The sequence below is a fragment of the Ruegeria sp. CF1 genome (assembly GCF_056537445.1).
Genome location: NZ_JBQFRN010000017.1, coordinates 1 through 51340 on the forward strand (window position 1 = coordinate 1; position 51340 = coordinate 51340).

Annotated in this window: 64 protein-coding genes, 1 tRNA gene and 1 pseudogene; 52 read left to right on the forward strand and 14 right to left on the reverse strand. The window is 56.3% G+C overall.

Annotated features, from left to right (window positions below):
* The 29 genes and pseudogenes from ACRZ96_RS19905 to rpmD form a co-directional block, all read left to right on the forward strand.
* Window positions 1-90: EF-Tu C-terminal domain-related protein (locus ACRZ96_RS19905; protein ID WP_211330766.1), on the forward strand; the 90-nt coding region annotated here is incomplete at its 5' end.
* Between the two features lie 238 nt (window positions 91-328).
* On the forward strand, window positions 329-2041 hold the full coding sequence (locus ACRZ96_RS19910) for an amidohydrolase (protein ID WP_480707652.1): 1713 nt from the start codon (window positions 329-331) through the stop codon (window positions 2039-2041).
* A gap of 27 nt (window positions 2042-2068) precedes the next feature.
* Window positions 2069-2212 (forward strand): annotated as a pseudogene (locus tag ACRZ96_RS19915) (EF-Tu C-terminal domain-related protein); the annotation flags it as partial.
* A 166-nt stretch (window positions 2213-2378) separates the two neighbouring features.
* The gene (locus ACRZ96_RS19920; RefSeq protein WP_480707651.1) at window positions 2379-3035 is read left to right on the forward strand and encodes a hypothetical protein; all 657 of its coding nucleotides are present in this window, start codon (window positions 2379-2381) and stop codon (window positions 3033-3035) included.
* A gap of 255 nt (window positions 3036-3290) precedes the next feature.
* Window positions 3291-3605: a 30S ribosomal protein S10 gene (gene rpsJ, locus ACRZ96_RS19925; RefSeq protein WP_008756422.1), complete on the forward strand. Its 315-nt coding sequence runs from the start codon at window positions 3291-3293 to the stop codon at window positions 3603-3605.
* An 18-nt stretch (window positions 3606-3623) separates the two neighbouring features.
* A complete protein-coding gene (gene rplC / locus ACRZ96_RS19930; RefSeq protein ID WP_170515968.1) occupies window positions 3624-4349 on the forward strand; it encodes a 50S ribosomal protein L3 in 726 nt (241 codons plus the stop codon).
* Entirely contained in the window at window positions 4346-4963 is a 618-nt protein-coding gene (rplD, locus tag ACRZ96_RS19935; protein WP_010437039.1) for a 50S ribosomal protein L4, read from the forward strand. Before rplC ends, rplD begins: the two co-directional genes overlap by 4 nt.
* Window positions 4960-5256, forward strand: a complete 297-nt coding sequence (locus tag ACRZ96_RS19940) for a 50S ribosomal protein L23 (RefSeq protein WP_008757532.1) — start codon at window positions 4960-4962, stop codon at window positions 5254-5256. Before rplD ends, ACRZ96_RS19940 begins: the two co-directional genes overlap by 4 nt.
* Window positions 5253-5885 (forward strand): hypothetical protein, encoded by a 633-nt coding sequence (locus tag ACRZ96_RS19945; RefSeq protein ID WP_170515965.1) that lies wholly within the window; start codon window positions 5253-5255, stop codon window positions 5883-5885. The genes ACRZ96_RS19940 and ACRZ96_RS19945 overlap by 4 nt, the downstream gene beginning before the upstream one ends.
* 251 nt (window positions 5886-6136) lie before the next feature.
* Entirely contained in the window at window positions 6137-7171 is a 1035-nt protein-coding gene (locus tag ACRZ96_RS19950; RefSeq protein WP_480593240.1) for a fatty acid desaturase, read from the forward strand.
* 308 nt (window positions 7172-7479) lie between these two features.
* Window positions 7480-8322: a 50S ribosomal protein L2 gene (gene rplB / locus ACRZ96_RS19955; RefSeq protein ID WP_008757664.1), complete on the forward strand. Its 843-nt coding sequence runs from the start codon at window positions 7480-7482 to the stop codon at window positions 8320-8322.
* Window positions 8323-8325: 3 nt separating this feature from the next.
* The gene (gene rpsS, locus ACRZ96_RS19960; protein ID WP_010437056.1) at window positions 8326-8604 is read left to right on the forward strand and encodes a 30S ribosomal protein S19; all 279 of its coding nucleotides are present in this window, start codon (window positions 8326-8328) and stop codon (window positions 8602-8604) included.
* Window positions 8605-8607: 3 nt separating this feature from the next.
* Window positions 8608-8988, forward strand: a complete 381-nt coding sequence (rplV, locus tag ACRZ96_RS19965; protein ID WP_039538267.1) for a 50S ribosomal protein L22 — start codon at window positions 8608-8610, stop codon at window positions 8986-8988.
* Window positions 8988-9698, forward strand: a complete 711-nt coding sequence (gene rpsC, locus ACRZ96_RS19970) for a 30S ribosomal protein S3 (RefSeq protein ID WP_008758042.1) — start codon at window positions 8988-8990, stop codon at window positions 9696-9698. The genes rplV and rpsC overlap by 1 nt, the downstream gene beginning before the upstream one ends.
* 12 nt (window positions 9699-9710) lie before the next feature.
* Window positions 9711-10124: a 50S ribosomal protein L16 gene (rplP, locus tag ACRZ96_RS19975; protein ID WP_039538270.1), complete on the forward strand. Its 414-nt coding sequence runs from the start codon at window positions 9711-9713 to the stop codon at window positions 10122-10124.
* Window positions 10125-10285: 161 nt separating this feature from the next.
* Complete coding sequence (locus tag ACRZ96_RS19980) at window positions 10286-10834, forward strand: amino acid synthesis family protein (RefSeq protein ID WP_170424539.1); 549 nt, start codon at window positions 10286-10288, stop codon at window positions 10832-10834.
* A gap of 40 nt (window positions 10835-10874) precedes the next feature.
* Window positions 10875-11495, forward strand: a complete 621-nt coding sequence (locus ACRZ96_RS19985; protein ID WP_480707649.1) for a 2OG-Fe(II) oxygenase family protein — start codon at window positions 10875-10877, stop codon at window positions 11493-11495.
* A 54-nt stretch (window positions 11496-11549) separates the two neighbouring features.
* On the forward strand, window positions 11550-12332 hold the full coding sequence (locus ACRZ96_RS19990) for an SDR family NAD(P)-dependent oxidoreductase (RefSeq protein WP_480814988.1): 783 nt from the start codon (window positions 11550-11552) through the stop codon (window positions 12330-12332).
* A gap of 271 nt (window positions 12333-12603) precedes the next feature.
* Window positions 12604-12810 carry a 50S ribosomal protein L29 gene (gene rpmC / locus ACRZ96_RS19995; RefSeq protein ID WP_010437082.1) on the forward strand — a complete coding sequence of 69 codons (207 nt, stop codon included), beginning with the start codon at window positions 12604-12606 and terminating at the stop codon, window positions 12808-12810.
* Between the two features lie 4 nt (window positions 12811-12814).
* Entirely contained in the window at window positions 12815-13045 is a 231-nt protein-coding gene (rpsQ, locus tag ACRZ96_RS20000; protein ID WP_068340771.1) for a 30S ribosomal protein S17, read from the forward strand.
* A 76-nt stretch (window positions 13046-13121) separates the two neighbouring features.
* The gene (rplN, locus tag ACRZ96_RS20005; RefSeq protein WP_008757934.1) at window positions 13122-13490 is read left to right on the forward strand and encodes a 50S ribosomal protein L14; all 369 of its coding nucleotides are present in this window, start codon (window positions 13122-13124) and stop codon (window positions 13488-13490) included.
* A gap of 2 nt (window positions 13491-13492) precedes the next feature.
* Window positions 13493-13804, forward strand: a complete 312-nt coding sequence (rplX, locus tag ACRZ96_RS20010) for a 50S ribosomal protein L24 (protein WP_010437096.1) — start codon at window positions 13493-13495, stop codon at window positions 13802-13804.
* Entirely contained in the window at window positions 13797-14357 is a 561-nt protein-coding gene (rplE, locus tag ACRZ96_RS20015) for a 50S ribosomal protein L5 (protein WP_010437097.1), read from the forward strand. Before rplX ends, rplE begins: the two co-directional genes overlap by 8 nt.
* Window positions 14358-14376: 19 nt before the next feature.
* Window positions 14377-14682: a 30S ribosomal protein S14 gene (rpsN, locus tag ACRZ96_RS20020; RefSeq protein WP_010437098.1), complete on the forward strand. Its 306-nt coding sequence runs from the start codon at window positions 14377-14379 to the stop codon at window positions 14680-14682.
* Between the two features lie 13 nt (window positions 14683-14695).
* Window positions 14696-15088 (forward strand): 30S ribosomal protein S8, encoded by a 393-nt coding sequence (gene rpsH, locus ACRZ96_RS20025; RefSeq protein WP_010437099.1) that lies wholly within the window; start codon window positions 14696-14698, stop codon window positions 15086-15088.
* A gap of 11 nt (window positions 15089-15099) precedes the next feature.
* Window positions 15100-15633, forward strand: coding sequence for a 50S ribosomal protein L6 (gene rplF / locus ACRZ96_RS20030; RefSeq protein WP_170392896.1), 534 nt, complete (start codon window positions 15100-15102; stop codon window positions 15631-15633).
* Window positions 15634-15644: 11 nt separating this feature from the next.
* Window positions 15645-16004 (forward strand): 50S ribosomal protein L18, encoded by a 360-nt coding sequence (gene rplR / locus ACRZ96_RS20035; protein WP_170392895.1) that lies wholly within the window; start codon window positions 15645-15647, stop codon window positions 16002-16004.
* Window positions 16005-16120: 116 nt separating this feature from the next.
* Window positions 16121-16690, forward strand: coding sequence for a 30S ribosomal protein S5 (gene rpsE / locus ACRZ96_RS20040; protein WP_155148691.1), 570 nt, complete (start codon window positions 16121-16123; stop codon window positions 16688-16690).
* Window positions 16691-16702: 12 nt separating this feature from the next.
* Window positions 16703-16891, forward strand: a complete 189-nt coding sequence (gene rpmD, locus ACRZ96_RS20045; protein ID WP_039538297.1) for a 50S ribosomal protein L30 — start codon at window positions 16703-16705, stop codon at window positions 16889-16891.
* Between the two features lie 128 nt (window positions 16892-17019).
* On the opposite strand, the gene ACRZ96_RS20050 is transcribed toward rpmD, so the two are convergent.
* A complete protein-coding gene (locus tag ACRZ96_RS20050; protein ID WP_480814989.1) occupies window positions 17020-18963 on the reverse strand; it encodes a DUF3604 domain-containing protein in 1944 nt (647 codons plus the stop codon).
* 367 nt (window positions 18964-19330) lie between these two features.
* Between ACRZ96_RS20050 and ACRZ96_RS20055 the strand changes: the two genes are divergently transcribed.
* The 9 genes from ACRZ96_RS20055 to rplQ all read left to right on the forward strand — a co-directional run bounded on the left by ACRZ96_RS20055 (window position 19331) and on the right by rplQ (window position 25330).
* Window positions 19331-19546 carry a DUF1127 domain-containing protein gene (locus ACRZ96_RS20055; protein WP_170609974.1) on the forward strand — a complete coding sequence of 72 codons (216 nt, stop codon included), beginning with the start codon at window positions 19331-19333 and terminating at the stop codon, window positions 19544-19546.
* Between the two features lie 200 nt (window positions 19547-19746).
* A complete protein-coding gene (gene rplO / locus ACRZ96_RS20060; protein WP_039538304.1) occupies window positions 19747-20220 on the forward strand; it encodes a 50S ribosomal protein L15 in 474 nt (157 codons plus the stop codon).
* 109 nt (window positions 20221-20329) lie between these two features.
* The gene (secY, locus tag ACRZ96_RS20065; RefSeq protein ID WP_170392890.1) at window positions 20330-21694 is read left to right on the forward strand and encodes a preprotein translocase subunit SecY; all 1365 of its coding nucleotides are present in this window, start codon (window positions 20330-20332) and stop codon (window positions 21692-21694) included.
* Window positions 21691-22335 carry an adenylate kinase gene (locus ACRZ96_RS20070; protein WP_170424551.1) on the forward strand — a complete coding sequence of 215 codons (645 nt, stop codon included), beginning with the start codon at window positions 21691-21693 and terminating at the stop codon, window positions 22333-22335. Before secY ends, ACRZ96_RS20070 begins: the two co-directional genes overlap by 4 nt.
* Complete coding sequence (locus tag ACRZ96_RS20075) at window positions 22335-22673, forward strand: hypothetical protein (RefSeq protein WP_480814990.1); 339 nt, start codon at window positions 22335-22337, stop codon at window positions 22671-22673. The genes ACRZ96_RS20070 and ACRZ96_RS20075 overlap by 1 nt, the downstream gene beginning before the upstream one ends.
* A 211-nt stretch (window positions 22674-22884) precedes the next feature.
* The gene (gene rpsM / locus ACRZ96_RS20080) at window positions 22885-23253 is read left to right on the forward strand and encodes a 30S ribosomal protein S13 (RefSeq protein WP_008757392.1); all 369 of its coding nucleotides are present in this window, start codon (window positions 22885-22887) and stop codon (window positions 23251-23253) included.
* A gap of 15 nt (window positions 23254-23268) precedes the next feature.
* The gene (rpsK, locus tag ACRZ96_RS20085) at window positions 23269-23658 is read left to right on the forward strand and encodes a 30S ribosomal protein S11 (RefSeq protein ID WP_008757289.1); all 390 of its coding nucleotides are present in this window, start codon (window positions 23269-23271) and stop codon (window positions 23656-23658) included.
* Window positions 23659-23772: 114 nt separating this feature from the next.
* Window positions 23773-24789 carry a DNA-directed RNA polymerase subunit alpha gene (locus tag ACRZ96_RS20090; RefSeq protein WP_010437127.1) on the forward strand — a complete coding sequence of 339 codons (1017 nt, stop codon included), beginning with the start codon at window positions 23773-23775 and terminating at the stop codon, window positions 24787-24789.
* A gap of 118 nt (window positions 24790-24907) precedes the next feature.
* A complete protein-coding gene (rplQ, locus tag ACRZ96_RS20095; RefSeq protein WP_170392888.1) occupies window positions 24908-25330 on the forward strand; it encodes a 50S ribosomal protein L17 in 423 nt (140 codons plus the stop codon).
* 87 nt (window positions 25331-25417) lie between these two features.
* Here rplQ and budA read toward each other — a convergent pair whose 3' ends face one another.
* Entirely contained in the window at window positions 25418-26206 is a 789-nt protein-coding gene (gene budA, locus ACRZ96_RS20100; protein WP_480707646.1) for an acetolactate decarboxylase, read from the reverse strand.
* Between the two features lie 228 nt (window positions 26207-26434).
* Here budA and ACRZ96_RS20105 point away from each other — a divergent pair, with 228 nt between their 5' ends.
* From ACRZ96_RS20105 to ACRZ96_RS20145, 9 genes are all read left to right on the forward strand, one after another.
* Window positions 26435-27820, forward strand: coding sequence for a trypsin-like peptidase domain-containing protein (locus ACRZ96_RS20105; RefSeq protein ID WP_480707645.1), 1386 nt, complete (start codon window positions 26435-26437; stop codon window positions 27818-27820).
* Window positions 27821-27823: 3 nt separating this feature from the next.
* Window positions 27824-29137 (forward strand): replication-associated recombination protein A, encoded by a 1314-nt coding sequence (locus tag ACRZ96_RS20110; RefSeq protein ID WP_480707644.1) that lies wholly within the window; start codon window positions 27824-27826, stop codon window positions 29135-29137.
* Between the two features lie 104 nt (window positions 29138-29241).
* Window positions 29242-30285 carry an RluA family pseudouridine synthase gene (locus ACRZ96_RS20115; protein ID WP_480707643.1) on the forward strand — a complete coding sequence of 348 codons (1044 nt, stop codon included), beginning with the start codon at window positions 29242-29244 and terminating at the stop codon, window positions 30283-30285.
* Window positions 30282-30953 carry an HAD-IA family hydrolase gene (locus ACRZ96_RS20120; protein ID WP_170392884.1) on the forward strand — a complete coding sequence of 224 codons (672 nt, stop codon included), beginning with the start codon at window positions 30282-30284 and terminating at the stop codon, window positions 30951-30953. Before ACRZ96_RS20115 ends, ACRZ96_RS20120 begins: the two co-directional genes overlap by 4 nt.
* A gap of 4 nt (window positions 30954-30957) precedes the next feature.
* Window positions 30958-31665, forward strand: coding sequence for an ATP12 family protein (locus tag ACRZ96_RS20125; protein WP_170392883.1), 708 nt, complete (start codon window positions 30958-30960; stop codon window positions 31663-31665).
* 206 nt (window positions 31666-31871) lie between these two features.
* The gene (locus ACRZ96_RS20130) at window positions 31872-32891 is read left to right on the forward strand and encodes an amino acid ABC transporter substrate-binding protein (protein ID WP_170392882.1); all 1020 of its coding nucleotides are present in this window, start codon (window positions 31872-31874) and stop codon (window positions 32889-32891) included.
* Between the two features lie 124 nt (window positions 32892-33015).
* Entirely contained in the window at window positions 33016-34284 is a 1269-nt protein-coding gene (locus tag ACRZ96_RS20135; protein WP_170392881.1) for an ABC transporter permease subunit, read from the forward strand.
* Window position 34285: 1 nt separating this feature from the next.
* Complete coding sequence (locus ACRZ96_RS20140) at window positions 34286-35641, forward strand: amino acid ABC transporter permease (protein ID WP_480707642.1); 1356 nt, start codon at window positions 34286-34288, stop codon at window positions 35639-35641.
* A 12-nt stretch (window positions 35642-35653) separates the two neighbouring features.
* Window positions 35654-36445 carry an amino acid ABC transporter ATP-binding protein gene (locus ACRZ96_RS20145; protein ID WP_304621965.1) on the forward strand — a complete coding sequence of 264 codons (792 nt, stop codon included), beginning with the start codon at window positions 35654-35656 and terminating at the stop codon, window positions 36443-36445.
* Window positions 36446-36492: 47 nt separating this feature from the next.
* Here the strand turns inward: ACRZ96_RS20145 and ACRZ96_RS20150 are convergent, their stop codons facing one another.
* The 12 genes from ACRZ96_RS20150 to rpmH form a co-directional block, all read right to left on the reverse strand.
* On the reverse strand, window positions 36493-36990 hold the full coding sequence (locus ACRZ96_RS20150; RefSeq protein ID WP_480772257.1) for a SixA phosphatase family protein: 498 nt from the start codon (window positions 36988-36990) through the stop codon (window positions 36493-36495).
* A complete protein-coding gene (locus tag ACRZ96_RS20155; protein ID WP_480814991.1) occupies window positions 36987-37640 on the reverse strand; it encodes a ferredoxin in 654 nt (217 codons plus the stop codon). Before ACRZ96_RS20155 ends, ACRZ96_RS20150 begins: the two co-directional genes overlap by 4 nt.
* Window positions 37640-38431 (reverse strand): sterol desaturase family protein, encoded by a 792-nt coding sequence (locus ACRZ96_RS20160; RefSeq protein ID WP_170567446.1) that lies wholly within the window; start codon window positions 38429-38431, stop codon window positions 37640-37642. The genes ACRZ96_RS20155 and ACRZ96_RS20160 overlap by 1 nt, the downstream gene beginning before the upstream one ends.
* Window positions 38432-38488: 57 nt before the next feature.
* Complete coding sequence (gene argB, locus ACRZ96_RS20165) at window positions 38489-39352, reverse strand: acetylglutamate kinase (RefSeq protein ID WP_170508738.1); 864 nt, start codon at window positions 39350-39352, stop codon at window positions 38489-38491.
* Between the two features lie 147 nt (window positions 39353-39499).
* Window positions 39500-40153, reverse strand: a complete 654-nt coding sequence (gene yihA / locus ACRZ96_RS20170; protein WP_170392875.1) for a ribosome biogenesis GTP-binding protein YihA/YsxC — start codon at window positions 40151-40153, stop codon at window positions 39500-39502.
* Window positions 40150-40887, reverse strand: coding sequence for an MOSC domain-containing protein (locus ACRZ96_RS20175; protein ID WP_480814992.1), 738 nt, complete (start codon window positions 40885-40887; stop codon window positions 40150-40152). Before ACRZ96_RS20175 ends, yihA begins: the two co-directional genes overlap by 4 nt.
* The gene (yidC, locus tag ACRZ96_RS20180) at window positions 40884-42707 is read right to left on the reverse strand and encodes a membrane protein insertase YidC (RefSeq protein WP_480814993.1); all 1824 of its coding nucleotides are present in this window, start codon (window positions 42705-42707) and stop codon (window positions 40884-40886) included. The genes ACRZ96_RS20175 and yidC overlap by 4 nt, the downstream gene beginning before the upstream one ends.
* A 126-nt stretch (window positions 42708-42833) precedes the next feature.
* The gene (locus ACRZ96_RS20185; RefSeq protein WP_480707639.1) at window positions 42834-44375 is read right to left on the reverse strand and encodes a putative bifunctional diguanylate cyclase/phosphodiesterase; all 1542 of its coding nucleotides are present in this window, start codon (window positions 44373-44375) and stop codon (window positions 42834-42836) included.
* Between the two features lie 70 nt (window positions 44376-44445).
* Window positions 44446-45330: a tRNA 2-thiocytidine(32) synthetase TtcA gene (gene ttcA / locus ACRZ96_RS20190; protein WP_170402750.1), complete on the reverse strand. Its 885-nt coding sequence runs from the start codon at window positions 45328-45330 to the stop codon at window positions 44446-44448.
* A gap of 38 nt (window positions 45331-45368) precedes the next feature.
* Window positions 45369-45602, reverse strand: coding sequence for a membrane protein insertion efficiency factor YidD (gene yidD / locus ACRZ96_RS20195; RefSeq protein WP_223117082.1), 234 nt, complete (start codon window positions 45600-45602; stop codon window positions 45369-45371).
* Window positions 45599-46024: a ribonuclease P protein component gene (gene rnpA / locus ACRZ96_RS20200; protein WP_223117081.1), complete on the reverse strand. Its 426-nt coding sequence runs from the start codon at window positions 46022-46024 to the stop codon at window positions 45599-45601. The genes yidD and rnpA overlap by 4 nt, the downstream gene beginning before the upstream one ends.
* Window positions 46025-46050: 26 nt before the next feature.
* The gene (rpmH, locus tag ACRZ96_RS20205; protein ID WP_005980833.1) at window positions 46051-46185 is read right to left on the reverse strand and encodes a 50S ribosomal protein L34; all 135 of its coding nucleotides are present in this window, start codon (window positions 46183-46185) and stop codon (window positions 46051-46053) included.
* Between the two features lie 268 nt (window positions 46186-46453).
* On the opposite strand from rpmH, the gene ACRZ96_RS20210 reads away from it, so the two are divergent.
* The 5 genes from ACRZ96_RS20210 (at window position 46454) to ACRZ96_RS20230 (ending at window position 51257) form a co-directional block, all read left to right on the forward strand.
* Window positions 46454-47212: a TVP38/TMEM64 family protein gene (locus ACRZ96_RS20210; protein WP_480814994.1), complete on the forward strand. Its 759-nt coding sequence runs from the start codon at window positions 46454-46456 to the stop codon at window positions 47210-47212.
* A gap of 3 nt (window positions 47213-47215) precedes the next feature.
* On the forward strand, window positions 47216-48634 hold the full coding sequence (locus tag ACRZ96_RS20215; protein ID WP_480707638.1) for a dihydrolipoyl dehydrogenase family protein: 1419 nt from the start codon (window positions 47216-47218) through the stop codon (window positions 48632-48634).
* Between the two features lie 18 nt (window positions 48635-48652).
* The gene (locus tag ACRZ96_RS20220) at window positions 48653-50035 is read left to right on the forward strand and encodes a sensor histidine kinase (protein ID WP_480562667.1); all 1383 of its coding nucleotides are present in this window, start codon (window positions 48653-48655) and stop codon (window positions 50033-50035) included.
* Between the two features lie 64 nt (window positions 50036-50099).
* A tRNA-Arg gene (locus tag ACRZ96_RS20225) sits at window positions 50100-50176 on the forward strand.
* Between the two features lie 178 nt (window positions 50177-50354).
* A complete protein-coding gene (locus tag ACRZ96_RS20230) occupies window positions 50355-51257 on the forward strand; it encodes a Shedu anti-phage system protein SduA domain-containing protein (protein ID WP_480814995.1) in 903 nt (300 codons plus the stop codon).
* Window positions 51258-51340: the final 83 nt, after the last annotated feature.

Here is a 51340-nt window from a genome sequence, read left to right on the forward strand (position 1 = left end):
CCCATCGCGATGGAAGACGGCCTGCGCTTTGCGATCCGCGAAGGCGGCCGCACCGTCGGCGCCGGCGTCGTCTCGAAAATCATCGAGTAATTCGCGTAAGCGAATATACAAAGAAAGGGCGTCCCTCGGGGCGCCCTTTTTCGTTTTTGCCTAAGCCAACAGTAATGCTAACTTCTTTCGTATTGAGACATTGCAATTAGAAAGAGGTCATAAGATGCACTTTTGGGCGCGTTCAGTTTGTCTTGTCGCAGCGGTTGCTTTCTCATCTACCTCTGCGTCCTCACAACAGATTGCGGATCGGATCTATTTGGGCGGACCAATTGTAACGATGAACGATACGGCTCCGTCCGCCGAAGCTGTCGCAGTCAAAGACGGGCGCATTCTTGCGGTTGGTCCGCTGCCTGACTTGTCGGCGCATCAGGGTGAAGAAACTGAAACCTATGATCTGGAAGGGCGCGCGATGCTTCCGGGTTTCGTTGATAGCCACGGACATGTCGTCATGGGCGGTTTGCAGGCACTGTCAGCTAACCTTCTTGCGCCACCGGACGGAGATGTCATTGATATCGCCAGTCTGCAATCCACACTGACTGACTGGGCCGAAGAGAATGCGCAGGCCGTTGAACAGGTCCAAATGATCATTGGCTTTGGCTACGACAATGCTCAGTTGAAGGAACTCCGCCACCCGACACGACAGGAGTTGGACATGGTGTCTGAGGACTTGCCCGTTGTCATTATTCATCAGTCCGGGCACCTAGGCGTGGCAAACTCGAAAGCGCTGGAGTTGGCAGGTATCACAGCGGCGTCTGACGCACCTCCGGGCGGGGTGATCCAACGCGATGAAGCCGGTGAGCCAAATGGAGTTCTGGAAGAATACGCGTTCTTTTCTGTTCTCGTGCCGATGTTGGGGAATTTGGGTGAAGAAGGTCTTGCTGAATTTGCCCGAGCTGGAACCGAGCTTTGGGCAAAGTTTGGATATACGACTGGACAAGAAGGTCGATCTTCAGGTGAAATCGTCGAAGTTCTTAAGAAAGTTGCCGCCAAAGAAGCTCTTCCAATCGATGTAGTAGCCTTCCCGGATGTTCTTGAGTCGAGGGAGTATATCGGAGCAAACACCTCGGCGGATTATGACAACCGGGTTCGGGTAGGGGGCTGCAAGCTGACAATTGACGGTTCGCCGCAGGGCTTCACGGCTTTGCGGGATCGACCCTACTATGATCCGGTTGGAAACTATGCCGCGGGGTACGCAGGTTATGCCGCCATAACCATGGAACAACTCCAGGACGCTGTGAACTGGTGTTACGAGAATGATTTCCAGATCCTTGTGCATTCCAACGGCGAAGGAGCATCTGACATGCTGATTGCTGCGCTCGAAGAGGCGCAGATCAAGTATGGCGACCCTGACAACCGGCCCGTTCTGGTGCACGGTCAGTTTCTAAGAGAGGATCAGGTTGCCAGTTTTAAGCGCCTTGGTGTGTTTCCGTCGTTATTCCCGATGCATACGTTTTATTGGGGCGATTGGCACCGGGATCATACGGTCGGGCCGATAAACGCAGAAAATATTTCGCCTACAGGATGGCTGCACGAGCGTGGCATGAAGTTCGGCACGCATCACGATGCGCCGGTCGCCTTTCCGAACAGCATGCGTGTTCTCGCCGCGACGGTAACCCGCCGCACACGGTCTGGTGACATTTTGGGTCCCCATCAAAGAGTCGACGTTATGACCGCCTTGAAAGCCATGACAATCTGGCCCGCCTGGCAGCATTTTGAAGAAGACGAGAAGGGGTCTATCGAAGTTGGAAAAGTCGCGGACTTTGTGATTTTGTCGGACGATCCTACTGCCGTCGATCCGGAAACACTGGCGGAGCTTGAAGTGCGTGTAACGATTAAAGGCGACGAGGTGGTCTATGAAGCGGAAGGCGATGTCAGAGAGGGAAATCTGCAATTCTCGCCATTTTCAAATGACCCTGTGATTGCACACCTTTTCATGCACGCGGTCTATCAAGGCATGAAGGTTGAAGCCCCATGGCTTGTTAGGAACTAGCCTGTGGGTTTTGGGAACTGAGACGTCACCGAATTGGTTTTATCCGGCGACAGCTTTGGCTTCACCGTTGAGCTGATCGCGCCGATCGCGATGGAAGACGGTCTGCGCTTCGCGATCCGCGAAGGCGGTCGCACTGTCGGCGCCGGTGTTGTGTCGAAAGTCATCGAGTAATCACGGTAGGTCGGGGTTCAGCCCGGCACATCGGTGAGCCTAAGTAGGCCGCTCCAAAAGGGGCGGCCTTTATTACTTTTAGAGATTGAACACAGTCACTATTGAAACCACAATCTGGCAGTCTCTTTTTTAACCGACCAATCCTTTGAGAGAAGATGATTTGGACATGTCCAAAAAGCCGCGCTTTGCGATGTCAATTTTTTCAAGTTTAGTATTTTGGATTGGAACTTTAGCCCCGAACGTTTTGGTGTCCGCGCCATCCAGTGATGCGCAGGTATATAGCGCCTTAAAAAGCATGGGTTACTCAAACATTCTCATTGAAGGATGTAGTGTTTCGTTTTCGAGAGTGATTGTGCCAACCAAAAGCAACGACTACCTAACCAAGTATGATCGATACGTTAACCTTCGCACACTTGATTTCAGTGATGCGTATGAAATTAGCGTTAGGGAAACTGACAACGGATATCTGCACATCGCCGTGGTGCCTCTTAACAAAAACTATTATCAGCACGAAACTCAAATACTTAACTTCAGAAGTTGGGTAATACGCAATTATCCAAACTCGTATTGGCCATACACTGACACAGGAATTGAAATTCAATCAGCTGCAAAAATTGAAGCCAAATTATGGAACATACTGCCTCAGGTTAAGCTCTTGAATCGATGGACTAAGCATAGTGCGAAGGGTTCATTGACATTACTTCCGCCTGAATTTCGGATGACTTATTTTGAACGCAACAACGTAGTTGAGTTTATGGATGCAATTGTTGAACAAGCAAAATACTATCATTGCTCTAACCTTGATGACGAGGGCGACGCATAGGCAGAGCGTATGTGGGTGAGTCTCTTTCGCTCAGCTAGCAAATCGAGACTTCGTTGATCCGTCTCGTTGAACTCTATTCTGTCAGACTGACGATATCTGATTTCCCCCTTGCCAAATCCCACCAACCCCACTAATACGCGCGAGTTCTCATCAAGAACATCAAGGCGGGATGATTCCCGCCTTTTGGGTTCGAAGAGGGTTGGCGATGCGCGTCTGTCCTCCTCTCAACCTCAACGCCTAAAAAAGGCTGTTAATATGCAAAGCCAAAACATCCGTATTCGGCTGAAGGCATTTGACTATCGCGTTCTGGATGCCAGCACGCAAGAGATCGTCAACACTGCCAAGCGGACCGGCGCGAACGTGCGCGGCCCGATCCCGCTGCCGAACAAGATTGAGAAGTTCACGGTTCTCCGTGGCCCTCACGTTGACAAGAAATCCCGCGACCAGTTCGAGATCCGTACGCACAAGCGTCTCTTGGACATCGTTGATCCGACCCCCCAGACCGTTGACGCGCTGATGAAGCTCGACCTCGCTGCTGGTGTGGACGTCGAGATCAAGCTGCAGTCGTAAGATCGGAGGGTATAGATTATGCGCTCTGGTATTATCGCAAAAAAAGTTGGCATGACCCGCCTGTTCATGGAAGACGGCAAGCAGATCCCTGTGACCGTTCTCCACCTGGACAACCTGCAGGTCGTTGCACAGCGCACCGCTGACAAAGACGGCTACACTGCCGTTCAGCTGGGTGCCGGTGCCGCCAAGGCAAAACGCACCTCGAAGGCCATGCGCGGTCACTACGCCGCTGCAAAGGTCGAGCCCAAGCGTAAGCTGGCCGAGTTCCGCGTCTCCGAAGATGGCCTGATTGATGTGGGCGCCGAGATTTCGGCAGAACACTTCCTGGAAGGTCAGAAAGTTGACGTTTCGGGTACTTCGATCGGTAAAGGCTTTGCCGGTGCGATGAAGCGTTGGAACTTCGGTGGTCTGCGCGCCTCGCACGGTGTTTCGATCAGCCACCGTTCGCACGGTTCGACCGGTCAGTGTCAGGATCCGGGCAAGGTGTTCAAAGGCAAGAAGATGGCCGGTCACATGGGTGCTGCCCGTGTTACCACTCAGAACCTGGAGGTTGTCAAAACCGACGCCGACCGTGGTCTGGTCTTCATCAAAGGCGCCGTTCCCGGACCGAAATCGGGCTGGGTCACTGTCAAGGACGCCGTCAAGAAGAAAGCACCGGAAGGCCTGCCTTTCCCGGCTGCTGTGAAATCGGCTGCAACCGAAGCACCTGCGGAAGAAGCTCCCGCGGAAGGTGGTGAAGCATGAAACTTGATGTAATCAAACTGGACGGCGGCAAGGCCGGCAACATCGAGCTGGATGCAGACCTGTTCGGTCTCGAGCCGCGCGCGGACATCCTGCACCGTGTGGTCCGTTGGCAGCGCAACAACGCGCAAGCTGGCACCCACAAGGTCAAGACCCGCTCGGAAACCAGCTACTCGACCAAGAAGATCTATCGCCAGAAGGGCACCGGTGGCGCACGCCATGGTGACCGTAACGCGCCGATCTTCCGTGGTGGTGGCATCTACAAAGGCCCCGTCGTGCGTTCGCACGGCCACGACCTGCCCAAGAAGTTCCGCAAGCTTGGCCTGCGCCACGCTCTGTCGGCAAAAGCCAAGGCCGGTGAACTGGTTGTGATCGAAAACGCCGAAGCCGAAGGCAAGACCGCCGCTCTGGCCAAACAGGTTGCAAACCTGGGCTGGAAACGTGCTCTGGTCATCGACGGCGCGACCGTGAACGAAGGGTTCCTGAAAGCGTCCAAGAACATCGAAGGCCTGGATATCCTGCCGTCGATGGGCGCAAACGTCTATGACATCCTCAAGCGTGACACCCTGGTGCTCACCAAAGCGGCTGTCGAAGCACTGGAGGCTCGTCTGAAATGAGCGCGAAGGCAGAACACTACGACGTGATCCGCAAGCCGATCATCACTGAAAAGTCGACGATGGCGTCCGAAAACGGCGCGGTTGTCTTTGAAGTGGCGATCGACAGCAACAAGCCGCAAATCAAAGAGGCCGTTGAGGCTCTGTTTGGTGTAAAGGTCAAAGCGGTGAACACTACTGTGACCAAAGGCAAGGTCAAGCGGTTCCGCGGCCAGCTGGGCCGTCGGAAAGACGTCAAAAAAGCATATGTGACCCTGGAAGAGGGTAACACAATCGATGTGAGCACCGGTCTTTGATCCGACGCTTACTGCGACTATTCACGGCCCCGGCGGTTCAACCCGCCGGGGCCGATTTCGTTTCAGACCCTGAAACTGCCCGTGCGCAGGTGTTGGAGAAGATGCGGGCTTTCAGCGCCGAGCCCTATTTTCAGATCGCCGATGAAAAGCTGGGGCTTTTGTCGGTTTTCGACGATCTGAAATACGACCGGGCGGATGTGGACATGATCTCTCCGGCGATGCGCAATCATGTGGTCGATAAGCTTGGTCCGCTGGGGTTTCGCCAGACCTCGGGTACGGTGTTGGAACACGTCGAGGCCGAGATGCGTGTGCACATCCCCAAGTTCCACGCTCTCGGTGCGTCGCCCTTCGACATCACGCGCTATACTGAGAAACGTCCGCAGGATTACTGTCTCCTGACGCCCACACAGGTGGCCTGCCAGTACGTGGATCACTACGTGCTGGACGAAGCGGTGCAGCGGATCGAGGCGTTAATTACGAAGCACCCTATCAACCTGCTCAAACTGGCGGATTATCTGGAAGGGAAACCCAAGCACCGCGCATTTCGCGAGGTTTTGGGTCATATCAAACTCAAGCAACGTATCGCGGTAGAGTCTGAGCCGCTCTGCAGAAGGCGGTCGTTGGGGTAAGAGTTGCGTTGACTCATCAGAAACGCGTCAGAAGCACGTGCAACCCTGGAAGAGAGACCACACATCGATATATCCGGCGGTCCGTGATTGGACGCGTCTTTGGGGAGAGGTAAGTGGCGTGCTCATGGGGGTTGTTCTTACGCGGCGACACAAAAATTTGAGCACTAAACTCTCATATTTTGCACAATTCGCTTGCTATGTCGCGCGGGTAGTCTATCCGGCTTCCAACAAGCAAAAGACATGGCAGGCGCTTGACCGAAACCTCTCTCTCGACCCGGGAAAACCCGGATAGAACTGCCGCGCGGGATTGGGTTTCGACGCTTGCCAAATACCGCGAACCTAATCAATGGCGCAGTTCCTTTGAGCTGGGTGTCAGCATTATCCCATTCTTTGTGCTTTGGGCGCTGTCCTGGATGGCATTATCCATCAGCTACTGGCTGGCATTTGCCATTGCGGTCCTGAATGCGGCCTTCCTGCTGCGCCTGTTTGCGATCCAACACGATTGCGGGCACGGGGCGTTCTTCAAGAACCGGACAGTCAGCGACTGGGTTGGACGGGTGATCGGGGTGCTGACCCTTACACCCTATGATGTCTGGCGCCGCACTCATTCTTACCATCACAACAGTTCGGGTAACTTGGACAAGCGGGGAATGGGGGATATCCACACGCTGACAGTGGCTGAGTACCAATCCAAGTCTCCCATGAACCGGTTCTGGTATCGCGTTTACCGCAATCCGGTCACACTGTTCGTACTTGGTCCCGGCTATTTGTTCCTGCTCCAAAACCGTCTGCCCTTGGGTTTAACTGGTAGCGCTCGGTTCTGGGTCAGCGCGATGGGTACCAATATAGCTATTCTGACCGCCCTTTTTGCTGTCTACTACTATGGCGGCTTGATGCCGGTCCTATTGATTTTTCTGCCCTCAACCCTGATTGCGGCAACTGCAGGAGTATGGCTGTTTTATGTTCAGCACCAATTCGAAGAAACGCATTGGGAATCGGACAAGGATTGGCAGTTGCACGAGGCGGCCCTGCACGGAAGCTCGCATTATATTCTGCCGCCGGTGCTACAGTGGTTCAGTGCCAATATCGGCATCCACCACGTGCACCATCTGTACAGCCGCATTCCGTTCTACCGCCTGACCGAAGTGCTGCGCGATCACGACGAGTTGGCAAACAGCAACAGGATGACCATTCGTGAGAGCATTGCCAACGCGCGGTTGCACCTGTGGGACGAAAAACACCGCCGCCTGTTGTCCTTCGCCGAGGTTCGCGCATTGTATCAGTGAGTGGCAAGTTACCTGAGTTCTTCCGGCCGAATAAGTAATACCCACTGATCGCGCGACTTGCGAAATTGAAACCTGGGGCAAATGTTGCGGTGACTTTTTCTTTGGTCTCCATAAGAATCTTGGGCCGCACCCTATAGACACCCATCCCCAACACTGCTACACGCTCCCAATCTTGCGGCCTCGGATTCGTTCCGGGGCCTCTGATATTTGTAACCGGGGACCTTCGGGGCCCTATACCCTTGGCACCTACGGGGGCCTATCACATAGCGGGGAAATCCCTCGCACTTGCTAAACGGAAGACAGAAAGCATGGCACTCAAGTCGTACAAGCCGACGACGCCGGGCCAGCGCGGGCTGGTGCTGATCGACCGTTCGGAGCTTTGGAAAGGACGTCCGGTCAAGTCTCTCACTGAGGGTTTGACCAAATCGGGCGGCCGGAACAACACCGGACGGATCACTTCACGCCGCCGCGGCGGTGGCGCAAAGCGTCTCTACCGGATCGTTGACTTCAAACGGAACAAATTTGATGTCGCGGCAACCGTCGAGCGGATCGAATATGACCCGAACCGGACCGCATTCATCGCACTGGTAAAATACGAAGACGGCGAGCAGGCATATATCCTGGCTCCGCAGCGTCTGGCTGTTGGTGACAAAGTCGTGGCATCCGCCAAGGCCGACATCAAGCCGGGCAACGCAATGCCGTTCTCGGGCATGCCCATTGGTACCATCGTCCACAACATCGAGATGAAGCCTGGCAAAGGCGGTCAGATCGCACGTGCGGCCGGTACTTACGCTCAGTTCGTTGGTCGCGATGGCGGCTACGCTCAGATCCGTCTGAGCTCGGGCGAGCTGCGCATGGTCCGTCAGGAATGCATGGCCACCGTTGGTGCCGTGTCCAACCCCGACAACAGCAACCAAAACCTCGGTAAAGCCGGTCGTATGCGCCACAAGGGCGTTCGTCCGTCGGTTCGTGGTGTTGCAATGAACCCGATCGACCACCCGCACGGTGGTGGTGAAGGTCGTACCTCGGGTGGCCGTACGCCGGTTACTCCGTGGGGTAAGGACACCAAGGGTAAGCGTACCCGCAACAAGAACAAAGCGTCCCAGAAGCTGATCATCCGCTCGCGGCACGCCAAGAAGAAGGGACGTTAATCTATGTCTCGCTCTGTTTGGAAGGGTCCTTTCGTCGATGCTTACGTGCTGAAAAAAGCCGAAGCAGCGCGCGAGTCGGGCCGCAACGAAGTCATCAAGATTTGGTCGCGTCGTTCCACCATTCTGCCCCAGTTCGTGGGTCTGACCTTTGGTGTGTACAACGGCCATAAGCATATCCCCGTCAACGTCTCGGAAGACATGATCGGTCAGAAGTTCGGTGAATACTCGCCGACTCGTACCTATTACGGTCACGCCGCTGACAAAAAAGCGAAGCGGAAGTAAGTCATGGGCAAGGAAAAGAACCCCCGCCGCGTGGCTGAAAACGAAGCAATGGCGAAAACGCGCATGCTCCGTACTAGCCCGCAGAAACTGAACCTGGTTGCGCAGATGATCCGTGGCAAGAAAGTTGAGAAGGCTCTGACTGACCTGACTTTCTCGAACAAGCGTGTCGCGCAGGACGTCAAGAAGTGCCTGCAGTCTGCAATCGCCAACGCCGAGAACAACCACAACCTGGATGTCGACGAACTGATCGTCGCCGAAGCCTGGGTTGGCAAGAACCTGGTCATGAAGCGCGGTCGTCCGCGTGCACGTGGCCGTTTCGGCAAGATCATGAAGCCGTTCTCGGAGATCACCATCAAGGTGCGTCAAGTTGAGGAGCAAGCCTAATGGGACATAAAGTCAATCCGATCGGCATGCGCCTTCAGGTCAACCGCACCTGGGACAGCCGCTGGTACGCCGACACCAAGGACTACGGTGATCTTCTGCTGGAAGACCTCAAGATCCGTGAGTTCATCAACAAAGAGTGCAAGCAGGCCGGTGTTGCCCGTGTGATCATCGAACGTCCGCACAAGAAGTGCCGCGTTACGATCCACACTGCACGTCCCGGTGTCATCATCGGCAAGAAAGGTGCAGACATTGAAGTTCTGCGCAAAAAGCTTGCTCGTATGACCGACAGCGAACTGCACCTGAACATCGTCGAAGTGCGCAAGCCCGAGCTTGACGCGCAGCTGGTTGCCGAGTCCATCGCTCAGCAGCTGGAACGTCGTGTTTCGTTCCGTCGCGCCATGAAGCGCTCGGTTCAGAACGCCATGCGCATGGGCGCCCTGGGTATCCGGGTGAACGTCGCTGGTCGTCTGGGCGGCGCCGAAATCGCACGGACCGAGTGGTACCGCGAAGGCCGCGTGCCTCTGCACACCCTGCGTGCCGACATCGATTACGCACATGCCGAAGCGATGACTCCTTACGGGATCATCGGGATCAAGGTCTGGATCTTCAAAGGTGAGATCATGGAGCACGATCCGCAGGCACGTGACCGTAAAGCACAGGAACTCCAGGACGGCCCTGCACCTCGTGGTGCTGGTGGCGGTCGTCGCTAAGGAGGGAAAGATATGCTTCAACCAAAGCGTACTAAATTCCGCAAGATGCACAAAGGCCGGATCAAGGGGCTCGCCAAAGGCGGTTCCGATCTGAACTTTGGCACCTACGGTCTGAAAGCACTGCAGCCCGAGCGCGTCACCGCGCGTCAGATCGAAGCTGCACGTCGTGCCATGACCCGTCACATGAAACGTCAAGGCCGCGTCTGGATCCGGATCTTCCCGGATACCCCCGTGACCTCGAAGCCAACCGAAGTCCGTATGGGTAAAGGTAAAGGCTCCGTTGACTTCTGGGCAGCGAAGGTAAAGCCCGGTCGTGTGATGTTCGAGATCGATGGCGTCAATGACGACATCGCCCGCGAGGCCCTGCGCCTGGCCGCGATGAAGCTGCCGATCAAGACCCGCGTTGTGGTCCGCGAAGACTGGTAAGCGATTGGGGCTATGGCCTCGCTCGTCACAAGATTTACCCTCGTCGGGAAACCGGCGGGGGTTTTCTTTTGGCTCGGCAGCCCGTGATTTCGTGGGTCCTGAAAAACGTCGACCTCCAGCCACCCCGCCTCTAGGCTAACTTGCAGGAATGGGAGGGCCCTATGGTTCAGCTGCGCAAAAAGATGCTCATTAAGGAAGTCATAACCACCGACCAGTTGGGCCAGCCTTGTGATCCGATCAGTCGGGTTGCAGCGCTGGCGGTGATGCAGAACCCTCTGGCCGGGCACTTCTCGGACGATCTTTCAGAGTTGTTCGAGATCGGCGCCATTCTGGGTTCGGAACTCGCCGCTGAGGCAGTTTCTCAGCTTGATGGGCCGCCGGTTTCGTACGGCAAAGCCGCGATTGTCGGCATGAACGGCGATCTTGAGCAGGGCGGGGCGGTGATCCACCCCAAACTCGGTGCGCCCATGCGCGCTGCGGTGGGCGGAGGTGAGGCGGTGATACCGTCCAACGCCAAGCTGGGCGCGCCGGGTTGCGCGATTGATCTTCCGCTGGGGCACAAGGACAATCCGTGGTCGTTCGATCATTTCGACACGATGACGCTGAACATCCCAGATGCGCCGAAACCGGATGAGATCGTGCTGTGCCTCGCCTATGCCGACGGAGGTCGCCCGATACCACGCTGTGGCAAAGGGCCCATCAAGACCTAAGCGGCTGGTCTTGCCGAGAGGGCTGGGGTATGCCCAGCCCATGGCACAGATTGAATCACTCTTCGTCACCCGTCTCTATCGCGCAAACTTGTCCGAATTCGATCCCAGGATCGACGCGGAGGAATTGGAAAGTTCATGCCTTGTTATTGCTGAAGATGATGAGGCCGGGCAGGACTGGTGTGAAGCGAACGCGTATCCCGGCTACACCAGTTATGCTTCGCTGACCGATTTGCCTTGGCGATTTCCGATATTTGCCGATCTTGTCAAAGTGCTGAATCAGCACGTCGCTGCTTTTGCCAAGGATTTGGAGTTTGATCTGGACGACCGCGCACTGAAGCTTGAGGATCTGTGGATCAATATCCTCCCTGAAGGCGGGATGCATGCCAGCCACCTGCATCCGCACAGCGTCATCTCAGGCACGACTTATGTGTCCATGCCCGAAGGGGCCAGTGCGTTGAAACTGGAAGACCCGCGGTCGGGCCGCATGATGGCCGCACCGACGCGGCTGAAGGGCGGGCGCCGGGAATTGCAGCCTTTCATCTATATGAAGCCGCAGGTAGGTGACATCCTGCTGTGGGAAAGCTGGCTGCGCCACGAAGTGCCGATGAACATGGCCGAGGACGAGCGGATTTCTGTTAGCTTCAACTATAAATGGGAGTGAAGCGTCTTAAAGCGTCAAGGTGAAAGCGCTCCAGTTACTTCGTCGGAGGATACTATGACCAAAACAGCTCTCGTCACAGGCGCGTCATCCGGAATTGGTCGGGAACTGGCACGTTATCATGCGTCGCGAGGCGGCAATCTGATCATCAGTGCGCGACGCGGAGATGCGTTAGATGCCCTCAGATCAGAGCTTGAGGCAGCCCACGATGTTACTGTCACTGCCATTCCGCTTGATCTGGGTGCTGTTGGAGGCGCGGAAAAACTTTATGAGGCCGTCAAGTGCAAAGACCTGACGGTCGACTACCTGATCAACAATGCTGGATTCGGAGGGCATGGGGCTTTTTTGGATCGCCGCTTTTCGGACGATCTGGATATGATCCGGCTGAACGTCGAAGCCCTTGTCTCTCTGTGTCATCTGTTCGGCAGGGATATGATCAGTGGCGGTGGCGGAAAGATACTGAATGTCAGTTCGACTGCGGCGCATATGCCGGGTCCATTGCAGGCGACCTATTTTGCCACCAAGGCCTATGTTTCGAGTTTCAGTCAGGCGCTCGCGGAGGAGCTGAAAGGTAAGGGCGTCACTGTGACGGCGCTGGAGCCGGGCTATGTCGTGACCGAATTTGCTGCTGCTGCAAATCTTGAGGGAACGAAGCTTGTTGCCCAAAAAGGGGCGACCGCTGAGGCCGTGGCCAAAGTCGGCTATGACGCCATGATCGATGGAAAGCTCACGGTGATCAACGATAAGTCGCTCGCGTTTGTGCTGGGTTGGGTCATGCCGCTGCTGCCGCGACGCGCGCGCCTGAAAATGGTTCGGAAAATGCAGGAGAAAGGTGCCTGAGCACTTGGCCGCGTTTGTCGGGATCCAGAAAGGTCGCAGTAGTCATCTGCTGCCCGGTTTCAGAGGGCGGCGGTAATTTGGAAACAGGTAGTTTCATCTGCCCGAACACGGTTTGAAACTTTCCCTTGCCACCCACCCCCCAAACCCTTATACGGCGGCATCCTGCGATCTCCCGGCGTTGTCGGGCGATTCGTATGTCTATCATTCATCCACCAGGTCAAAGGTGACCCTGTAAGGGGGCCTTCTGGTGTTTTGAGCAAAGGAAAAGGCGATGAACGCCCAAGAACTGCGTGACAAGACCCCGGACCAGCTCCGCGAGGAACTGGCCAACCTGAAGAAAGAAAGCTTTAACCTGCGCTTTCAACAGGCAACCGGTCAGCTGGAAAACACAGCCGGCATCAAAGCGGCCCGCCGCAACGCTGCCCGTGTCAAAACCATTCTGAACGAAAAGGCCGCTGCTGCGGCATCCGAGGAGTAATCAGATGCCCAAGCGTATCCTGCAAGGCACCGTGACCAGCGACGCCAACGAACAGACCGTAACCGTATCCGTCGAGCGCCGCTTTACGCATCCGGTTCTGAAGAAAACCATCCGTAAGTCCAAGAAATACAGGGCTCACGATGAAAAGAACGCCTTCAAGGTCGGCGACACCGTACGCATCATCGAATGCGCGCCGAAATCGAAGACGAAACGTTGGGAAGTTCTGGAAGCGTAAGCTTCCGGGATTTTTCCATTTGTCGAAACCCTGGGGGATTTAACGAGACCAGCCCCCACAGGTCGGGAGAAACCACATGATCCAGATGCAGACCAATCTGGATGTCGCTGACAACTCCGGCGCACGCCGAGTTCAGTGCATCAAGGTCCTGGGTGGTTCCAAGCGTAAATACGCCTCCGTCGGCGACATCATTGTCGTCTCGGTGAAGGAAGCCATCCCGCGCGGCCGCGTAAAGAAAGGTGACGTCCGTAAGGCCGTCGTCGTACGCACCGCCAAGGAAGTCCGTCGCGAAGACGGCACCGCGATCCGTTTCGATCGCAACGCCGCCGTCATCCTGAACAACAACAACGAGCCCGTAGGTACCCGTATCTTTGGCCCCGTTGTTCGTGAACTGCGCGGCAAGAACTTCATGAAAATCATCTCGCTGGCTCCGGAGGTGCTGTAATCATGGCTGCTAAACTCCGCAAAGGCGACAAGGTCGTCGTGCTGGCCGGCAAGGACAAGGGCAAAGAGGGAACTATCACCTCGGTTGACCCGAAAGCCGGTAAAGCTGTTGTCGATGGCATCAACATCGCCATCCGCCACACCCGTCAGTCGCAAACCTCGCAAGGTGGTCGCCTGCCTCAGGCAAACCCGATCGAGCTGTCGAACCTGGCACTGCTGGACAAAAACGGCAAAGCAACCCGCGTTGGCTTCCGCATGGAAGGCGACAAGAAAGTGCGCTTCGCCAAGACCACGGGGGACGTGATCGATGCTTGATACCGCAAACTATACCCCGCGTCTGAAAGCTCAGTACGCTGAAACAATCCGTGCCGCTCTGAAAGAAGAGTTCGGCTACAAGAACGACATGCAGCTGCCCAAGCTGGAAAAAATCGTTCTGAACATCGGTTGTGGTGCTGAGGCCGTCAAAGACTCGAAAAAAGCGAAAGCTGCTGTCGAGGATCTGACTGCGATTGCCGGCCAGAAGGCCGTTGCAACCAAGGCGAAGAAGTCGATCGCGGGTTTTCGCGTCCGTGAAGACATGCCGCTGGGTGCGAAAGTGACCCTGCGCGGCGACCGGATGTACGAATTCCTGGATCGTCTGATCACCATCGCGATGCCTCGCGTTCGTGACTTCCGCGGTGTGAAGCCGTCTTTCGATGGTCGTGGCAACTTTGCCATGGGCATGAAAGAGCACATCGTGTTCCCGGAAATCGACTTCGACAAGGTCGACGAGGTCTGGGGCCTGGATATCGTAATTGCCACCACAGCGAAAACCGACGCTGAAGCAAAGGCATTGTTGAAAGCATTCAACATGCCGTTCAACGCGTAAGCGCCGGGAGGATTGAGACATGGCTAAGAAAGCAATGATCGAACGCGAGAAGAAGCGCGAACGCCTGGTGGCCAAATATGCCGCAAAGCGTGCCGAGCTGAAAGAAATCGCGAATGACGAGAGCAAGCCGATGGAAGAGCGTTTCAAAGCGCGTCTGAAACTGGCGAAACTGCCGCGCAACAGCTCGGCTACCCGTCTGCACAACCGTTGTCAGCTGACCGGTCGTCCCCACGCTTACTACCGTAAGCTGAAGGTCAGCCGTATCGCGCTGCGCGAGCTGGGTTCTGCTGGTCAGATCCCCGGCATGGTGAAATCGAGCTGGTAAGGGAGACATAGATATGAATGATCCTATCGGCGATATGCTCACCCGTATCCGCAACGCGCAAATGCGCGGCAAGTCCACCGTTTCCACCCCGGCTTCCAAGCTGCGCGGCTGGGTTCTGGACGTGCTGGCGGACGAAGGTTACATCCGTGGCTACGAAGCGACGACCGGTGAAAACGGTCATCCGGCCATCGAAATCAGCCTGAAATACTACGAAGGCACCCCTGTTATTCGCGAACTCAAGCGGGTTTCCAAGCCTGGCCGTCGCGTCTACATGGGCGTCAATGACATCCCGCAGGTCCGTCAGGGTCTGGGCGTGTCGATTGTCAGCACTCCGAAAGGTGTGATGTCGGACGCAAACGCTCGCTCCAACAATGTTGGCGGCGAAGTGCTCTGCACCGTCTTCTAAGGAGGTCTGCAATGTCTCGTATTGGTAAAAAACCGGTCGAGCTGCCCAGCGGCGTTACCGCCTCTGTGTCGGGTCAGACCATCGAAGTGAAAGGTCCGAAAGGCACTCGTAGCTTCACCGCCACCGACGACGTTACGTTGTCGGTTGAAGACAACGTGGTCAAGATCGATCCCCGTGGCATGTCCAAGCGTGCGCGACAGCAGTGGGGCATGAGCCGCACCATGGTCGCTAATCTTGTTGAAGGCGTAACAAACGGCTTCAAAAAAGAGCTGGAGATCCAGGGTGTTGGTTACCGGGCTCAGATGCAGGGTAATACCCTGAAGCTGAACCTAGGCTACAGCCACGATGTTGATTTCACTGCTCCGGAAGGTGTCACCATCACCGCGCCGAAGCAGACCGAGATCGTTGTGGAAGGTATCGACCAGCAGCAGGTGGGCGAAGTCGCGGCCAAAATCCGCGAATGGCGCCGTCCCGAGCCGTACAAAGGCAAGGGCATCCGCTATAAGGGCGAGTTCATCTTCCGCAAGGAAGGCAAGAAGAAGTAAGGACGCAGACAATGGCAAACAGCAAAAGAACCCTGTTTCTGAAGCGCCGCCTGCGCGTTCGGAACAAACTTCGCAAGGTCAACGCGGGTCGTCCGCGTCTGTCAGTACACCGTTCGAACAAGAACATCTCTGTTCAGCTGATCGACGACGTACGTGGCGTGACCCTGGCCGCAGCCTCGACCCTGGAAAAGGATCTGGGCGTTGTGGGCAAGAACAACGTCGAAGCGGCCACCAAAGTGGGCGCGGCCATCGCCGAGCGTGCCAAAAAGGCGGGCGTCGAAGAGGCCTATTTCGATCGTGGCGGCTTCCTGTTCCACGGCAAGGTGAAGGCTCTGGCCGACGCTGCGCGTGAAGGTGGTCTGAAGATCTAAGACTTGCGGGCGGGTTTCGATCCGCCCCGATGATCCGGGGGCCTCGGCACTAGTCGGGGCTCACTTGGATTGAACAAACGGCGCCGAGAAGCGCCACATGAGAAAAGGGATGCCAAATGGCAGAACGTGAAAACCGTCGGGGCCGTGGCCGCGACCGTGAAGAAGCACCGGAATTTGCAGACCGTCTGGTCGCAATCAACCGCGTGTCGAAAACCGTAAAAGGTGGTAAGCGCTTTGGCTTCGCCGCTCTGGTGGTCGTCGGTGATCAGAAAGGCCGCGTCGGCTTTGGCAAAGGTAAAGCCAAAGAAGTACCTGAGGCCATCCGCAAGGCGACTGAACAAGCCAAGCGTCAGATGATCCGCGTGCAACTGCGCGAAGGTCGTACCCTGCACCACGACATCGAAGGCCGTCACGGCGCCGGTAAAGTGGTTATGCGTACCGCGCCTGAAGGTACCGGTATCATCGCCGGTGGTCCGATGCGTGCTGTGTTCGAAATGCTGGGCGTTAAGGACGTTGTTTCCAAGTCGCTGGGCTCGCAGAACCCGTACAACATGATCCGCGCCACCATCAACGGCCTGCAAAAAGAGCAGAGCCCGCGTTCGGTTGCCGCACGTCGCGGTAAAAAGGTCGCCGACATCCTGCCCAAGCGGGACGAAGCACCGGCTGCCGCCGAAGCAGAAGCGTAAGGAGAGCGAACAATGGCAAAAACCATCGTCGTCAAGCAGATCGGCTCCCCGATCCGCCGCCCCGCCGAACAGCGCGCAACCCTGATCGGCCTGGGCCTGAACAAGATGAACCGCACCCGCGAGCTGGAGGACACTCCTTCGGTCCGCGGCATGGTCAACAAGATCCCGCATCTGGTTGAGATCATCGAAGAGCGCGGCTAAGCGCAGTCTTTTTTTTGAGAATTGAAAGGCCCTCGAAAACTCGGGGGCCTTTTTTCGTGTTTGCGATTATGTTTGTCTGCTGCGAGCCCAACGCAGCTATAAAACATGAGCGCGTTTGCGGTGAAGTGTTACCCCTCCGGAGTGTACCAAATGGGCGAAGTATAAGCCCGTTCTTGTGTGGATGTAGGTACTTCTTCAGGTAGTTCGTCGCCGAACCGAATAGCTTCGTAAACCGTCCATCGCGGCGTGGGGATTTCCAGCACGCGCGCGTAGTAAAAGGCTTTTTGTCCCGGATCAAACTCGGGATCAGACCAGACGGTTATCAATTCCGGCGATCCGATTGAATTCGTGAACGTGCCGGTTTCGACGTCCACGGTATTGCCGACAGGCGGTAGCTTGCCATCGGCACCGATATCCCGATCGCCGGACCAGACGACATCAAAAACCTTTTCTTGTGTCTCACCGGCTTCTGTTAGCCAGCCCTTGACTATCTGAATACGATCCAGATTACCCGAGTACGGATCCTTGAGTGCAGCGACGAGAAAATTCGGCGCAAAGGCATCACCGGGCGCTTCCGGTAGATCTGCCCCCATCGGTACGCCTTTGCCATACCCAATCTCCGCAGGAAGCCGCGATTGAGCATCGTGTTCTTCGAAATCCCATCCCCCGAAGAAACGTACCGTGATCCGACTACCCGTTGTACCATATACTTCCTTGCGTTCCATCGCGTCGAAAATAGATGCTCGCGTATTTTCCTTGGCCCAAACCGCCGCATAACCAGAGGCAGCCATCTGCCAGCCCAGAATTCTGGTCGCTTCAAACTCGCCGACAACATGCTGCCAGCGCCCAGGCTCAGGTTCCACGCCTGAGTGCTTACCAAAAAAGTTATCTTCCTGAGCTGTCGCCAAGGCCGTGTGACTGTCTGTGGATCCCACGACACCGAACTTGTAAGGGTTGGTCCCAAGCTGCGTCTCAAGCTTCAATCCATTTTTTAAAGCCTCGCGAGCATACTCGTACTGCAACATCCAGTCTTCTTTGGGGACAGGGCCCAGGTTTGCGACGTCCCATGTTTCGTAATCTGCAAACTCGTCATTTGGGCTCAGGAACGGGTGGGCCTCGCCGTCGCCTTTGATCTGAGTAATCTCATACAGTGGCTCCCATTTGGCGCGTCTTTCCGCGTAATCTCCTGTGAGCGGTTCGCCGGTATCGGGGTTTGTCTCGACAGGAAACATCAAACCATTGGAAACATTTCCGTTGTGCGCCAATGCAAGGACGCGCCCGCCTGTCGTTTCTTCGTATCTTTCCATCCAATCCCACAGATCTTCAGGATTGAAAGTCTCGGCAGTCGTAAACGGCAACATTTGCCGCGCGCGAATTTTGTCGTCCCTATAGATGACATTACGGTGCAAGTTGTTACCACCCTCTGTCGACGTCCATTCGTAGCCGATAAACGCGGTGAACGATCCCGGTTGATCATAGGCATCTGCAGTTTCCGTAAAGTCATCCCAAACCGACTGTACAAAACGACGGTCCGCAATAGCCTCCGGCAAAGCTTCACCGGTAATTCCGGCGAAAGTTTCGATAACCTCCATTGTCGCTCCAAGAGCCACATTGCCTCCTTGGTTCAACCTGTCGTTCCAATCGCGTAAAGTTGGGTCGCCCATCAAAGTTGCGTTCCCCGCGACGATCTCGTTCATCGCCCCCATCGCGTCTGAATGGTCTGAAACAACGAGCCAATCGAGCGGGCGAGACAACTTCGCCCGTAGGCCGTGAGAAGTAGTTACTTCTTCTCCTCGTGCAAACCGAAACGCGTCTGAAGGCGAAAGAAGTACACCAAACGCACGCGCGTCAAGTGAGAGCGATGTATGCAAGTGGGTGTCGCCCCAAAGAGGTCTAGTTGGAAAGTCACGTCCCGCATAAGGCGAAAACGCATCTGATGCAGGGGCATGCATGTCGGCCTCCGAGATGGTCATTTCACCAACTTGCCTACCCTCGGTGGTTTCTTGTGCCCACGCAGAGGTAGATGACATACAAAGCCAAATAAATAAGGTCGCACTGAAAGGAATTTTCATGGCTATATTCCCTGCTAATCAGACTATAGCTTATGCGACCATTCTCATATGCTTGCTGTCAACCTCGTTTTTGTTTCCGCGAGGAGCATCTGTGCTTGATTGAATTTGTGTGTAACTACCCGAATCCGTCGCCGCAGCTTAGCCTCGTATACCGCGAAATCAAACAGCGGCTTTGCCTGCTGAGCGGACACTCGGTGCATTCAGAGTAGCAGGTGGACCCTGTATTGCCATTCACAAAACGCATACCGGCTAGACCGAAACACGCGTTGTTAGCGTTATCGTCTGTGCCTATCTCACGCCTGTCCAATGAAGGAACAAATCAAGTGACATCGGGGAATGCGCCCCGACATTCTAAAGGATCAAAGATATGGCACATACAGCTACACTGACACATGGCGGCTTCAATCTGAGCGCCCGTATTGCGAACCTGTTTGAGCGCGTGAAAGAAAACCGCGCCCGGGCGACGGAATATAACCGCACCTATACCGAGCTTCAGCGCCTGACTAACCGCGAACTGGATGATATCGGTATTCGTCGCTGCGATATCGCGGATATCGCGCGCGAACACGCCTACTGTGGGTAACACCCCAACCACTCACCGTTGAAGAGGCGCCTATACGGCGCCTCTTTTGGTATTGGGGATGTGATTGAACAATGCTTGCAACCGAGGCCGCAACGCTGTAGAGCGCTCCGGTGGATTTCCGTCCACAAGAATCAAAATCAAGAAATGCCGTGTTTGGCCCATCACGCTTCGGGGGTCACATCCGGCTTAGGAGAAGCGAAATGAAACTGAACGAATTGCGCGACAATCCCGGCGCCGCACCGAAACGCACCCGCGTTGGCCGTGGCCCCGGTTCCGGCAAAGGTAAAATGGGTGGCCGTGGTATCAAAGGCCAGAAATCCCGTTCGGGTGTGGCCATCAATGGCTACGAAGGCGGCCAGATGCCGCTGTACCAGCGCCTGCCCAAGCGTGGCTTCAACAAGCCGAACCGCAAGGAATTCGCCGTTATCAATCTGGGCCTGATCCAGAAATTCGTCGACGCCGGCAAGCTGGACGCCAAAGCTGCGATCACCGAGGACGCGCTGGTTGCATCCGGTCTGGTCCGTCGCAAGCTGGACGGTATCCGCGTTCTGGCGAAAGGCGAGATCAGCGCCAAAGTGAACCTGGAAGTCACCGGTGCTTCGAAAGCTGCTGTTGAAGCGGTTGAGAAAGCGGGCGGCTCACTTACGGTCACAAAAGCTGCTGCGGCAGAGTAAGCGCTTGTGAGCGGGCCAAGACCCGCTTACATAGACCTCAGAGTTTTCCAAGACGCCGCCCGAGCCGGAAAACGGTTCCGGGCGGTGTTTTCATAAGAGAGACCGATTTATGGTATCAGCAGCAGAACAAATGGCAGCCAACACAAGCTGGGCTGCTTTGGGCAAAGCCACCGATCTGCGCAACCGCATCCTGTTCACGCTGGGTTTGTTGATCGTCTATCGTCTGGGCACCTTCATTCCGGTTCCAGGTATCGACGGGCAAGCCCTGCGTGAGTTCATGGAGCAAGCGGGGCAGGGCATCGGCGGCATGGTTTCGATGTTCACCGGCGGGGCGCTGGGGCGGATGGGTATCTTTGCCCTCGGCATCATGCCCTATATCTCGGCCTCGATCATCGTGCAGCTGCTGACATCGATGGTTCCCGCGCTCGAACAGCTCAAGAAAGAGGGCGAGCAAGGGCGCAAGAAGATCAACCAATACACCCGTTTCGGTACCGTGGCTCTGGCCACCGTTCAGGCTTATGGTCTGGCGGTTTCGTTGGAATCGGGCGATCTTGCGACCGATCCGGGCATGTTCTTCCGTATGTCGACCATGATCACTTTGGTCGGCGGCACCATGTTCCTGATGTGGCTGGGCGAGCAGATCACCGCGCGCGGCATCGGTAACGGTATCTCTCTAATCATCTTCGTTGGCATTATTGCCGAGGTTCCCGCCGCTCTGGCGCAGTTCTTCGCTTCGGGCCGCAGCGGTGCGATCAGCCCCGCCGTGATCGTGGGTGTGATCATCATGGTCATCGCCGTGATCACCTTTGTGGTGTTCATGGAGCGGGCCCTGCGCAAGATCCATATCCAATACCCGCGCCGTCAGGCTGGTATGAAAGTCTACGAAGGCGGCTCCAGCCACCTGCCGGTCAAGGTGAACCCGGCGGGTGTGATCCCTGCGATCTTTGCAAGCTCGCTGCTGTTGCTGCCGGTAACGATCTCGACCTTCTCGTCGGGCGCCACAAATGGCCCGGTGATGTCGTGGCTGCTGGCCAACTTCGGCCCCGGACAGCCGCTTTATCTGCTGTTCTTCGCTTCGATGATCGTGTTCTTCGCCTATTTCTACACGTTCAACGTGTCGTTCAAGCCGGACGATGTGGCGGACAACCTGAAAAAGCAGAACGGTTTTGTACCGGGTATCCGTCCGGGCAAGAAAACCGCCGAGTATCTGGAATACGTGGTCAACCGCGTGCTGGTTCTGGGTTCGGCCTATCTGGCGGCCGTTTGTCTGCTGCCTGAAATCCTGCGGGGCCAGTTTGCTATCCCGTTCTATTTCGGAGGCACCTCGGTTCTGATTATCGTCTCTGTGACCATGGACACGATCCAACAAGTCCAGAGCCACCTGCTGGCGCATCAATACGAAGGGCTGATTGAAAAGTCCCAGCTGCGCGGCAAAGGCAAGAAACGCGGCAGAAAGGGAGCTGCTCGTCGATGAACATCATTCTTCTCGGCCCCCCGGGGGCAGGCAAAGGAACGCAGGCGCGTCACCTGGTTGAAACCCGCGGTATGGTGCAACTCAGCACCGGAGACATGCTGCGCGAGGCGAAAACCTCGGGCACGGAAATGGGCCAGAAGGTTGCTGCGATCATGGACGCGGGCAAGCTGGTCACCGATGAGATCGTGATCGGCTTGATCGAAGAGAAACTGACCACCGAAAAAGGCGCCGGTTTCATCTTTGACGGCTTCCCCCGGACGCTGGCGCAGGCCGACGCGTTGTCGGCTCTGCTGACCAAGCTGGGCCAGTCGCTGCATACGGTGATCGAGATGCGTGTGGACGATGACGCGCTGGTGGACCGGATCACGGCGCGGTCAACCTGCGGCGGATGTGGTGAGGTCTATAACGACAACACCAAGCCGATTCCTGCGGATGGCAAATGCACCAATTGCGGCAAGGAAAATGACTTTGTCCGTCGCGCCGACGACAACGAAGACAGCCTGCGCACGCGGTTGATGGAATACTATAAAAAGACCTCTCCGCTGATTGGTTACTACTACGCCAAAGGCGATCTGCGTCCGGTGAACGGGCTGGCGGATATCAAGGAAGTTACGGCGTCGATTGAAGCTGTTTTGGGGTGATGCAGTCGACGACTGTTCCGGTTCCTGAAGATCTTGAAGAAGCATTCGAAAGATATGGAGAGCTTATAAAGGCGGAAAGCACTACGTTCAGGCAACGAACCTTGCCTGCTATTTGCGTGTTTACGGCTATCTTTATGTTTGGTCCGATACTCGGTTTCTTTCCACCGCTCAAATCGACAATATCGGTTGCCTTCTTATTTTCTCTTCCATTCCTTGCTTTTAGATTTTTTGGAGGGAAACTCAGTGCAGAGCGTGAAGAGATACAGTGTAAATTTTCGGATCAAGGCCTCCGGATTTGCCACGATATGTCGCATCGGGTCGATGTGGTGAGGGAATGAAATTCCAACCTCACTTTGTATGGCTTGACGATCCTCTTAAAAGTCTCTACGCACCCCCATCCCTAAAGGGAATCAAGACCGCATGCGGGATTCGTCCCAATTGCCCCGACCACCTCGAATAATACTGGACCCTCTGGCGTCACTGCCACGGTCAAGTGTTGTGAAAAAAGGTTCCGGAGTTACGGAACCGCAACAAAAAGGAAAGTGACACGTGGCACGTATTGCCGGCGTAAACATCCCGACTGCAAAGCGGGTACCAATCGCCCTCACATATATCACCGGTATCGGAAACACCTCGGCCAAAGCGATCTGCGAAGCCGTAGGCATCGAAGCGCACCGTCGCGTCAATGAACTGTCCGACGCCGAAGTTCTGGCCATCCGCGAGCACATCGATGCAAACTTCACCGTCGAAGGTGACCTGCGTCGTGAAGTTCAGATGAACGTCAAGCGCCTGATGGACCTGGGCTGCTATCGCGGTCTGCGTCACCGCCGCAACCTGCCGGTTCGCGGTCAGCGTACCCACACCAATGCTCGTACCCGCAAAGGCCCCGCAAAGGCCATTGCCGGTAAGAAGAAATAAGGGAGGGTCTGACCGATGGCACGTGATAAGACTCGCGTTAAGCGCAAAGAGCGTAAGAACATCGCATCGGGCGTTGCCCATGTGAACTCGACCTTCAACAACACCAAGATCCTGATCTCGGACGTACAGGGCAACGCCATCTCGTGGTCGTCTGCCGGTACCATGGGCTTCAAGGGATCGCGGAAATCGACCCCCTACGCCGCTCAGATGGCTGCAGAAGATGCAGGCAAAAAGGCGCAGGAACATGGCGTCAAGACGCTGGAAGTCGAAGTTCAGGGCCCCGGTTCGGGTCGTGAATCGGCTCTGCGTGCGCTGGCTGCAGTGGGCTTCAACATCACGTCGATCCGCGACGTGACCCCGATCGCTCACAACGGCTGCCGTCCGCCGAAGCGTCGTCGCGTCTAAGCGATTTTGAATTAGGCTGGGGCTGTGTTTTTGCACGGCCCCAGCACGTCATTTTGAACCTCGGGCGTCTGCACCTTGTTGGTCATGGGGCGCGGACAGGAATGGAGGGATTACATGATCCATAAGAATTGGGCAGAATTGATCAAGCCGACCCAGCTTGACGGCAAGCCGGGCAACGATCCCGCACGTCAGGCAACCCTGGTTGCAGAACCGCTGGAACGTGGCTTTGGTCTGACCCTGGGCAACGCGCTGCGTCGCGTTCTGATGAGCTCGCTGCAAGGCGCGGCCATCACCAGCGTTCAGATCGACAACGTCTTGCACGAGTTCAGCTCGGTTGCCGGTGTACGTGAAGACGTCACCGACATCATCCTGAACCTCAAAGGCGTATCCCTGCGCATGGAAGTCGAAGGGCCCAAGCGCCTGTCGATCAATGCCAAAGGCCCCGCAGTTGTCACCGCTGGCGACATCAGCGAAAGCGCTGGCATCGAGGTTCTGAACCGCGATCACGTCATCTGCCACCTGGATGATGGCGCTGACCTGTTCATGGAACTGACCGTCAACACCGGCAAAGGTTACGTTTCGGCTGAGAAGAACAAGCCCGAAGACGCACCCATCGGCCTGATCCCGATCGACGCGATCTATTCGCCGGTCAAAAAGGTTGCCTATGACGTTCAGCCGACCCGTGAAGGTCAGGTTCTGGACTATGACAAGCTGACCCTGAAGATCGACACCGACGGTTCGATCACGCCGGAAGACGCGCTGGCATTTGCCGCACGCATCCTGCAGGATCAGCTGTCAATCTTCGTCAATTTCGACGAGCCGGAATCGGCTGGCCGCCAGGACGAAGACGATGGTCTGGAGTTCAACCCTCTGCTGCTGAAGAAAGTGGACGAGCTGGAACTGTCGGTCCGTTCGGCAAACTGCCTGAAGAACGACAACATCGTTTACATCGGCGATCTGATCCAGAAGACCGAAGCCGAGATGCTGCGCACTCCGAACTTCGGCCGCAAGTCGCTGAACGAGATCAAGGAAGTGCTGTCCGGTATGGGTCTGCACCTCGGCATGGATGTCGAGGACTGGCCGCCCGACAACATCGAAGATCTGGCCAAGAAATTTGAAGACGCGTTCTAAGCGCGTTTTCACAAATGCCCGGGCTGCCGGGGACCATATGGGCACTTCCGCCCCAAGGAGAGCCGGTGACACGCATCGCCGGCCAGACAAAGCAAAACGCGAAAGAAGGAACTAGAAAATGCGTCACGCACGTGGTTATCGCCGCCTGAACCGTACTCATGAGCACCGCAAAGCTCTGTTTGCAAACATGGCTGGCTCGCTCATCGAGCATGAGCAAATCAAAACAACTCTGCCCAAGGCAAAAGAACTGCGCCCGATCGTTGAAAAACTGATCACTCTGGGCAAGCGCGGCGACCTGCACGCCCGCCGTCAGGCCGCAGCACAGCTGAAAGAAGACAAAGACGTCGCCAAGCTGTTCGAAGTTCTGGGCCCTCGTTACGCCGAGCGTCAGGGCGGTTATGTCCGTATCCTAAAAGCAGGCTTCCGCTATGGCGACATGGCACCGATGGCGATCATCGAATTCGTTGACCGCGACATCGACGCCAAAGGCGCAGCTGACAAAGCTCGTGTTGCCGCTGAAGAGGCCGCAGACGAAGAATAAGCCTTGGCTATATCTGAGTTTCAGCCCCCGCGTCGCAGACGCGGGGGTTTTCTTTTGCTCCGTGTGACAATCCAAGGCGGTCTAAATTTAATTGCTTTCGGCTTTCAGAATGCCATCCGCTGACGCTCCCGCGGACAAATTGGCGTCAGAGAAATCCTCTGTCTCTGGCAGTTCCAGATGAAGAGACGAGGTGTGATCGATTTCGATCTCTCCCCGGGTCAATGTATAATCAAGTACGTGCCCACCGGTGGTCCGGTCGTCAGAGATGAAATGCAAGTGGTAACCCGGTACGCCGATCCCGACTGCGTAGTCAGGGCAGCGGAACCCGAGAATAGTTCCCTCCACGTTTTCCAATTCAAACTCGGCCTGCGTTTTGACGACTTCCAGCAAAGGTCTGTATGGCCGTTCCTGTTTCAAAACGTTTCGATACCTAATGTGTTTGATCAATCCGGTGAAACGAACCGCATAAAACAGGTTCTTTGCATCGGCCATGTCATCCAAACCCTCCTCGAAATCGGATTTGTTAACCGGAGAATCCAACGCAAGCGAAATCGTTGGTTTGAAGTCAATGACGGCTGCGTATGGTGTCAGCGCGCCGTTATCCGCAATTGTCGCTTTGCCTTCCCCATCCAGGCGATAAGCGACACCATCCAGCACCACCATTTCTCCGTCCAGGGCGTTGAAGGTACCGAGACCGAAATCTCCGTGTTCCAGCAGCTGACCAATGGAAACAGTCCCATCATAGACCCCCTGCATGACGGCACTCAGTAGTGAGGCCTGGTAATACTCGTGGGCGTGCTCTTCCCGCACAAAGCTCTTATTTCGATGATGAGAGGCAAGGGCCGTTGCAAAGGTCAATTCCCGGTCTTTGTGCATGGTCGTTCCCTCTGATTGGATTCAGCGCCAAGTCCAACACATAACACAACTCCCTGTGAAACTTTTGCAACGCTTTGCGAAGCCATAATGCTGAAGCTGTGTATTTGTGCGAATAGCTCAAAAGAAAGCGGTAGATCCTCGGCATTGTCGAAGGCAGCGGGTTATGTCGCTTGCAATCTTTGCACCGGCCCCGCATATCCGGTTGGCGATATTGCCGGAGGGCCGATGATGCTAAGACTATTGTGTTCCCTAGTATTGCTGATGGGCGCAATACCGGCAGCCGCGGAGACGCAGGTACCAAAAAGCCAGACCGAAATCAGCCTCGGGTTCGCCCCTGTCGTAAAGCAGGCTGCCCCGGCGGTTGTGAACATCTACGCCAAGATTGTGCGCGAAGGGCGGGCAAATCCGCTATTTTCTGACCCGTTCTTTCAGGACTTCTTTGGCCGTGGATTTGGGACGCCACGCCCCCGTGTGCAGAATTCGCTCGGCTCTGGCGTGATCCTCACAGGTGATGGGTATGTGGTGTCAAACTACCACGTTGTGGGGATGGCATCGGAAATTCAGGTCGTGACTACCGACCGTCGTGAATTCACTGCCGAAGTCGTTCTGGGTGACAAAGAAAGCGACATTGCAATCTTGCGGTTGGAAGAGGCAAACGATCTGCCGTTCCTGCAGATGCGCGATTCCGATCAGGTTGAAGTAGGAGAGCTGACGCTGGCGATCGGAAATCCGTTCGGCGTAGGCCAAACTGTTTCATCAGGAATTATTTCAGGGCTGGCGCGTACCGGAACAGCGACGGGAAATGCACGAGGGTACTTCATTCAAACCGATGCGGCGATCAACCCGGGCAATTCCGGTGGCGCGCTTATCGATGTGAATGGCGATCTGATTGGTATAAACACCTCAATCCTGACACGGTCAGGTGGATCGAACGGTATCGGATTTGCCATTCCGGCCAATCTGGTGGCCGAATTCCTGCGGCAGGCGCAGGCAGGCAACGAAAGCTTCGTAAGTCCTTGGGCAGGAATGGCCGGTCAACACATGAGCGCGGATATAGCCGAGTCTCTGGGTATGGCCATCCCTCTCGGGGTGGTGATTTCTGACTTACATGAACTGAGTCCGCTGGCAGAAGCGGGTCTGCGGGTCGGGGACGTTGTCACTCATGTCGACGGAGACGAGGTGAATTCTCCGGCCGAGATGAAATTTCGCATGGCTGTTGCCGGGGTGGGTGGAAAGTCGGTCCTGACTCGGCTGCGGGGCGAAGACCGCTCGGATATTGAAGTGGCGCTGATCAAACCGCCTGAAACGCCTGCGGCGGATGAGACTACGCTGGACGAGGATACGGTCATGCCAGGTCTGATCGTTTCGGGTGTAAATCCGGCGGTGATCGTAAAGCTTGGCTTGTCGCTGTCTCAGACCGGCGTCGTAGTGGTTGATCCGAACCGCTATGGCGGCCGCGCAGGATTGCGTGTGGGCGATGTCGTAAAAGGTATCAACGGAACCAGAACCGAGACACCGGAGGATATCGTTCAGGCCCTGACCGATCCAGGTCGCCGGGTACAGATGGAGATTGAGCGGGGAAGCCGGTTAATCTCATTGCGGTTTCGGTTGTGATCCGTGAGTGATTTGTTCGATACCGGTTCTGCGGAACCAACCGCTTCGCCGCACAGGCCGCTTGCGGATCGCTTGCGCCCACAATCCCTGTCTGAGGTGATCGGGCAAGAGCAGGTTTTGGGACTAGATGCGCCATTGGGGGTGATGCTCGCGTCAGGTAGCCTGTCCAGCCTGATCTTCTGGGGCCCGCCGGGTGTAGGAAAGACAACCATCGCCCGGTTGCTGGCGCAGGAGACCGATCTGCATTTCGTACAGATCAGCGCGATTTTTACCGGTGTGCCGGATCTGAAGAAGGTATTTGAGGCTGCTAAAATCCGTCGTCAGAACGGGCAGGGCACCTTACTATTTGTTGACGAAATCCACCGTTTCAATAAAGCGCAACAGGACGGGTTTCTGCCGCATATGGAGGACGGCACGATCCTCCTGGTTGGCGCGACGACCGAAAACCCTTCCTTCGAGCTAAACGCGGCGGTACTCAGCCGGTCTCAGGTGTTGGTTCTGGAACGCCTTAGCCTTGCTGATCTTGAGCGTTTGACACAACGCGCCGAGAAAGAGCTTGACCGCGCCTTGCCACTAACGTCTGCCGCCCGCGAGGCGCTGCAGGAGATGGCGGATGGCGACGGTCGCGCACTACTGAACCTGATTGAACAGGTAGCTGCTTGGAAAGTGGACGCCGATCTGGACCCGGATGCATTGTCGACGCGCCTGATGCGGCGGGCCGCAAAATACGACAAATCGGGGGATGAGCATTATAATCTGATCTCAGCCCTGCACAAATCGGTGCGTGGATCGGACCCTGACGCGGCGCTGTATTGGTTTGCGCGGATGCTGACCGGCGGCGAAGACCCGCGCTATCTGGCGCGGAGGATCACGCGGATGGCGGTTGAAGATATCGGTTTGGCCGATCCTCAGGCGCAATCGATCTGCCTGCACAGTTGGGAAACCTATGAACGGCTGGGCTCGCCCGAGGGCGAGTTGGCACTGGCGCAGGCGTTGGTGTATCTGGCTCTCGCTCCGAAATCGAACGGGGCCTATGTGGGGTATAAGGCGGCGATGCGGCTGGCCAAGCAATCGGGCAGTGAACCGCCACCCAAACATATCCTGAACGCTCCGACATCGCTGATGAAGGATCAGGGATATGGTGCAGGGTATGCCTATGACCACGATGCCGAAGATGGGTTCTCGGGTCAGAACTATTTCCCGGATGATATGAAGCGCCCGGTTCTCTATCAGCCGATAGAGCGTGGTTTTGAGCGCGAGCTGAAAAAACGGCTGGAATACTTCGCCAAGCTGAGAACGCAACGCAATCAGGGCTAGACTTGACTCTGCACCCGATGCGCGCGACAGACGCGCATGATTTCTAAGGCACTGAAACACGCACAATCCGGGCGGATCAGCCGTGCGGAACAAGGGGCAATGGCATGAGCGGCGTACAGGTGATCACCGTAGCAGAGGACGATGGCGACCAGAGGCTGGATCGTTGGCTGCGCCGCCTGTTTCCTCATGTCAGCCAGGGCCGGATCGAGAAGATGTGCCGCAAGGGTGAACTGCGCGTAGATGGCAGTCGGGTCAAAGCTTCGACGCGGCTAGAGGCCGGGCAGTCTGTGCGCGTGCCGCCGCTGCCAGACGCCGACCATAAGCCCGCTGTCGTAAAGCATCGTGTTTCGGACGCTGACGCAAAGATGATCCAGTCTTGCGTGATTTATAAAGACGATCACGTGCTGGCGCTGAACAAGCCGCATGGCTTGCCAGTTCAGGGTGGCAGCGGTCAAACCCGCCATGTGGACAGCCTGTCCGAAGCGTTGCGCTTTGGGTATGACGAGAACCCGCGCCTTGTGCATCGTTTGGATAAGGACACATCTGGCGTTCTGCTGATGGCCCGTACGCGCGAGGCCGCCAAAGGGCTGACGGCAGCCTTCCGGCACCGAAACACCGAAAAGATCTATTGGGCGCTGGTAGCTGGTGTTCCAACTCCGTACCTGGGCGAAATCAAGACCGGGCTGGTCAAGGCACCGGGGCATGGTAAGCATGGCGAAGGCGAGAAGATGATCGCTGTTCATCCGAGCGAGGTGAACGATACGCCCGGCGCAAAACGCGCGCATACGCTCTATGCAACGCTCTATCGCGTTGCAGGGCGAGCCGCCTGGGTTGCGATGGAGCCGGTGACTGGGCGAACTCATCAGCTGCGTGCGCATATGGCGGCGATCGGTCACCCGATCATTGGCGATGGGAAATATGGCGGCTCGGGGCAGGAAAACCTCGGCGATGGCTGGGGCGCGCAGTTGGGAGGTATCATCAGCAAAAAGCTGCACCTCCACGCCCGCAGCCTGTCCTTTGAACACCCGATGACCCGCAAACCCATCTCGCTTACGGCGCCTTTACCGGATCATATGAAACACAGCTGGGATACGCTGGGCTGGACCGAAGACCTCGCTGCAGATGATCCGTTTGAGGAGTTGCGATGAACGCCCCATTGCGGCTAGTCCTGTTTGATGTGGATGGCACTCTGGTCGATAGTCAGGGTGCCATTGTTTCGGCAATGACCGCCTGTTTTCAGGCGCAGTCACTGCCGGTCCCGGACCGTGACGCCATCCTGTCCATCGTCGGTTTATCTCTGCCCCATGCAATGGCGCGTCTGGCAGCAGATCAGTCCGAGCGGATACAAAGCGCATTGGTTGACGGATATAAGCAGGCCTATCACGCGCAAAGGTTGGAGCAGGGCGCCGCAAGCTCGCCGCTTTATCCCGGTGCGCGCCAAGTGATTGAGGCTCTTCACGCTCAGCCCGAGGTTCTTTTGGGAGTGGCCACAGGCAAATCTCAGCGCGGGCTTGATGCGCTGCTTGAAGGGCATGGGTTGCAGCAGCATTTCATTACTCGTCAGGTTGCAGATCACCACCCGTCCAAGCCGCACCCGTCGATGATAGAAACAGCTTTGGCTGAAACGGGCGTGCCGGCTGCGCAAGCCGTCATGGTGGGCGACACCAGCTTTGACATGGATATGGCCGCAGCCGCGCAGGTTGCCGGGATCGGTGTCAGCTGGGGTTATCACGATCGTCGGGTACTGACGGCTGCGACACATGTGATCGAAACATTCGAAGAATTGCCAGGCGCACTGGCCAAGATCTGGGGCTAAAGAGATGAGCGACTGGAAACCCAAACGCTTCTGGACGACAAGCACGGTCGTTGAGACCGACGTGGGCTATACGGTTGAACTGGATGGTCGACGGGTCAAAACGCCCGCCAAGGCTGCGCTGGACCTGCCCACGCGTGCCATGGCCGAGGCCGTTGCACGGGAATGGGATGCACAGGAAAAGGAAATCGATCCGACCACGATGCCATTCACCCGTTCGGCCAATGCGGCGATCGACAAGGTGCGGCACCAGCATGGTGAGGTTGCCGATATGCTGGCCGATTACGGCGACTCGGATCTGCTGTGTTATCGGGCGACCCATCCCGAAACGTTGCAGCAGCGGCAGTCCGAGGCCTGGGATCCTGCATTGGATTGGGCTGCGGACGCGCTGGGCGCGCGGTTGATCCCGCGTGCAGGGGTGGTGCATCAACCGCAAGCTGCCGAGGTGCTGCAAGGCCTGCGTGACCGGGTGCATGGACTGAATGCGTTCCAGCTGGCGGCGTTTCATGACCTCGTCAGCCTGTCGGGGTCATTGATTCTTGGTTTTGCCGCTGCGCAGAATTGGCGCAAACCGGATGAGATATGGCGCATTTCTCGGCTGGACGAGCTTTGGCAGATCGAACAATGGGGCCACGACGATGAGGCACATGCTGCCGCCGAAGTGAAACGGGCCGCCTTTCTGCACGCAAAGCAGTTCTTTGACCTCTCGTTCTGAGACGGATTCTCGTCAAATCGTGAATTTGTGTCCGATTCTGGCAGAAAAGACCTATCGTTTTCCCTGATCCAGCCCTTGACGTTTGTTGATGAATACGCCCAAACTCGGGCCACTAAAGGGGAGACACCTTTTGGGTAACCTTTCTGGCGCCTATGCGCCGGATCGAACCGTTCCATTCAGGGATGGAAAATCAGGAAGAGGTAAAAATGAAAAAATCCGTAATTTTGGGCGTGGCAACCATTGCCGGCCTGGCTGCTGGCGCAGCTGCAGCGGGTACCGTTGACGACGTGAAAGCCCGCGGCAAGCTGAACTGCGGCGTCGCAACCGGCGTACCCGGCTTTGCCAGCCCCGATGCCAATGGTGAGTGGCAGGGTTTTGACGTGGCCGTATGCCGCGCGGTAGCCGCCGCCGTTCTGGACGACCCAAGCGCCGTTGAGTTCATCCCGACCACCGGTAAAACACGTTTCACCGCGCTGGCTTCGGGCGAGATTGACATGCTGGCCCGTAACACCACGTGGACCTTCAGCCGCGACGTCGACCTGAAGTTCGAATTCGTCGGCATCAACTACTACGATGGTCAGGGCTTCATGGTTCCCAAGGCACTGGGCGTCAGCTCGGCCAAGGAACTGGACGGTGCAACCGTTTGCATCCAGACCGGCACCACAACTGAGCTTAACCTGGCGGATTTCTTCCGCATCAACAACATGAGCTACGAGCCGGTTCCGATCGAAACCAACGCCGAAGCGCAGCAGCAGTATCTGGCTGGTGCCTGTGACGTTTACACTACCGACGCATCGGGTCTGGCTGCTACGCGCGCCACCTTTGAAAACGCAGGCGACCACGTGATCCTGCCCGAAATCATCTCGAAAGAGCCGCTGGGCCCGCTGGTCCGTCACGGCGATCACGAGTGGGGCGATGTGGTCCGCTGGACCCTGAACGCACTGATCGCAGCGGAAGAGCTGGGTGTAACCTCGGCGAACATCGACGAGATGTCCAGTGGCGCCACCGACAACCCAGAGGTAAACCGCCTGTTGGGTACCGAAGGTACGCTGGGTGAGATGCTGGGTCTGGACGCGAACTGGGCACAGCGCGCGATCAAAGTCGGCGGTAACTACGGCGAAGTGTTTGCCAAGAACATCGGGGAGGAAACCCCGATCGGTCTGGCACGCGGCCTGAACGCACAGTGGACCGATGGTGGCCTGCTGTACGCACCGCCTTTCCGCTAAGATCCACGGAAAAGGGCGCGGGGGAACCCGCGCCCTTTTTCCTTCCATAAGAAACACGCCCGGAACGATCTGAGCAGAGGCAAACTCTGCCAACATCCGGGATGCACGGGGATATACATAGGTCATGACGACACTCACTGACCCGCCGAAGGAGCACTTCCGGCTGTCCATGCTCCTTTATGATACGCGGTACCGATCTGCGACCATTCAGGTCATAGCGATGATCGGTTTCATGCTTCTGGCAGCCTGGATTATCAACAACACCATTCAGAACCTTGAAACGCTGGGCAGAACAGTCGGGTTCGACTTTTTTGCCGAACCGGCCAGCTATGACATCAACCAACGCCTGCTGGAATACGACTCGCGCGATACACATCTGCGCGCGGCGTTTATAGGCCTGCTAAACACTCTGGTTGTTGCAGTTCTGGGCTGTATCACAGCAACGATCATCGGTGTCATGGTCGGTGTTTTGCGCCTGTCGAATAACTGGCTGATCGCGCGGATCATGACGGTCTATGTCGAGATGTTCCGTAACGTTCCAGTGCTGCTTTGGATCGTGTTCGCCATGGCGATCCTGATTGAAAGCCTGCCAGCACCGCGCGCCTTCCGAGGTGAAAACCCAGAAGCCACGATGGATCTTTTTGGCACGGTCGCGGTCACAAATCGCGGTGTCTATATCCCCGAGTTTCTGTTCTCGCGCGGATTGGGCGATATCCACCTTTTCGGTACATCAAGCCTGCGCTTTGATGTTTCGCTTGACCTGATCGCCTTCTTGATCGTGTTTGGCGGCAGCATCTTTGCGATGCGCAAGGTTTCGGCCTGGGCCAATTCAACGCAAGAAAAGACCGGCGATCGCCCGACCATTTGGCACATCCAACTGGGCCTTTTGTTCGTGCCATCAGCCATCCTGCTGGGCGTTCTGGGTTTTCACCTGGGCTACCCTGAGCTGAAAGGCTTCAACTTCAGCGGCGGTACCCACCTTCGTAACTCGCTGATTGCCTTGTGGCTGGCCCTGTCGCTGTACACTGCGGCATTCATCGCCGAGATCGTGCGCGCCGGTATTCTGGCCATTTCCAAGGGTCAGACCGAGGCCGCATCCGCACTGGGCCTGCGCCCGGGCCGGACCATGCGTCTGGTGATCTTGCCGCAGGCGTTGCGGGTGATCATCCCGCCAATGATCTCGAACTATCTGAACCTGACCAAGAACTCGTCGCTGGCGATCGCGGTCGGATATATGGACATCACGGGTACGCTGGGTGGCATCACCATGAACCAAACCGGTCGCGAGCTGGAATGCGTTCTGCTGCTGATGCTGGTCTACCTGTCCATCTCGCTGAGCATTTCGGCGGTGATGAACTGGTACAACAACCGTGTCAAACTGGTGGAGCGGTAATATGAGTGATGTTTCATTTGTCCGCACGGAAATGTTGCCGGAACAGGCACCACCCGCCTCCGAGGTCGGTGTACTGGGCTGGATCAAGCATAACCTGTTTTCAAGCTGGCTGAACGCCATCCTGACGATCGTATCGCTGGTCTTCATCTACTATGTGCTCTCCAACATCCTGTCCTGGACGTTCGAATCTGTTTGGAACGCCAATTCCCTGTCGGAATGTCGTGAGATCATGATGGCCACCTGGGGCGATACGCATGGTCATGCCTGCTGGGGTGTGATCAAGGATCGTTGGCTACAGCTGCTATATGGGTTCTATCCGCCGTATCCGGCGCATCCGGATGCCACATGGTCGAACCCGCCTGAAACCGGGGCATGGCCGGCCTATTTCCGTCCGAACCTGACCTTCATCCTGTTGTTGGTTGCTATTGCGCCAGTGTTGTTCACTAAGGTGCCGCGTAAGCTGTTGATTGCAACGGCGGCTTATCCGTTCCTGCTGCCTTGGCTGATGTGGGGTGGGTCGATCTGGGGGCCGCTCATGGTCGCCGCCGGATTTGCCATCGGGTATTTCGCGTACAAGTTTGCGCTTCCGGTTGCCGGGTCTCTTGCCGCGATTATCCTTGCGATTGCGCTGCCCATACTATGGTGGCTGTTTGCTGCCGGTTCCGTGGCTGACGCAATCAATGCAATCATTCCGATCGGTATCGCGCCGGTGGAAAGCCGCGACTTTGGTGGCTTTATGCTAGCGATCCTGTTGGGTGTCGTGGCCATTGGTGTTTCGCTGCCTATCGGTATCGTGCTGGCGCTGGGTCGTCAGTCCGATCTGATGATCGTCAAATACCTGTGCGTGGGCTTTATCGAGTTCATTCGGGGCGTGCCGCTGATTACCCTGCTGTTTGTGGCATCGCTGCTGCTGAACCTGTTCCTGCCGCCGGGCACCAATTTTGACATCATCCTGCGGGTGATGATCATGATGACCCTGTTCTCGGCCGCCTATATGGCCGAGGTGATCCGGGGTGGTCTGGCTGCCCTGCCGCGTGGTCAGTACGAAGGCGCAGACAGTCTGGGCCTGAACTACTGGCAGGCGCAGCGGCTGATCATCATGCCACAGGCGCTGAAAATCTCGATCCCGGGCATCGTGAGCACGTTCATCGGTATCTTCAAGGATACGACTTTGGTCTCGATCATCGGTCTGTTCGACGTGATTGGCCTGACCAACGGCATCCGCGCCGATACCGCCTGGAACGGCGTCTACTGGGAACTGTTTGCCTTTATCGGCGTTCTGTTCTTCGTGGTTTGCTTCTCCATGTCCCGTTATTCCATGTACCTGGAGCGCAAGCTTCAGACTGGCCACCGTTAAGGAGTTCAACACATGTCTGAACTTGCAATTGAACGCGAAATCGACCGCTCCAAAATGCAGGTGAGCGACGAAATCGCCATCGAAATCACCAATATGAACAAGTGGTACGGGGCCTTCCACGTGCTGCGCGATATCAATCTGACCGTCAATCAGGGCGAGCGGATCGTGATCGCGGGGCCGTCGGGGTCGGGCAAGTCTACCTTGATCCGCTGCCTGAACGCGCTGGAGGAACACCAGCAGGGCACGATCATTGTGGATGGGACCGAGCTGTCGAATGACCTGAAAAACATCGACAAAATCCGGTCCGAGGTTGGCATGGTGTTCCAGCACTTCAACCTGTTCCCGCACCTGACCATTCTGGAAAACTGCACGCTGGCCCCGATCTGGGTGCGCAAGACGCCCAAGAAAGAGGCCGAAGAGCGCGCGATGCATTTCCTGGAAAAGGTGAAGATCCCTGAGCAGGCCGACAAGTATCCCGGTCAGCTCTCGGGTGGTCAGCAGCAGCGTGTGGCGATTGCCCGCTCGCTGTGCATGATGCCGCGGATCATGTTGTTCGATGAACCTACATCGGCGCTGGACCCTGAGATGATCAAAGAGGTGCTCGACACCATGATCGAACTGGCCGAGGAAGGCATGACCATGCTGTGTGTGACCCACGAGATGGGCTTTGCCCGCCAGGTCGCCAACCGCGTGATCTTTATGGATGCCGGTCAGATTGTGGAGCAGAACGAACCGGAAGAGTTCTTCAACAACCCGCAGAGCGAACGGACCAAGTTGTTCCTCAGCCAGATACTGGGACACTAAACTCGGATAAGAAAACCAAGAAGGCGGGGTGTCGACCTCGCCTTTTTCTATTCCAGCAGCTCGCGTGGGATCGTGAAGCCCAGAACCTCACCCTGATGCCATTTGAGCGCATTCCAGTCGGGGATATCGAACCGGATTACAGTCGTTGCACAAGTCGGATAGTCGTAGAATCTCGAATGGTCGGGCTGGTTGCGTACCAGCCGATTTGCAAATGCAGCGATGCCGGGATTATGCCCCAGCATGAGTACGGTATTGCCGGTGGCTGTGGCCAATTCGGCGAACATCTCATCGGGGCCTGTCAGATACAAGGCGGGGGTAAAGCGGATTTCCGGGGTGCTCAGCCCCAACCTGTCCCACGTTTCCCGCGTGCGCTTGGCGCTTGAGCAGTTAACTTCATCCGGTAGCCAGCCATTGCTTTGCAGCCACGCCCCAATCGCGGGGGCCGATTTGCGTCCTCGATTGTTCAACGGGCGGTCGTGATCTTCGGCAAAGGGATCGCCCCAACTGGACTTGGCATGGCGCATTAGGATCAGTGTGCGGGTCATGATCGGTGAAATGCTTTCATGTGATGCGAAGATTGCTCTGGCTGGCGCTCTGCGCCGGCGCTGAGAGGGCAGGCGAGCCGGGCAAGGCAGCCTTTATTCATGCAGCTGTGTCCCGCCTTGGTATCGAGATGATCATGACAGGCTGCCACGTCATAGAAGCTGTGGGTGTTCAATGCCCCAACCGGACAGGTTGTTGCACAAGGCGCGGGGCATTCTGTGCAGGGTGACGAATGAGAAACGGATGGAATTGAGAACTCATCCGCAAAATGCAACGCACCACGGAATGATATCATCATCCCTACCGTATCGTGCACCAGGGCCCCGACTGGACTGCTGAAGGTGCGACCGGACTTAAGTGCCCAGTCAATGAAGGGTGCGTATGGTGGGCCGCCGAACGGATAGTAGGCGGTGCCCCTCATGTCCTGCGCAAGCTGGCCGATCACCCGTCTGGACCAGCGATCAACCGGGTCGGGTTGGCCATCCTGCCACTCAGCCGAGGCCTTCAGAGCAGGCCAGAATGCCCCCGCAGCCCCCAGAAGGATCAGGGTTCCGTCATTAAGTTGCTTTGCTTCACTGGGCCTTGGATGAAGTGCACCCATAACTATCAGCCCAACCTGAGTGGCTGCTCGTTCGACATTGGCGTAGGTCATCAACGGCGGAAGGGCAGAGCCAGGCTCCAGCCCAGTTTTGTTGGTCGATCGTCCTGCCATTCCAATCCCACGCTCATTTGTTCGTGCCCGTCCCGAGGTTGTGCAATGTAAGTCCCCAGCATTCGGTCCCAGATAGACAGTGCAAAGCCATAATTGCTGTCATGCTCTGTTCGGAATACCGAATGATGTACGCGATGCATATCGGGTGTCACAAGAATCCTACGTACTACAGCGTCAACGGCAAGGGGGAGCTTCAAGTTTGAATGATTGAACAACGCTGTGCCATTAAGAAGGATCTCGAACAGGAACACAGCCAGGGCGCTGGCGCCGAGCAGATAGATTAGCCCGATTTTCAGGATCATGGACAACGCGATTTCAACAGGGTGAAAGCGGACTGCAGTAGTGACGTCCATGTCTCGGTCGGCGTGATGCACACGATGTAGCCGCCAAAGGATTGGCACCTTGTGGGTAATCAGATGCTGTAGCCAGATTGCAAAATCCAGAATCAGCACACACAGAATAAGCTCAACCCACCCTGGCCAGGCGAGCCAATTAAAAACGCCCAATCCATTTTTCCCGGCATCAATGGCAGCGCCAACTGCCAATAAGGGCAACCCAATCGCCATAGTCCTGAGCATCAGTGTGTTCAAAACAGTGATTGATAGATTGGTTAGCCACCGATTTTTTCGCGAACAGGTTCGTAAGCGTTTTGGCGCAATTGTCTCTGCCGCCGCAAACAAAACAAACAGGATCAAAAACACGCTTAGGCGAAATAGGGGCTCGTTCTCCATACATTCACAATCGGGCATGTTAATGCCCGGTGCAAGATGTTGAAGATCACTATGGCGTTAATCAGGACGGATCAAGGATCCGGCACCGTGTTCCGTAAACAGTTCGAGCAGTACCGCATTGGGCGCGCGCCCGTCCAGAATAACGACCGCCCGAACGCCATTATGCAGCGCGTCCAGCGCAGTTTCGGTTTTTGGGATCATACCACCCGCAATAGTGCCTTCACGCGTCATCTCACGAATTTGGCCAGCCTTGAGCTCGGTCACGACATCGCCCGCTGCGTTCTTGACGCCCGCTACATCGGTCAGCAGCAGCAGGCGGTCTGCCTTAAGAGCTGAGGCGATCGCCCCGGCTGCAGTGTCGCCATTCACATTGAAGGTTTCGCCATTCCGACCTGCGCCCAGCGGCGCGATCACAGGGATAACATCATGCGCAAACAGGTCATGCAGGACTTTGGGGTTCATCTCGGACGGTGTGCCGACAAACCCGAGCGAGGCGTCGGTCTGTTCGCACATCATCAAATGGGCATCCTTGCCCGACAGACCCACAGCCATGCCACCCTGCGCATTGATCGCCTGCACGATCCGCTTGTTCACAAGGCCCGACAGGACCATTTCGACCACTTCGACTGTGGCTTTGTCCGTCACGCGTTTACCACCCACAAACTCGGACTGGATGTCCAGTTTGTCGAGCATCGCATTGATCATTGGGCCACCGCCGTGCACGACGACCGGGTTTACGCCAACCTGACGCATAAGCACCACATCGCGCGCAAAGCTTTCCATGGCTTCGTCGCTGCCCATGGCGTGGCCACCTAGCTTGATGACGACAATCGCACCGTCGTATCGCTGCAGATAGGGCAGGGCGCTGTTCAATGTGGCGGCGGTGGCGATCCAATCCCGGTTCATATCTCGTGTCTTCATGGCTGATTGTCCCTCTGGGACCCTGTGTTAGGGCGTTTGGAGGATGGTGCCAAGACCGGATCGCGGAAACAGCCAATCTGAACGGGCCGTACCCGATGGGCGCGACCCGGCTTCCTTAGCTCATGACTTGTATATTGCTGAACAGCGTCACTCCAGATGCGCAATGATCGAACGCAGGGTCGGAATGCCGTCGCCCTTCTCGGATGAGGTCAACACGATCTCGGGGAAGGCTGCAGGATGTTTCGAAAGCGCGGCGCGCACCTGGTCCAGCACTTTTTCCCGGTCTTTTGCTTTGACCTTGTCGGCCTTTGTCAGAACGCACTGAAAGGTCACTGCGCTGGTATCCAGCAGCTTCATGATCTCGGCGTCCACAGGTTTCACCCCATGGCGCGAGTCGATCAGGACGAAGGCACGGCGCAGGGTCTGACGTCCACTCAGATACTGTTTCAGCAGACGTTGCCATTTTTCCACGACCTTCACCGGCGCGTTCGCATAGCCGTACCCTGGCAGGTCGACCAAATAGAGTTCAGGCCCTTGCGTGAAAAAGTTGATCTCTTGTGTACGCCCCGGCGTGTTCGAGGCACGTGCTAACCCCTTGGTGCCCGTTAGCGCGTTGATCAAGCTGGATTTACCGACATTCGAACGCCCGGCGAAACATACCTCCAGCCGATCGGGGGCAGGCAGGCCATCCATGGCAACGACGCCTTTGACGAATTCGGATGGCCCGGCAAACAGCTTTCGACCGGTTTCCGTTGCGAATTCATCTGGAGTTTCAGCTAGTGGAAAGGGAAGTGTGGTCATAGAACCTGAACCTCGTCACCGGTGTGAATGGTGGCGCCTTCCAGAACTTCGGCATAAACGCCAAAATCCTGATGATCCCAGCTGCTCAGCGCACCCAGTGTGTCGGCATCCCGCTCACCCGTTTCAGGGTTGGCGGTTGTCGCCAAACACCGCGTGATGCGTTCGCGCACATGAAAAACGGCCTCGCCGATCCGGAGGTCGCGGCCAATCCAGTCGAACTCATTCCACAGCGGCAGGCCATCGAACCAGATATTTCCGCGCCAGCGAGCGATAGAAAGATCCCTGCCTAGCTTCTGTTCGACCGCCCGATGCGATGACATGTTGCACAAACTGATCGAAGGAAAATCGCTGTCCGTCATGCCGCGATTAGCGGCGCGGATAATGCGGGCAGACGCAGCGCGATCTGCAGGCATCAGCGGTTTGACCCAGTCCAGAAAGGTATCCTGATGCGTGTCGGGCTCAAAGCTTAGATCGGGGCGATTGGGATGTCTCAGCGTGACCGAGTCGCCTTGCAGCTGCGCCGAGATTGCCATCAACTGAGGGGCCTTCGCGCCTCGGCTGAAATTGGCGCAGGGTGCCCATTCCGATCCATCCGCTTTCGACGCCTCATGTGCAACCGCCCAAACACGATCCCCGGGCATGGTATGCCCGGGGATCATGGTAATGCGATCAAGGCGTTCACGCCCGTGACTTTTGATCGGGTGCCGCCAAATGCTGGTGACCGAACCGCTCATTTGTCGTCCGTCTTTGGCGTTCGTTTGAAGCCTGATTTGATGTTGCCGAATACATCGGGCGTATAGCCCTGGCTCCGCATGATCAGGTATTGCTGGGTAAATGTGATCGTGTTGTTCGCGATCCAGTAGACCACCAAACCGCTGGCAAATCCGCCCAGCATGAACATGAAAACCCATGGCATCCAGGCAAAGATCATCGCCTGTGTTGCATCGGTCGGTGCCGGGTTCAGTTTCTGCTGCAGCCACATCGAGATACCCAGCAGCAGTGGCAGGATACCGATAAAGATCAGCGCCATGAAGCTTTCAGGCTGCGGTGCCGCCCAAGGCAGCCAACCAAAGAAGTTGAAGATTGAGGTCGGATCCGGAGCGCTGAGGTCCTGGAACGGGCCAAACCATGGGGCTTGACGCAGTTCGATGGTGACAAAAATCACCTTGTACAGCGAGAAGAAGATGGGGATCTGCATCAGGATCGGCAAACAGCCTGCGGCCGGGTTAACCTTTTCCTTCTTGTACAGCTCCATCATGCCTTGCTGCATCTTCTGGCGGTCATCCCCTGCGGCCTCTTTCAAGGCCTCCATCTGGGGCTGCAATTCCTTCATCTTGGCCATCGAAACGTAGGATTTGAACGCCAGCGGGAACAGGATCGCCTTGATGATCAGGGTCAGGCCGATGATGGACCAGCCCATGTTGCCGATCAGCAGGTTGATGTTGTGCAGCAGCCAGAAGATCGGCTTGGTCAGGAAGAAGAACCAGCCCCAGTCGATGCTGTCGATGAACTTCTGCACACCTTCGGCCTGGTATTCCCGAATGGCTTCCCATTCCTTGGCACCAGCGAACAGGCGTGTGGTCACTTTAGCAGTCTCACCCGGCGCTATGGTCAGCGTCGGCAGCACCGTTTCGGTTTGATAGATTTTGCGGCGCGAGTCATATTTTGCGGCTGCTTTGAAGGTCGAGCCCGGCTCTGGGATCAGCGTGGTCATCCAGTAGTGATCCGTGAAGCCGATCCAGCCATCTTCCTTGACCTGATAGACCTCGGCCTGCGCCCGTTCGTTCGGGTCGATGTCAAAATCGCGGACATCACCATAGTCAACTTCTGACAGCGTGCCGTCCGCCATGCCGATCACACCCTCATGCAGGATGAAGAAGTTTTTCAGGCCCGGAAGGTCGCCATCTTCACCAATACCGTGGCGTGCAAGAATGCCATAGGGGGCCATGCCCACCTCGGATTGGGTCGCGTTTTCAACCGATTGGGTAACTGTGAACATGTAGTCCTGGTCGACCGCGATGGTGCGGCGGAAAGTCAGGCCATTGCCATTGTCCCAGGCCAGCGTGATGGGGTTGTCTACGCCAAGCGTCTCACCCTCTTCCAATGTCCAGAGCGTGTTGGGGCCCGGGACATCCGCACCTGCAACTCCTGTACCCGGTGCCCAGCCGTAAAGGGCATAATAAGCCGATTCCGAACCAACCGGAGACAGCAGCTCAACAATAGGCGCGCCTTCTTCGATCGAGACTTTATAATCTTTCAGAAACAGCTCATCGATCCGCCCGCCGGACAGGGACAGGCTGCCTTTCAGACGGGGGGTGTCGATGTTGACGCGAGGGGCTTGTTCCTCTGGCAGCGTTTCCTCGGCGGTCGCTGTGGCTTCACCCACGGTGCTGGTCGCGCTGGGTGTTTGCACCTCGTCGCCTTCCAGAGCAGCAATTTCTGCAGCGTCCTGCGTCGTGGTTGATTCCGGCGGTGGGAACAGCACGAACCAGACAAGGATCACCAGAAAGCTGAGCGCGGTTGCAAGGATGAGATTTTTGTTCTGATCGTCCATCGGGGACAGCCACCTTGAGCAGTGAAACACACCCGGTGGGTTCAACAGAGTGCAGCCCCAAAGGTCAAGCGGAATCGCCCATCAAATCGCTCCGGCGCTGGATTTGGCGCACCGTAATTGCAGATTTCATCCCATTTTGCGACCGATCTTGGATGCACCCCTGATCTTGGCACGATGCGCCGCGATCCAATCCAGGGTCTGCTCAAATGGCATTGGCTCTGCAATTCCGAACCCCTGAACGTGGTTACTGCCCAATTGCGCCATCAGCGCGTGCTCGCCGGGCGTTTCCACGCCTTCGGCGAGCGTCTCGAGGTTCAGACGTTCAGCCATGGTCAGAATGGCGCTGACCAGTTGCTGCTGGCTGGGATCCTGATCGGATTTGGTGACAAACGTCCGATCAATTTTAATCCGCGAGACGTCAAACCGCTTGATAGAGGCGATTGAAGCATGTCCGGTGCCAAAGTCATCCAGGTCGATACAACATCCAAGCGCAGCCATGCCGGTTACATTCCGGGTGATCACGTCATCCGGCTTGCGAGAGAACACGGTTTCCAGAATCTCAACCGCCAGCCGATCCGGTGTCAAATCAAACTGATCCAACTCCCATTTCAGGCGGTCGATCAAGCCGGGATTGCGCAACTCATCGGATGAGAAATTGATACCGATCCGGGGCACAACGCATGCTGCAAGATCCCAAGCTTGCATCGCTTTAAAAGCATGGTGACGCATGATTTGGCCTAGCCGCTCCATCAGTTCGGCTTGCTCGGCGAAGGGCAGGAATACCTGCGGGCTGAGAACACCTTTTATTGGATGCTCCCACCTTGCCAAAGCCTCGAACCCTGTGATGTTCCCATTATCCGTTGAAACCTGAGGCTGAAACCAGGGCCGAATCTCTCCATTGTCCAATGCCGCCTCGAACTCTTTTCTCAAATTGGCTCGGACCAGGGATCGCCGACGGGTCGCGGTTGAATAGGCGCGTATGGTCGAGGGACCGCTTCTTTGCGCCTCGGACAGTGCAGCGGTGGCGGCGCCAATCCACTCATCAGCCTCGGCCTGTCGCAGGTCTGAATGCAGGCAAAACCCGATCGAGCAGGATTGGTAAACTCCTGTGCCATTCAACAAAAGCGGCTCTTCGACTGCGCTTTGGATGCGGCCGGACATTTGAATGCAAGCTTCCAGATCAAGATGTGGGGAGGGATGCAGGCCAATGAGAAACCGGTTCTGATCGATCTGCGAAAAGATGTCCTGATTTCGGATGATCGACAGGATACGATCACTGAATTGCTGCTTTACATGAGTGGCGGCAGCCTGACCGTGCAGATCCTGAAGGTCGGCATAGCCGTCCAAAGCAATTGCAATACAGGCGGCATTCTCACCTGATTTGCTGACCGATTCACTCAACGCCTCCAACTCTGATTGAAAAACGTCATAGGGAACCAGGCCGCTGGGGCGCATACCTGAACTGCGGGCTGTATAAGAACGGCTTCCCCAATTTCCGATGACGGCAAAAGCAAGGGGCAAACCCAAAGCCGTGGTAACAAGTGCACGTTCACCGCCCAACCAGAAGGCGGCTAAACACGCCGCGGGAATAAATGCCAGAACCTGCGGTCCGGTGAGAAATATCCGCAGCGTTTCGGAACAACAGTCGACAAAGAGGAATTTCCGCATAGGTTTTAGGGCCTTCAGCTTGGGCTAGGATCGCGCAAGCCAACCGTAGGAAATCAATCTGAGTCAGGCGTTAACGTAACTGGGGAATATCGTCTGAATTTTCGTCTTTTTGAATCGGATCGATCGAAAGATTTGCGAAATCAAACAGTTTTGGGTCCAGAAGATGCGAAGGCCGCGCATTGGTCAATGCCCGAAACATCACTTGCCGCCGGCCGGGGCTGTTCTTTTCCCACTGATCGAGGATCTGCTTGACCTGTTGGCGCTGCAGCCCGTCCTGACTGCCGCACAGATCGCAGGGTATGATTGGATAGTTCATCGCTTTGGCGAATTTCTCGCAATCCGCCTCGGCCACATGGGCCAGCGGGCGATAGACGAACAGATCACCTTCTTCATTCACCAGTTTTGGTGGCATGGTTGCAAGGCGACCGCCATGGAACAGGTTCATGAAAAAGGTTTCAAGGATGTCATCGCGGTGATGGCCAAGCACAACTGCGGAACAGCCTTCCTCGCGCGCGATACGATAGAGGTTGCCACGACGCAGGCGTGAACACAGCGCACAATAGGTGCGGCCCTGCGGAACTTTGTCCATCACAACGGAATAGGTGTCCTGATACTCAATCCGATGTGGCACCCCCATACGGTCTAGGAATTCTGGCAGGACTGTTGCCGGGAACCCCGGTTGCCCCTGATCCAGATTGCAGGCCAGAAGATCCACGGGCAGCAGACCGCGCCATTTCAGTTCGTAGAGCACCGCCAGAAGGGTATAGCTGTCCTTACCGCCCGATAGGCAGACCAACCAGCGGGGTGTTTTACCTTCGGCGGTGCGGTCCACCATGCCGTACTGCTCAATGGCCTCGCGCGTCTGGCGCACGATGCGCTTGCGCAGCTTCTTGAACTCGGTGGTTGAAGGCGCACCGGCAAAAAGCGGATGGATATCGTCGGCTTCATCAAACATGGGCGGGGCCTATCGCAGTTGGGTGAGCCGGGCAAGGGTCAGGGTCGTTCGTCTTCGGGCACAGGGTCATAACCGTCGCCACCCCACGGATGACAGCGCCCGATCCGGCGCGCCGCCAGCCATGCGCCCTTGATGGCGCCGTGTTTTTCAAGCGCTTCCAGCGCATAGGCCGAACAAGTCGGCTGATAGCGGCAGTTGAATCCGACCCAGGGGCTGAAGATCAACCGGTAGGCCCGGACGGGCAGGGCGAGGAGATGGGCAAATATGTTCACTTGCCACCCCCATGAATTTTGCGCAGCGCATAGCGCAAATCGTCTTTCAGCGCATCAAAGGGCCGTGCAGCGGTAACCTCGGCGCGGCCGATCAACACGTAGTCCCAGCCCGCATGCCCATGAATAGTTAATACGGCTCGCGCGGCTTCACGCAGGCGGCGTTTGGCGCGGTTGCGGGCGACGGCATTGCCGACCTTCTTTGAGCAGGTGAACCCGATGCGAATGCCCGCAGCCTCATCAGCGCCACGTTTACGCGCCTGCACCATCATCGATGCAGTGCCTTGCCGTTTGGCCCGCGCGGCTTTCAGAAAGTCCGAGCGATTCTGCAGTACGGTCAATGATTCAGATGCGCAAACGGACGCCGCCGGGGGCATCACCCGCGGCTGGTTATTACCATCCTCAGGGGCCTCCGGCGGCGTCATGTTCATAACCTGAAAGGTCGAGCGGTTTATGCGCTCAGCGACTTGCGGCCGCGTGCGCGACGTGCGTTCAGGATTTTGCGGCCGGCTTTGGTGGCCATGCGCGCGCGGAAACCGTGGCGGCGTTTGCGAACCAGGTTCGAAGGCTGATAGGTGCGTTTCATCGCTCCGTCTCCAATCTATAGCGGTGGGTGCGGCGCGGATTCGCCTGGCCCTAGTGTTCGAAGCCCGTCCTCTACTGGGTAGCGGGGGGTAAGTCAAACCCCTAGGTGGGGGTTTTGGTGCGTTTTGCAACAAATCTGTAATCTGTCCGGGCAAAAGATTTCAAAAACCGGGTTCAGAGCGCGTATCCCTCACATTAAGTGCCATAAACATCAAGGCCCCGTGAGGCCTCTGTTGCAGCGCGCGCGGGCGGCGCATGTTGTGGGCAAGATGAATGAACAAGAACCTGCTACCCAGATGAACGAAACCACCAAGATCCCGCGCAACGGGCTGGCGCGTCATATCCCATTGGCGGTGATTCTCGCCGTTGCCGCCGTGGGGTTCTTTGCGCTGGGCGACTATCTGACCTTTGAAACCCTGCGCGACAATCGCGAGGCCCTGCTGGCCTGGCGCGATTCAAACTACTGGGCGATGGCTGCGGCTTTCGTAGGGATTTACATCATTATTGTTGCCTTCTCGCTGCCTGGTGCTGCGGTCGCTTCGATGACCGGTGGGTTCCTGTTCGGGTTGCTTGCAGGAACGGCTTTTAATGTTTTTGCCGCAACCATAGGCGCTTCGACGATCTTTCTGGCCGCACGCTGGGGTTTGGGTGAATCTCTGACCGCCCAGCTTGAAGCCTCGGAAGGGACGGTCAAGAAACTGAAGGACGGGCTGCGTGAGAATGAAATCTCGGTTTTGTTCCTGCTGCGTCTTGTACCTGTGGTGCCCTTCTTCGTTGCCAATCTGGTGCCCGCATTGGTTGGGGTAAAGTTCCGAAACTTCCTGATTACGACGGCGCTGGGCATCATCCCTGGTGGGATTGTCTATACCTGGATCGGTGTTGGGCTGGGTGGTGTCTTTGATCGCGGCGAAACCCCGGATGTCTCGCTGTTATGGGAACCCTTCGTGATCGGGCCAATTATTGGCTTGTGCGCGCTGGCAGCGCTGCCGATTGTCATCAAATCCCTCCGTGGTCGAAAGGGTTCCTGATCCATGCAAGAGTTGAAAACCGATATCCTGGTGATCGGGGCCGGGTCAGGCGGGTTGTCTGTAGGCGCCGGGGCCAGCCAGATGGGTGCGGATGTCATCCTGCTGGAAGGCCACAAGATGGGTGGGGATTGCCTGAACTTCGGCTGTGTCCCATCCAAAGCTCTGATCGCCAGCGGCAAGGCTGCATATGCTCAGGCCCACGCGTCGGCTTTTGGTGTCGCGGATGTGACGCCACGGGTGGATTATGCAGCCGCCAAAGAACACGTGCAAAACGTCATCGCTCAAATCGAACCCATGGACAGTCAGGAGCGCTTTGAGGGCTTTGGCGTCAAGGTAATCCGGGAGTACGGTCGTTTCATCTCACCCACGCAGGTACAGGCCGGAGATCATCTGATCACCGCCCGTCGCGTCGTGGTGGCCACAGGTTCATCGCCCTTGGTGCCGCCGCTGCCCGGGCTGGATCAAGTGCCGTATTACACCAACGAGACCATATTCGACCTGCGCGATAAGCCCGAGCACCTGCTGATCATCGGCGGAGGTCCCATCGGCATGGAAATGGCGCAGGCGCATATCCGGCTGGGCTGCAAAGTTACCGTGATCGAGGGCCTTAGTGCGCTGGGCAAAGACGACCCTGAAGCTGCAGCCGTCGTGCTGGACAGCCTTCGGACTGAAGGTGTCGAAATCCATGAAAACGCCATGGTGTCCCAGATCCGAGAAAATGCAGGCACCATTGAGGTGGTCACTGAGAATGATGAGGTCTACGCGTGCTCTCATCTGTTGCTGGCCGTCGGACGCAAGGCCAATATCGACCGTCTGAACCTCGGCGCTGCCGGGATCGACAGCACGCGGGCAGGCATCAAGGTGGACGATTCTTTACGCACGAGCAATCGCAAGGTCTATGCCATTGGTGATGTTGCAGGTGGGCTGCAATTTACCCATGTCGCCGGATATCATGCGGGGATCATCATCCGCTCTGCCTTATTTGGGCTTCCGTCGAAAGCGAAGACCGCTCATATCCCATGGGCCACCTATACAGATCCCGAACTGGCACAGGTCGGCCTGACCGAGGCACAAGCCCGTGAACAGCATGGCGACGCGGTGGAGGTTGCCCGGTTCGACTATCACCACAATGACCGCGCAGTTTCCGAGCGCAAGACCAAGGGGTTCATCAAGGTGATGGTCGCAAAGGGCCGACCTGTGGGCGCGACAATCGTCGGATATCAGGCCGGAGAATTGATCAACTTGTGGTCGCTGGCGCTGGCCAATAATCTCAAGATGGGTCAGATCGCAGCGATGGTTTCGCCTTACCCAACGGTCGGAGAGCTTAACAAACGTGTGGCAGGAGCCTATTTCTCTCCAAGGCTGTTTGAGAATCAAATGGTTAAACGAGTGGTCAGGTTCGTCCAACGCTGGATCCCCTGACCCAAGGAGGAGCGTAAATTGAACTCGCTGTCGGGCCGATTTCTGATCCTGACGACGGTCTTCGTCATGTTGGCCGAAGTACTGATCTTTGTGCCCTCGATCGCGCGTTTCCGTGAAGATTTTCTGCTGAACCGGCTGGAACGCGCCCAGATCGCCTCGCTTGCTTTGTTGGCCGACGATATGCTGGCTGATGAGCTTGAAGCGGAATTGCTGTCAAATGCGGGGGTCTATAACGTCGTATTGCGCCGCGACGAGGTGCGTCAGCTCATGCTGTCTTCACCGATCCCGACCCAGATCACCAAGACCTTTGATTTGCGTAATGCCAGCGCTTGGGTGCTGATCCGTGATGCTGTCTCGAGGCTGTTTACCCCCGAAAACGAGGTCATTCGTGTGATCGGCGCGCCGGTCAAAGACGCAGGACTGTTGATCGAGGTGACAATGGACAGTGAGCCCTTGCGCATGGCCATGACGGATTATGGGCTCCGCATCCTTGGGCTGTCCTTTGTGATCTCAATCATAACGGCCTCGTTCCTGTTTCTGGCTGTGCGCGTGGTACTGGTGCGTCCGATCAAAAGCGTTGTTGGCTACATGCAGCGCTATGCCAGCGCACCTGAGGATGCGCGCGGCATCATCTCCCCCAATTCCAAGGTGACCGAACTGCGCGAGGCCGAAGAGGCCCTGCAGATGCTTCAAACCGATCTGACCCAGGCCCTGAAACAACGTGAACGTCTGGCCCAGTTGGGCGGGGCGGTGGCTAAGGTCAGCCACGATCTGCGCAACATTCTGACCTCTGCTCAGCTGTTTACCGATCGAATTGAGGCCAGCAATGACCCCCTGGTGGCGCGAATGGCACCCAAACTTGTCAATTCGATCACGCGGGCGGTTTCCTTGTGCGAAAGCACCTTGGCGTTCGGACGCGCCGAAGAACCAGCCCCAACCCTGACCATGGTGCGCTTGCGGGACGTTACCGCAGATGTTGTCGCCAGCGAACAACTCGCCATTGCCGATGCCTGCGTTGAGATCGTGAACGACGTACCCGAAGATCTTGTTATCCGTGCCGACCCGGAACAGATTTTCAGGGTTGTCATGAATCTTGTGCGCAATGCCCGTCAGGCGCTTTTGGTCTCTGGTAAGGCGGGGCGCGTAACAGTGTCTGCATCTGAGCTTGAAGCCGACTGGTGCATCGAAATCAGCGATACGGGTCCAGGCCTGCCTCCTAAGGCCCGAGAGAATCTGTTTACACCATTTCAGGGTGGTGTTCGCAAAGGCGGCTCGGGACTTGGGCTCGCGATTTCGCAAGAATTGGTGCGGGGTCACGGCGGAGACCTGTTTCTGAAAGACACAGGGCCTGATGGAACCACCTTTGAAATAAGGCTTCCACGCGGCGATATGACTTTTTGAAGTTTTTTTGAAGAATCGACTTGCGCGCCCTTGGCCTCGGGTCTACATACCGCCTCACCAACGCGGACCGATAGCTCAGCTGGATAGAGTACTTGACTACGAATCAAGGGGTCGGGGGTTCGAATCCTCCTCGGTCCGCCACTGGTTTCCCCTAAATTATTGAAAATAAACAACTTTTTCGCACTCGGAATCGAAAATTTAGGGGGGATTCAAACTATCCCGCAACAAATCCCGCAACATTTATTATTGAATGCACTTTGTTTGCATCGGCGCAGGATAGAATCTTGTGCCGTGGTGGTTACCAACGCAAACTCCCGGCATGAGTAATGATGAACAAAAATTTTTCGAACTAAGAAAAGAATCGAAGACATACATTTCAAAGGTCTTCTCTTATAGCGACCGCTCACCTGAAAAACTACGACAGGTGCGAATGGTGATGGAGGGCTCTGATAGGTTACAACTTGGTGAAGTTGAGGGGGCGGCATGTTTACGTCTAACCGGCGAGAAGCGAAAAACGCAGGTAACGGCACTAGTAACCCAAGACGAAAAGCAAGTGCGTCGTATCACATTGCAGAGCTTTCAAACGCGCGCGGGTGATTGGATCCAAGCTTCCGAGAAGAACGAGTTTACTTTCCGACAAGATGAATTCACCCGCCTGCTGTCGTTCTTGAAGCAAATTGAGTTCATTGATCTTTCCAACGAAGACAACTTCCAAATTGAGGACATTTCCACCCAATCAGGTCCGAAAGCGATAATTGACGCTTCTGATCGTGGGTTAGTCGAACGCATCAAGTCATTAAGTAATGACCAGAGAAAATCAGTTGTTCGCGCTTTGCAGGCCGACCTCACAAGTGAGGAGATCAATATCCTATTGGGAAGGCGTCAGGGTGTTGAGGAATTTGAAGCACAGATCGCTTCCGGGAATTGGTCCGAAGCCCACTGGCAAGACTTTTTCGATAAGCATCAATGGGTATTTGGCTACGGCCTTGATTATCGGATCATGCGTCAATTTGATCGTGAAATGACGGTTGGAGGAGGTGGAACAGACAACCAGAACAAACCCGTTGTCGATTTTCTGCTCAACTTCACTGACTATACCGTTTTGGTAGAAATCAAACGGCCAAACACGCGAATTTTCAAATCAGGCAAAGGCGGCAGGGCTGGAACGTGGGAGTTTAGTTCTGAGTTTACCAGTGCTGTTTCTCAAGTCCTTGAGCTGTGAATCGGCATGCAAAATTGACCCACTTAGGTGGGTTATGAGCGAATAAAATTGACCCACCTGTTTTCGTTAAGATCCGCACAAAA

What these genes read in the sequence shown, in the direction of transcription:
- ACRZ96_RS19910 (WP_480707652.1), top strand. Translation starts at nt 329, where the DNA reads ATGAACGATACGGCTCCGTCCGCCGAAGCTGTCGCAGTCAAAGACGGG.
- ACRZ96_RS19920 (WP_480707651.1), top strand. Translation starts at nt 2,379, where the DNA reads ATGTCCAAAAAGCCGCGCTTTGCGATGTCAATTTTTTCAAGTTTAGTA.
- rpsJ (WP_008756422.1), top strand. Translation starts at nt 3,291, where the DNA reads ATGCAAAGCCAAAACATCCGTATTCGGCTGAAGGCATTTGACTATCGC.
- rplC (WP_170515968.1), top strand. Translation starts at nt 3,624, where the DNA reads ATGCGCTCTGGTATTATCGCAAAAAAAGTTGGCATGACCCGCCTGTTC.
- rplD (WP_010437039.1), top strand. Translation starts at nt 4,346, where the DNA reads ATGAAACTTGATGTAATCAAACTGGACGGCGGCAAGGCCGGCAACATC.
- ACRZ96_RS19940 (WP_008757532.1), top strand. Translation starts at nt 4,960, where the DNA reads ATGAGCGCGAAGGCAGAACACTACGACGTGATCCGCAAGCCGATCATC.
- rplB (WP_008757664.1), top strand. Translation starts at nt 7,480, where the DNA reads ATGGCACTCAAGTCGTACAAGCCGACGACGCCGGGCCAGCGCGGGCTG.
- rpsS (WP_010437056.1), top strand. Translation starts at nt 8,326, where the DNA reads ATGTCTCGCTCTGTTTGGAAGGGTCCTTTCGTCGATGCTTACGTGCTG.
- rplV (WP_039538267.1), top strand. Translation starts at nt 8,608, where the DNA reads ATGGGCAAGGAAAAGAACCCCCGCCGCGTGGCTGAAAACGAAGCAATG.
- rpsC (WP_008758042.1), top strand. Translation starts at nt 8,988, where the DNA reads ATGGGACATAAAGTCAATCCGATCGGCATGCGCCTTCAGGTCAACCGC.
- rplP (WP_039538270.1), top strand. Translation starts at nt 9,711, where the DNA reads ATGCTTCAACCAAAGCGTACTAAATTCCGCAAGATGCACAAAGGCCGG.
- ACRZ96_RS19980 (WP_170424539.1), top strand. Translation starts at nt 10,286, where the DNA reads ATGGTTCAGCTGCGCAAAAAGATGCTCATTAAGGAAGTCATAACCACC.
- ACRZ96_RS19985 (WP_480707649.1), top strand. Translation starts at nt 10,875, where the DNA reads ATGGCACAGATTGAATCACTCTTCGTCACCCGTCTCTATCGCGCAAAC.
- ACRZ96_RS19990 (WP_480814988.1), top strand. Translation starts at nt 11,550, where the DNA reads ATGACCAAAACAGCTCTCGTCACAGGCGCGTCATCCGGAATTGGTCGG.
- rpmC (WP_010437082.1), top strand. Translation starts at nt 12,604, where the DNA reads ATGAACGCCCAAGAACTGCGTGACAAGACCCCGGACCAGCTCCGCGAG.
- rpsQ (WP_068340771.1), top strand. Translation starts at nt 12,815, where the DNA reads ATGCCCAAGCGTATCCTGCAAGGCACCGTGACCAGCGACGCCAACGAA.
- rplN (WP_008757934.1), top strand. Translation starts at nt 13,122, where the DNA reads ATGATCCAGATGCAGACCAATCTGGATGTCGCTGACAACTCCGGCGCA.
- rplX (WP_010437096.1), top strand. Translation starts at nt 13,493, where the DNA reads ATGGCTGCTAAACTCCGCAAAGGCGACAAGGTCGTCGTGCTGGCCGGC.
- rplE (WP_010437097.1), top strand. Translation starts at nt 13,797, where the DNA reads ATGCTTGATACCGCAAACTATACCCCGCGTCTGAAAGCTCAGTACGCT.
- rpsN (WP_010437098.1), top strand. Translation starts at nt 14,377, where the DNA reads ATGGCTAAGAAAGCAATGATCGAACGCGAGAAGAAGCGCGAACGCCTG.
- rpsH (WP_010437099.1), top strand. Translation starts at nt 14,696, where the DNA reads ATGAATGATCCTATCGGCGATATGCTCACCCGTATCCGCAACGCGCAA.
- rplF (WP_170392896.1), top strand. Translation starts at nt 15,100, where the DNA reads ATGTCTCGTATTGGTAAAAAACCGGTCGAGCTGCCCAGCGGCGTTACC.
- rplR (WP_170392895.1), top strand. Translation starts at nt 15,645, where the DNA reads ATGGCAAACAGCAAAAGAACCCTGTTTCTGAAGCGCCGCCTGCGCGTT.
- rpsE (WP_155148691.1), top strand. Translation starts at nt 16,121, where the DNA reads ATGGCAGAACGTGAAAACCGTCGGGGCCGTGGCCGCGACCGTGAAGAA.
- rpmD (WP_039538297.1), top strand. Translation starts at nt 16,703, where the DNA reads ATGGCAAAAACCATCGTCGTCAAGCAGATCGGCTCCCCGATCCGCCGC.
- ACRZ96_RS20050 (WP_480814989.1), bottom strand. Translation starts at nt 18,963, where the DNA reads ATGAAAATTCCTTTCAGTGCGACCTTATTTATTTGGCTTTGTATGTCA.
- ACRZ96_RS20055 (WP_170609974.1), top strand. Translation starts at nt 19,331, where the DNA reads ATGGCACATACAGCTACACTGACACATGGCGGCTTCAATCTGAGCGCC.
- rplO (WP_039538304.1), top strand. Translation starts at nt 19,747, where the DNA reads ATGAAACTGAACGAATTGCGCGACAATCCCGGCGCCGCACCGAAACGC.
- secY (WP_170392890.1), top strand. Translation starts at nt 20,330, where the DNA reads ATGGTATCAGCAGCAGAACAAATGGCAGCCAACACAAGCTGGGCTGCT.
- ACRZ96_RS20070 (WP_170424551.1), top strand. Translation starts at nt 21,691, where the DNA reads ATGAACATCATTCTTCTCGGCCCCCCGGGGGCAGGCAAAGGAACGCAG.
- ACRZ96_RS20075 (WP_480814990.1), top strand. Translation starts at nt 22,335, where the DNA reads ATGCAGTCGACGACTGTTCCGGTTCCTGAAGATCTTGAAGAAGCATTC.
- rpsK (WP_008757289.1), top strand. Translation starts at nt 23,269, where the DNA reads ATGGCACGTGATAAGACTCGCGTTAAGCGCAAAGAGCGTAAGAACATC.
- ACRZ96_RS20090 (WP_010437127.1), top strand. Translation starts at nt 23,773, where the DNA reads ATGATCCATAAGAATTGGGCAGAATTGATCAAGCCGACCCAGCTTGAC.
- rplQ (WP_170392888.1), top strand. Translation starts at nt 24,908, where the DNA reads ATGCGTCACGCACGTGGTTATCGCCGCCTGAACCGTACTCATGAGCAC.
- budA (WP_480707646.1), bottom strand. Translation starts at nt 26,206, where the DNA reads ATGCACAAAGACCGGGAATTGACCTTTGCAACGGCCCTTGCCTCTCAT.
- ACRZ96_RS20105 (WP_480707645.1), top strand. Translation starts at nt 26,435, where the DNA reads ATGCTAAGACTATTGTGTTCCCTAGTATTGCTGATGGGCGCAATACCG.
- ACRZ96_RS20115 (WP_480707643.1), top strand. Translation starts at nt 29,242, where the DNA reads ATGAGCGGCGTACAGGTGATCACCGTAGCAGAGGACGATGGCGACCAG.
- ACRZ96_RS20120 (WP_170392884.1), top strand. Translation starts at nt 30,282, where the DNA reads ATGAACGCCCCATTGCGGCTAGTCCTGTTTGATGTGGATGGCACTCTG.
- ACRZ96_RS20125 (WP_170392883.1), top strand. Translation starts at nt 30,958, where the DNA reads ATGAGCGACTGGAAACCCAAACGCTTCTGGACGACAAGCACGGTCGTT.
- ACRZ96_RS20130 (WP_170392882.1), top strand. Translation starts at nt 31,872, where the DNA reads ATGAAAAAATCCGTAATTTTGGGCGTGGCAACCATTGCCGGCCTGGCT.
- ACRZ96_RS20135 (WP_170392881.1), top strand. Translation starts at nt 33,016, where the DNA reads ATGACGACACTCACTGACCCGCCGAAGGAGCACTTCCGGCTGTCCATG.
- ACRZ96_RS20140 (WP_480707642.1), top strand. Translation starts at nt 34,286, where the DNA reads ATGAGTGATGTTTCATTTGTCCGCACGGAAATGTTGCCGGAACAGGCA.
- ACRZ96_RS20145 (WP_304621965.1), top strand. Translation starts at nt 35,654, where the DNA reads ATGTCTGAACTTGCAATTGAACGCGAAATCGACCGCTCCAAAATGCAG.
- ACRZ96_RS20150 (WP_480772257.1), bottom strand. Translation starts at nt 36,990, where the DNA reads ATGACCCGCACACTGATCCTAATGCGCCATGCCAAGTCCAGTTGGGGC.
- ACRZ96_RS20155 (WP_480814991.1), bottom strand. Translation starts at nt 37,640, where the DNA reads ATGACCTACGCCAATGTCGAACGAGCAGCCACTCAGGTTGGGCTGATA.
- ACRZ96_RS20160 (WP_170567446.1), bottom strand. Translation starts at nt 38,431, where the DNA reads ATGGAGAACGAGCCCCTATTTCGCCTAAGCGTGTTTTTGATCCTGTTT.
- argB (WP_170508738.1), bottom strand. Translation starts at nt 39,352, where the DNA reads ATGAAGACACGAGATATGAACCGGGATTGGATCGCCACCGCCGCCACA.
- yihA (WP_170392875.1), bottom strand. Translation starts at nt 40,153, where the DNA reads ATGACCACACTTCCCTTTCCACTAGCTGAAACTCCAGATGAATTCGCA.
- ACRZ96_RS20175 (WP_480814992.1), bottom strand. Translation starts at nt 40,887, where the DNA reads ATGAGCGGTTCGGTCACCAGCATTTGGCGGCACCCGATCAAAAGTCAC.
- yidC (WP_480814993.1), bottom strand. Translation starts at nt 42,707, where the DNA reads ATGGACGATCAGAACAAAAATCTCATCCTTGCAACCGCGCTCAGCTTT.
- ACRZ96_RS20185 (WP_480707639.1), bottom strand. Translation starts at nt 44,375, where the DNA reads ATGCGGAAATTCCTCTTTGTCGACTGTTGTTCCGAAACGCTGCGGATA.
- ttcA (WP_170402750.1), bottom strand. Translation starts at nt 45,330, where the DNA reads ATGTTTGATGAAGCCGACGATATCCATCCGCTTTTTGCCGGTGCGCCT.
- rnpA (WP_223117081.1), bottom strand. Translation starts at nt 46,024, where the DNA reads ATGACGCCGCCGGAGGCCCCTGAGGATGGTAATAACCAGCCGCGGGTG.
- rpmH (WP_005980833.1), bottom strand. Translation starts at nt 46,185, where the DNA reads ATGAAACGCACCTATCAGCCTTCGAACCTGGTTCGCAAACGCCGCCAC.
- ACRZ96_RS20210 (WP_480814994.1), top strand. Translation starts at nt 46,454, where the DNA reads ATGAATGAACAAGAACCTGCTACCCAGATGAACGAAACCACCAAGATC.
- ACRZ96_RS20215 (WP_480707638.1), top strand. Translation starts at nt 47,216, where the DNA reads ATGCAAGAGTTGAAAACCGATATCCTGGTGATCGGGGCCGGGTCAGGC.
- ACRZ96_RS20230 (WP_480814995.1), top strand. Translation starts at nt 50,355, where the DNA reads ATGAGTAATGATGAACAAAAATTTTTCGAACTAAGAAAAGAATCGAAG.